The 45771-nt window shown below is 67.9% G+C and carries 46 protein-coding genes and 6 pseudogenes; 28 read left to right on the forward strand and 24 right to left on the reverse strand.

Features of this window, described 5'->3' with window-relative positions; all coding sequences use genetic code 11:
- Positions 1 to 357: pseudogene (locus tag ACFVGW_RS10650) on the forward strand (hypothetical protein); the annotation flags it as partial.
- A gap of 91 nt (positions 358 to 448) precedes the next feature.
- The gene (locus tag ACFVGW_RS10655; protein WP_385851667.1) at positions 449 to 1159 is read left to right on the forward strand and encodes a class F sortase; all 711 of its coding nucleotides are present in this window, start codon (positions 449 to 451) and stop codon (positions 1157 to 1159) included.
- Between the two features lie 205 nt (positions 1160 to 1364).
- Here the strand turns inward: ACFVGW_RS10655 and ACFVGW_RS10660 are convergent, their stop codons facing one another.
- Positions 1365 to 2213 carry a DUF4394 domain-containing protein gene (locus tag ACFVGW_RS10660; protein WP_385851668.1) on the reverse strand — a complete coding sequence of 283 codons (849 nt, stop codon included), beginning with the start codon at positions 2211 to 2213 and terminating at the stop codon, positions 1365 to 1367.
- Positions 2214 to 3083: 870 nt separating this feature from the next.
- On the opposite strand from ACFVGW_RS10660, the gene ACFVGW_RS10665 reads away from it, so the two are divergent.
- From ACFVGW_RS10665 to ACFVGW_RS10690, 6 genes and pseudogenes are all read left to right on the forward strand, one after another.
- Complete coding sequence (locus ACFVGW_RS10665) at positions 3084 to 3551, forward strand: hypothetical protein (protein WP_385851669.1); 468 nt, start codon at positions 3084 to 3086, stop codon at positions 3549 to 3551.
- Between the two features lie 378 nt (positions 3552 to 3929).
- Positions 3930 to 4907 carry an aldo/keto reductase gene (locus ACFVGW_RS10670; RefSeq protein ID WP_385851670.1) on the forward strand — a complete coding sequence of 326 codons (978 nt, stop codon included), beginning with the start codon at positions 3930 to 3932 and terminating at the stop codon, positions 4905 to 4907.
- 44 nt (positions 4908 to 4951) lie between these two features.
- Positions 4952 to 5980, forward strand: a complete 1029-nt coding sequence (locus tag ACFVGW_RS10675) for a zinc-binding dehydrogenase (RefSeq protein ID WP_385851671.1) — start codon at positions 4952 to 4954, stop codon at positions 5978 to 5980.
- Between the two features lie 38 nt (positions 5981 to 6018).
- Positions 6019 to 6870: an aldo/keto reductase gene (locus ACFVGW_RS10680; RefSeq protein WP_385851672.1), complete on the forward strand. Its 852-nt coding sequence runs from the start codon at positions 6019 to 6021 to the stop codon at positions 6868 to 6870.
- A 94-nt stretch (positions 6871 to 6964) separates the two neighbouring features.
- A complete protein-coding gene (locus tag ACFVGW_RS10685) occupies positions 6965 to 7342 on the forward strand; it encodes a hypothetical protein (RefSeq protein ID WP_385851673.1) in 378 nt (125 codons plus the stop codon).
- A gap of 18 nt (positions 7343 to 7360) precedes the next feature.
- A pseudogene (locus ACFVGW_RS10690) lies at positions 7361 to 7666 on the forward strand (flavodoxin); the annotation flags it as partial.
- Between the two features lie 219 nt (positions 7667 to 7885).
- Here the strand turns inward: ACFVGW_RS10690 and ACFVGW_RS10695 are convergent.
- Positions 7886 to 8131 (reverse strand): annotated as a pseudogene (locus ACFVGW_RS10695) (Ku protein); the annotation flags it as partial.
- A gap of 151 nt (positions 8132 to 8282) precedes the next feature.
- Positions 8283 to 8723 (reverse strand): DUF5959 family protein, encoded by a 441-nt coding sequence (locus ACFVGW_RS10700; RefSeq protein WP_385851674.1) that lies wholly within the window; start codon positions 8721 to 8723, stop codon positions 8283 to 8285.
- A gap of 477 nt (positions 8724 to 9200) precedes the next feature.
- Between ACFVGW_RS10700 and ACFVGW_RS10705 the strand changes: the two genes are divergently transcribed.
- Entirely contained in the window at positions 9201 to 9884 is a 684-nt protein-coding gene (locus tag ACFVGW_RS10705) for a hypothetical protein (RefSeq protein WP_385851675.1), read from the forward strand.
- Between the two features lie 240 nt (positions 9885 to 10124).
- On the opposite strand, the gene ACFVGW_RS10710 is transcribed toward ACFVGW_RS10705, so the two are convergent.
- On the reverse strand, positions 10125 to 10649 hold the full coding sequence (locus ACFVGW_RS10710) for a hypothetical protein (RefSeq protein ID WP_385851676.1): 525 nt from the start codon (positions 10647 to 10649) through the stop codon (positions 10125 to 10127).
- 1687 nt (positions 10650 to 12336) lie between these two features.
- Between ACFVGW_RS10710 and ACFVGW_RS10715 the strand changes: the two genes are divergently transcribed.
- The 5 genes from ACFVGW_RS10715 (at position 12337) to ACFVGW_RS10735 (ending at position 15126) form a co-directional block, all read left to right on the forward strand.
- The gene (locus ACFVGW_RS10715) at positions 12337 to 12483 is read left to right on the forward strand and encodes a hypothetical protein (protein ID WP_385851677.1); all 147 of its coding nucleotides are present in this window, start codon (positions 12337 to 12339) and stop codon (positions 12481 to 12483) included.
- A 109-nt stretch (positions 12484 to 12592) separates the two neighbouring features.
- The gene (locus tag ACFVGW_RS10720) at positions 12593 to 13258 is read left to right on the forward strand and encodes a hypothetical protein (RefSeq protein ID WP_385851678.1); all 666 of its coding nucleotides are present in this window, start codon (positions 12593 to 12595) and stop codon (positions 13256 to 13258) included.
- On the forward strand, positions 13255 to 13872 hold the full coding sequence (locus ACFVGW_RS10725) for a hypothetical protein (RefSeq protein WP_385851679.1): 618 nt from the start codon (positions 13255 to 13257) through the stop codon (positions 13870 to 13872). The genes ACFVGW_RS10720 and ACFVGW_RS10725 overlap by 4 nt, the downstream gene beginning before the upstream one ends.
- Positions 13873 to 13967: 95 nt before the next feature.
- On the forward strand, positions 13968 to 14483 hold the full coding sequence (locus ACFVGW_RS10730) for an NUDIX hydrolase (protein WP_385851680.1): 516 nt from the start codon (positions 13968 to 13970) through the stop codon (positions 14481 to 14483).
- Between the two features lie 367 nt (positions 14484 to 14850).
- Positions 14851 to 15126, forward strand: a complete 276-nt coding sequence (locus ACFVGW_RS10735) for a hypothetical protein (RefSeq protein ID WP_385851681.1) — start codon at positions 14851 to 14853, stop codon at positions 15124 to 15126.
- A 160-nt stretch (positions 15127 to 15286) separates the two neighbouring features.
- Here the strand turns inward: ACFVGW_RS10735 and ACFVGW_RS10740 are convergent, their stop codons facing one another.
- Together ACFVGW_RS10740 and ACFVGW_RS10745 are read right to left on the reverse strand one after the other, a co-directional pair.
- On the reverse strand, positions 15287 to 15487 hold the full coding sequence (locus ACFVGW_RS10740) for a hypothetical protein (protein ID WP_385851682.1): 201 nt from the start codon (positions 15485 to 15487) through the stop codon (positions 15287 to 15289).
- On the reverse strand, positions 15484 to 15990 hold the full coding sequence (locus tag ACFVGW_RS10745; protein ID WP_385851683.1) for a hypothetical protein: 507 nt from the start codon (positions 15988 to 15990) through the stop codon (positions 15484 to 15486). The genes ACFVGW_RS10740 and ACFVGW_RS10745 overlap by 4 nt, the downstream gene beginning before the upstream one ends.
- 270 nt (positions 15991 to 16260) lie before the next feature.
- On the opposite strand from ACFVGW_RS10745, the gene ACFVGW_RS10750 reads away from it, so the two are divergent.
- On the forward strand, positions 16261 to 16458 hold the full coding sequence (locus ACFVGW_RS10750) for a hypothetical protein (protein ID WP_385851684.1): 198 nt from the start codon (positions 16261 to 16263) through the stop codon (positions 16456 to 16458).
- Positions 16459 to 17008: 550 nt separating this feature from the next.
- On the opposite strand, the gene ACFVGW_RS10755 is transcribed toward ACFVGW_RS10750, so the two are convergent.
- The 3 genes from ACFVGW_RS10755 to ACFVGW_RS10765 form a co-directional block, all read right to left on the reverse strand.
- The gene (locus tag ACFVGW_RS10755; RefSeq protein WP_385851685.1) at positions 17009 to 17410 is read right to left on the reverse strand and encodes a DUF5958 family protein; all 402 of its coding nucleotides are present in this window, start codon (positions 17408 to 17410) and stop codon (positions 17009 to 17011) included.
- A gap of 2 nt (positions 17411 to 17412) precedes the next feature.
- Positions 17413 to 18039: a DUF6000 family protein gene (locus ACFVGW_RS10760; protein WP_385851686.1), complete on the reverse strand. Its 627-nt coding sequence runs from the start codon at positions 18037 to 18039 to the stop codon at positions 17413 to 17415.
- A 223-nt stretch (positions 18040 to 18262) separates the two neighbouring features.
- Positions 18263 to 18478 (reverse strand): hypothetical protein, encoded by a 216-nt coding sequence (locus ACFVGW_RS10765; RefSeq protein ID WP_385851687.1) that lies wholly within the window; start codon positions 18476 to 18478, stop codon positions 18263 to 18265.
- 652 nt (positions 18479 to 19130) lie between these two features.
- Between ACFVGW_RS10765 and ACFVGW_RS10770 the strand changes: the two genes are divergently transcribed.
- Positions 19131 to 19610 (forward strand): HIT family protein, encoded by a 480-nt coding sequence (locus ACFVGW_RS10770; protein WP_385851688.1) that lies wholly within the window; start codon positions 19131 to 19133, stop codon positions 19608 to 19610.
- Positions 19611 to 19702: 92 nt separating this feature from the next.
- Here the strand turns inward: ACFVGW_RS10770 and ACFVGW_RS10775 are convergent, their stop codons facing one another.
- The 6 genes and pseudogenes from ACFVGW_RS10775 to ACFVGW_RS10800 all read right to left on the reverse strand — a co-directional run bounded on the left by ACFVGW_RS10775 (position 19703) and on the right by ACFVGW_RS10800 (position 24713).
- On the reverse strand, positions 19703 to 20386 hold the full coding sequence (locus ACFVGW_RS10775) for a restriction endonuclease (RefSeq protein WP_385851726.1): 684 nt from the start codon (positions 20384 to 20386) through the stop codon (positions 19703 to 19705).
- Positions 20387 to 20733: 347 nt separating this feature from the next.
- Positions 20734 to 21897 carry an FG-GAP-like repeat-containing protein gene (locus ACFVGW_RS10780; protein ID WP_385851689.1) on the reverse strand — a complete coding sequence of 388 codons (1164 nt, stop codon included), beginning with the start codon at positions 21895 to 21897 and terminating at the stop codon, positions 20734 to 20736.
- A gap of 339 nt (positions 21898 to 22236) precedes the next feature.
- The gene (locus ACFVGW_RS10785; protein ID WP_385851690.1) at positions 22237 to 22536 is read right to left on the reverse strand and encodes an SUKH-4 family immunity protein; all 300 of its coding nucleotides are present in this window, start codon (positions 22534 to 22536) and stop codon (positions 22237 to 22239) included.
- Positions 22537 to 22640: 104 nt separating this feature from the next.
- Positions 22641 to 22739: pseudogene (locus tag ACFVGW_RS10790) on the reverse strand (hypothetical protein); the annotation flags it as partial.
- A gap of 520 nt (positions 22740 to 23259) precedes the next feature.
- A pseudogene (locus tag ACFVGW_RS10795) lies at positions 23260 to 24042 on the reverse strand (helicase associated domain-containing protein); the annotation flags it as partial.
- Positions 24043 to 24389: 347 nt separating this feature from the next.
- Positions 24390 to 24713 (reverse strand): hypothetical protein, encoded by a 324-nt coding sequence (locus tag ACFVGW_RS10800; RefSeq protein ID WP_383229125.1) that lies wholly within the window; start codon positions 24711 to 24713, stop codon positions 24390 to 24392.
- A 227-nt stretch (positions 24714 to 24940) separates the two neighbouring features.
- Here ACFVGW_RS10800 and ACFVGW_RS10805 point away from each other — a divergent pair, with 227 nt between their 5' ends.
- Positions 24941 to 25894: a DUF6119 family protein gene (locus ACFVGW_RS10805; RefSeq protein ID WP_385851691.1), complete on the forward strand. Its 954-nt coding sequence runs from the start codon at positions 24941 to 24943 to the stop codon at positions 25892 to 25894.
- A gap of 160 nt (positions 25895 to 26054) precedes the next feature.
- Here ACFVGW_RS10805 and ACFVGW_RS10810 read toward each other — a convergent pair whose 3' ends face one another.
- Together ACFVGW_RS10810 and ACFVGW_RS10815 are read right to left on the reverse strand one after the other, a co-directional pair.
- Positions 26055 to 27629 carry a hypothetical protein gene (locus ACFVGW_RS10810; protein ID WP_385851692.1) on the reverse strand — a complete coding sequence of 525 codons (1575 nt, stop codon included), beginning with the start codon at positions 27627 to 27629 and terminating at the stop codon, positions 26055 to 26057.
- Positions 27626 to 28396 (reverse strand): TnsA-like heteromeric transposase endonuclease subunit, encoded by a 771-nt coding sequence (locus ACFVGW_RS10815; RefSeq protein ID WP_385851693.1) that lies wholly within the window; start codon positions 28394 to 28396, stop codon positions 27626 to 27628. The genes ACFVGW_RS10810 and ACFVGW_RS10815 overlap by 4 nt, the downstream gene beginning before the upstream one ends.
- Positions 28397 to 28630: 234 nt before the next feature.
- Between ACFVGW_RS10815 and ACFVGW_RS10820 the strand changes: the two genes are divergently transcribed.
- Positions 28631 to 29140, forward strand: coding sequence for a hypothetical protein (locus tag ACFVGW_RS10820; protein WP_385851694.1), 510 nt, complete (start codon positions 28631 to 28633; stop codon positions 29138 to 29140).
- Between the two features lie 4 nt (positions 29141 to 29144).
- Positions 29145 to 29414, forward strand: a pseudogene (locus ACFVGW_RS10825) (hypothetical protein).
- A 19-nt stretch (positions 29415 to 29433) separates the two neighbouring features.
- Here the strand turns inward: ACFVGW_RS10825 and ACFVGW_RS10830 are convergent.
- Positions 29434 to 30039, reverse strand: a complete 606-nt coding sequence (locus ACFVGW_RS10830; RefSeq protein ID WP_385851695.1) for a hypothetical protein — start codon at positions 30037 to 30039, stop codon at positions 29434 to 29436.
- Between the two features lie 286 nt (positions 30040 to 30325).
- Between ACFVGW_RS10830 and ACFVGW_RS10835 the strand changes: the two genes are divergently transcribed.
- The 7 genes from ACFVGW_RS10835 (at position 30326) to ACFVGW_RS10865 (ending at position 36279) form a co-directional block, all read left to right on the forward strand.
- Positions 30326 to 31189 (forward strand): hypothetical protein, encoded by an 864-nt coding sequence (locus ACFVGW_RS10835; RefSeq protein WP_385851696.1) that lies wholly within the window; start codon positions 30326 to 30328, stop codon positions 31187 to 31189.
- 9 nt (positions 31190 to 31198) lie between these two features.
- A complete protein-coding gene (locus ACFVGW_RS10840) occupies positions 31199 to 31774 on the forward strand; it encodes a YaaC family protein (RefSeq protein WP_385851697.1) in 576 nt (191 codons plus the stop codon).
- Positions 31775 to 31905: 131 nt separating this feature from the next.
- On the forward strand, positions 31906 to 32214 hold the full coding sequence (locus ACFVGW_RS10845) for a YaaC family protein (RefSeq protein WP_385851698.1): 309 nt from the start codon (positions 31906 to 31908) through the stop codon (positions 32212 to 32214).
- Positions 32215 to 32315: 101 nt separating this feature from the next.
- A complete protein-coding gene (locus ACFVGW_RS10850; protein ID WP_385851699.1) occupies positions 32316 to 32438 on the forward strand; it encodes a hypothetical protein in 123 nt (40 codons plus the stop codon).
- Between the two features lie 196 nt (positions 32439 to 32634).
- The gene (locus ACFVGW_RS10855; protein WP_385851700.1) at positions 32635 to 33810 is read left to right on the forward strand and encodes a dsDNA nuclease domain-containing protein; all 1176 of its coding nucleotides are present in this window, start codon (positions 32635 to 32637) and stop codon (positions 33808 to 33810) included.
- The gene (locus tag ACFVGW_RS10860; RefSeq protein WP_385851701.1) at positions 33800 to 34354 is read left to right on the forward strand and encodes a hypothetical protein; all 555 of its coding nucleotides are present in this window, start codon (positions 33800 to 33802) and stop codon (positions 34352 to 34354) included. Before ACFVGW_RS10855 ends, ACFVGW_RS10860 begins: the two co-directional genes overlap by 11 nt.
- The gene (locus ACFVGW_RS10865; protein WP_385851702.1) at positions 34351 to 36279 is read left to right on the forward strand and encodes a hypothetical protein; all 1929 of its coding nucleotides are present in this window, start codon (positions 34351 to 34353) and stop codon (positions 36277 to 36279) included. The genes ACFVGW_RS10860 and ACFVGW_RS10865 overlap by 4 nt, the downstream gene beginning before the upstream one ends.
- 689 nt (positions 36280 to 36968) lie before the next feature.
- Here the strand turns inward: ACFVGW_RS10865 and ACFVGW_RS10870 are convergent.
- Complete coding sequence (locus ACFVGW_RS10870; protein ID WP_385851703.1) at positions 36969 to 37454, reverse strand: GNAT family N-acetyltransferase; 486 nt, start codon at positions 37452 to 37454, stop codon at positions 36969 to 36971.
- Between the two features lie 123 nt (positions 37455 to 37577).
- Here ACFVGW_RS10870 and ACFVGW_RS10875 point away from each other — a divergent pair, with 123 nt between their 5' ends.
- Complete coding sequence (locus ACFVGW_RS10875) at positions 37578 to 37919, forward strand: hypothetical protein (RefSeq protein WP_385851704.1); 342 nt, start codon at positions 37578 to 37580, stop codon at positions 37917 to 37919.
- Between the two features lie 307 nt (positions 37920 to 38226).
- Here ACFVGW_RS10875 and ACFVGW_RS10880 read toward each other — a convergent pair whose 3' ends face one another.
- On the reverse strand, positions 38227 to 38364 hold the full coding sequence (locus ACFVGW_RS10880; protein WP_385851705.1) for a hypothetical protein: 138 nt from the start codon (positions 38362 to 38364) through the stop codon (positions 38227 to 38229).
- A 432-nt stretch (positions 38365 to 38796) separates the two neighbouring features.
- Entirely contained in the window at positions 38797 to 40116 is a 1320-nt protein-coding gene (locus ACFVGW_RS10885) for a helix-turn-helix domain-containing protein (RefSeq protein ID WP_385851706.1), read from the reverse strand.
- A gap of 203 nt (positions 40117 to 40319) precedes the next feature.
- Here ACFVGW_RS10885 and ACFVGW_RS10890 point away from each other — a divergent pair, with 203 nt between their 5' ends.
- Positions 40320 to 41759 carry a hypothetical protein gene (locus ACFVGW_RS10890; RefSeq protein ID WP_385851707.1) on the forward strand — a complete coding sequence of 480 codons (1440 nt, stop codon included), beginning with the start codon at positions 40320 to 40322 and terminating at the stop codon, positions 41757 to 41759.
- A gap of 182 nt (positions 41760 to 41941) precedes the next feature.
- Here ACFVGW_RS10890 and ACFVGW_RS10895 read toward each other — a convergent pair whose 3' ends face one another.
- The 3 genes from ACFVGW_RS10895 to ACFVGW_RS10905 form a co-directional block, all read right to left on the reverse strand.
- Positions 41942 to 44614: a Helicase associated domain protein gene (locus tag ACFVGW_RS10895; RefSeq protein WP_385851708.1), complete on the reverse strand. Its 2673-nt coding sequence runs from the start codon at positions 44612 to 44614 to the stop codon at positions 41942 to 41944.
- Positions 44615 to 44946: 332 nt separating this feature from the next.
- Positions 44947 to 45189, reverse strand: a complete 243-nt coding sequence (locus ACFVGW_RS10900; protein ID WP_385851709.1) for a hypothetical protein — start codon at positions 45187 to 45189, stop codon at positions 44947 to 44949.
- A 9-nt stretch (positions 45190 to 45198) separates the two neighbouring features.
- Positions 45199 to 45327, reverse strand: a complete 129-nt coding sequence (locus ACFVGW_RS10905; protein ID WP_385851710.1) for a hypothetical protein — start codon at positions 45325 to 45327, stop codon at positions 45199 to 45201.
- Positions 45328 to 45771: the final 444 nt, after the last annotated feature.

Below are 45771 nucleotides of genomic sequence, written 5' to 3' on the forward strand. Positions count from 1 at the left end.
AAGAAGGATCATGACAAGCCGAAGGGTGGGATGCACACCGGCTCGGGTGCGCTGTCGCTGGTCGGCGAGGACCACTGGTCGAAGGACAAGAAGGATCACGACAAGCCGAAGGGTGGCATGCACACCGGCTCCGGTGCTCTCTCCCTCGTCAACGCCGACGACTGGTCCAAGGACAAGGAGAAGGACAAGGGCAAGGAGAGCGGCTACACCCATGAGAAGCCGAAGGGCGGCATGCACACCGGAGGCGGCGGTCTCGCGAGCTCCGGCACGAACGTGACCGGTGCTGTGGTACTCGCCGGCGGAATCGCGGCGTTCGCCTTCTACCGCCGCAGGAAGGCAGCCGGCACCGCTGCGTAGCCGTCCCAGATGCGGGAGCACCTGCCTCAGGTGCTCCCGTGTCCCGCCTTGCCCCCGTTGACCAGCCGCCCCGACCGTCGAAAGGCCCCCGGTGCCGTACCGACCAAACCCCTCCCTGGGCATTGTCCGCTCTGGGCGCATCCGCCGTTGGTCAATCGCCGCCGCAGTATGGACGTTGCTTCTGCTCGGGCTCTACCTCGTCGTCGGCCCTGGCCTGCCAGGCCTGGACACGGCCCCAGTGTCCGAACCCGCGGGGGCTACAGCGGCGAAGCATGCTCCGGCGGCCGCGCCTTCTGCGGCACATCAGGACCGCCCGCCGGCCAAGCCGCTGAATCCGACGATGCCGCGGTCGGCCCCCACACGCCTGACGATCCCGAAGATCGGGGTCGACGCCCCGTTCACCGGACTTGAGATTGGCCCGTCCGGCGCACTGGATCCTCCACCCGCAAACGAGACGAACCTGGTCGGTTGGCAGACTTCCGGGATCACGCCGGGCGAGCAGGGCACCGCGCTCATCGCGGGACATCTCGACACCGCGACCTCCCCGGCCGTGTTCGCCAGGCTCGCCGAACTCGAAGCCGGCGACCGCTTCGCAGTCAGGCGCGCCGACGGCACCACCGCCGCCTTCGTCGTTGATTCGGTGGAGAGCTTCCGTAAGGACGAGTTCCCAGACCAGCGTGTCTATGCCGACACATCCTCCGCTCTCGTGCGCCTGATCACCTGTGCCGGCGCCTACGACCGCATCGCCAGGGACTACACCGAGAACCTCGTAGTCTTCGCCCGCCTCGACCCGGAAGCCTGATGCAACACAGGCCCACATGCAACACACACGACCGGCAGGGTGCTGCTTGGGGCACCGAGTGGGCCGGATGCCAACGTACACGCCGTGCCGGCCAGGGCCCTCACTGAAAAGGTCGCGGAAGCCGTCCCGCGGGCGACGCATGTGGCCGGGCAAGTCACGCGATGTGCACGGCGCGACTCACCCGGATCGGTGCGATGGCCGTGGTCTAGGTCTGGTTCAGGGGCAGGGCGATGTCGAAGACCTGCCGGGTCGCGGGGAAGGCCCCGGCGTCGCGCGCTGCTCCTGTGAGCGGGTTGACCTCGTAGAAGCGGTGGGACCCGCCAGTGGCTGCGGCGAGGGCCGCGAAGCCGCAGTTGGTGCCTTCCCTGGGCGAGAAGTAGATGTCGAATCCAGCGCTGGGGCCGGCGTTGACGCCCAGGTTTCCGGTGGGCGCGAGAGTACCGGAGTTGGCGGGGGACTGAAGGACGACGCGGTCGCCTGTGGTGTCGATGTCGAACAGGCTGGTGGCCGTGGCCGCGTCGAGGTCGTTGTTGGTGTAGGCGGCGCCTGTCACGCCGAGCGTGGGTGTGGTGGCGGGCGGTGTGGTGAGTGTGCCGTCGGCGAGGGTTCCGCCGGTGGCGACGTTCACGTTGTGGCGCAGGTTCTGGCCGGTGTCGCTGATGATCCGGAGACGGTCGGCGGCCGGGTTGAAGTCCACGCCGAAGTCGGTGCCCTGGAGGGCGATGCTCAGCTGCGAGACCTTCGTTGCCGCGGCGCTGCTGGTGTTCAGGGTGTAGACGCCGCCGGCGTTGCCGACACCGTAGAGCCGGCCGTTCTGCACTCGGTAGTCAATGCCGACCAGCCGGGTGTCGCCGACGAGGCCGGAGACCGTACCGCTGGAGGAAACCCTGTCGGGAGTGTTGGTGCGGAATTGCACCAGACGCTGGTCTTGGGTCAGGCCCGTCACCTTCAGGCCCTTGCGGCCATCGTCGTGAGGTTCGTTGTCGGCGGCCATTGCCGGAACGGCGGCGGACAGGGCGGCGGCGAGCGCCACCGCGAGAACTGCCTTGCGCATGTAGATCTCCACTGAGTCGAGCCCGCACATCCGGGCATCACCCGTACGACGAAACCCGCAGCGAACCAGTCGAGCATGTTGAACGCGGCCGAACGGCCGTCACTAGCGCTGTGGCGCGAGGTGCCGGCACACCCGGCCTGACCGCGCGTCGAGCAGCAGTAGTGCACGCGGACACCGGCGGATGTCGGCCAGGCATGGCCCAAGCGGCATCCGTACGGGCCGAAACAATCCACACACCCGGCCGCGGAGCGGTGGGCGACTCGGCGCGGGACGGACGGAGACGCTGCCCGCCGTCGTCAAGACCACTGGTCCATGGCTGAATCAAGGGGTCTCTGCTGCCGGGCGCGGAGCAGAGGCCGGTACACGGTCCGGTCCCTGGATGGTGGGGGCGGTGTATGCGTCGCCCCATTCACCGCCTGTGCCCGCCGAGATCCGCTGTTCAGGTCCACAGGCGGCTGGTGACGCCGTCGGGGCCTCCTTGGGTCTTTAGCCCGCTCAATGCTCAAGCAGTTGCACGCCGAACAACTGCCACAGTTCCGGCCCCGTCCTCCCCGGCCGCCGACGAGATCCTCTCCCGCAACGAACCCAAGATCGCGCTGGGATCTGGAGCAGGTGCTCCGAGTGCGGTGGGACCGGCGGTGCGCCGGGAGGCGTTCCAGGAGCCGGGTCGGGCGGTTTTGGTCGGGGTCGATTTGCCACATCTGACCTGGCGTCACTGCCCCATTGCCATGCGTGTCGGCTTCCGCGACGCAGGCCAACGCGCCAGGCCCTGGGCAGGAACGAGAAGGTGGCCGTCGCGAAGTTCGCCCTCCGCGGCCGCGAGCGACTCGCCTCCTGCGTCCCTAGGGCGACGCGCTGCTGCTCCACGCCATGCGTTGGGACGACGAGGTGCGAGACCCCGGCGAGCTCGCACCGGACACCGTGGAACTGACCGACAAGGAACTCGCGGAGGCCATGGCCCTCATGGAGGCCCTGTCCGTGGACCGCCTCGACGAGCTGGAGCTCATCGACCAGTACCGGGACGCCCTGGTCGAGGTGATCGAGGCGAAGGCCGAGCACCGCGCACCGGCGGCCCCCGAAGGCGCGGAAGGTGCGCCGGCCGGCCAGGTCATGGACCTCAAGGCCGCGCTGGAGGAGTCGGTGGCCAAGGCCAAGGCGTCCCGCGGCGAGACTGGTGACGGCGGGCACGCCACGGTGCACAGGATGCCCAAGCCGAAGAAGAAGACCGCGGTCAAGAAGACCGCGGTCAAGAAGACCGCGGTCAAGAAGACCGCCGCGAAGAAGACGACCGCCAGGAAGACGACGGCGAAGAAGGCCGCGCGGAAGCGGGCTTCCTAGGCCGGATGGTCCGGCGTGCGGTCTGTGGTGAGGAGCAGTCGCCGCCGGATTCGAACCTGGGTAACGCATCCGGGCGAACCGGCGTACGTCGTCGGTCTGGGTGCGGCGGGCGCGCAGGAAGTGGCCCAGCTCGGCGCCCTCGCTGTTCGCGCTCTGGGATGCCGGCTCCAGTCTGACCCGCTCGGCGCGTGGCGTGCAGATGGGAGGGGGGCCCTGCCGTTACCCCCGAAGAGCCCGCCCTGCCACGCCGGAGCAATGCGGGCGACGGTTGATGAGGAAGACGTCGGTCTCTTCGCTCCGCCCGACTTCGGCGGGCACGGTCTGCCGGGCCGGGAAAGAGTGAGGGACCAGGCGACACCATGATCGAAAGAGGGCGAGATGCGGTACATCAAGCTGCGTGACCTGGAGGTTTCCCGGATCGGGCTGGGTGCGATGGGCATGTCCCACGGCTACACCGGCTCCGGCACCGATGACGCGGAGTCGATCCGGACCGTGCTCCGAGCCCTTGAGCTGGGCGTCACGCTGATCGACACTGCCGAGATCTACGGCCCCTACACCGACGAGGAGCTGCTCGGCCGGGCGCTGAAGGGCCGCCGGGAGAAGGTGGTGCTGGCCACCAAGTTCGGCCTGGTCTCGCACGGCGGCGACGGTGCGTGGAACCTGGACTCCGGCCCGGCCAACATCCGCTCCGCGGTCGAGGGCTCCCTGAACCGGCTGGGTACCGACTACATCGACTTGTACTACCAGCACCGTGTCGATCCGAACACGCCGATCGAGGAGACCGCCGGCGCCGTGAAGGAGCTGATCGACCAGGGCAAGGTCCGCGCCTTCGGCCTCTCCGAGGCGGGCCCGGACACGATCCGCCGGGCCCATGCCGTCCAGCCGGTCACCGCGGTCCAGTCCGAGTACTCCTTGTTCACCCGGGGTATCGAGGACCGGGTCCTGCCGGTCCTGCGGGAGCTGAACATCGGCCTGGTGCCGTTCTCCCCCCTGGGCCGCGGCTTTCTGACCGGCACCGTGCGCTCCACCGAGCAGTTCGACGAGAACGACTTCCGTCGCGACAACCCGCGCTTCACGGGCGAGAACTTCCAGCACAACTTGGCGCTGGCCGACGAGGTCAAGGCCCTGGCTGACGAGGCCGGTGCCATGCCCGGTCAGGTGGCGCTGGCCTGGCTGCTCGCCCAGGGCGACGACATCGCCCCGATCCCCGGCACCAAGCGCGTCAGCCGGGTCGAGGAGAACACCGCCGCCGACACGGTCACGCTCACCGCCGAGCAGCTCGACCGGCTCTCCAGCCTGCCGCCCGCGGCCGGCGACACCCACACCGAGGCCCAGGCCCGGATGCTCGAACGCTGACACCCAGCCCCCGGCACGACCCCCGTTTGGAGCAGTAACCCCTGATGCGTGCAGCAGTGATGTACGGAGCCGGTGACGTCCGCGTCGAGGAACGGCCCGACCCCAAGATCGTCCAGCCCGCCGACGCCGTGGTCCGCGTCGTCGCCTCATGCGTGTGCGGCAGCGACCTGTGGCCCTACGCCTTGATGCCTGCCACCGGCGACGGCCGCCCCATGGGGCACGAGTTCCTCGGCGTCGTCGAGGAGACCGGTTCGGACGTGACCGGCCTGAAGACCGGTGACCTGGTCGTCGCCCCGTTCACCTACAGCGACAACACCTGCGACTACTGCACCAAGGGCCTGCACATCTCCTGCCGCAACGGCGGCCGGTACGGCTTCGACGGTGTCGATGGCGGCCAGGGCGAGGCCGTCCGCGTCCCGCACGCGGACGGCACCCTGGTGAAGCTGCCGGTGGCCGCCGACTCCGCGCTGCTGCCGTCGCTGCTCGCGCTGTCCGACGTGATGGCCACCGGCCACCACGGCGCCGTCACGGCCGGCGTCGGCCGCGGTGATGCGGTGCTGGTGGTCGGGGACGGCGCGGTCGGCCTGTGCGCGGTGATCGCCGCCAAGCGGCTGGGGGCCGACCGGATCGTGCTCGCCGGCCGCCACGAGGCCCGCACCGGCCTGGGCCGTGAGTTCGGCGCCACCGACGTGGTCGCCGAGCGCGGCGAGGAGGGCATCGCCCGGATCCGCGAGCTGACCGGCGGCGTGGACAAGGTCATCGAGGCCGTCGGCACCCGCCAGGCACTCGACACCGCGCTCGGGGCGGTCCTGGACGGCGGCACCATCAGCCGACTGGGCGTCCCCCAGTACGAGCAGGGACCGACCGGCCCGGCCGAGTTCATGCGCAACATCACCCTGACCGGCGGCGCCAGCCCCGCCCGCGCCTACATCGAGCAGCTGCTGCCCGACGTACTGGACGGCGCCATCACCCCCGGCCGTGTCTTCGACCAGGAATACATCCTCGACCGGGCGCCGGACGCCTACCGGGCCATGGCCGACCGCCAGGTCCTCAAGGCCCTCCTCCGCCCCTGACCACCCGCCCCCGCCCACCAGTGAAGGACATCCCGCTCATGCAGACCGTCACCCTCAACAACGGCACCCGGATGCCGCTCCTTGGCTTCGGCGTCTACCAGATCCCCGCCGAGGACACCGAGCGCGCCGTCTCCGAGGCCCTGTCCGCCGGCTACCGTCTGTTGGACACTGCCGCCGCCTACGGCAACGAAGAAGCCGTCGGCCGCGCCATCAAGTCCAGCGGCATCGCGAGCGAGGACCTGTTCGTCACCACAAAGCTGTGGGTCCAGGACGCCCCCGCCCAGGACAACACCCGCCGCGCGTTCGAGACGTCCCTGACCAAGCTGGGCCTGGACCACCTTGACCTGTACCTGATGCACCAGCCCTTCGGTGACGTCTATGGCCAGTGGCGAGCCATGGAGGCGCTCCACCGGGAGGGCCTTACGAAGGCGATCGGCGTCGCCAACTTCTACCCCGACCGGCTGATCGACCTGATCGTCAACAACGAGATCACCCCGCAGGTCAACCAGATCGAGACCCATCCCTTCTTCCAGCGCGCTGACTACCAGGACCTCATGCGCGAGCACGGCGTGCAGATCCAGTCCTGGGGCGGCTTCGCCGAAGGCAAGAACGACCTGTTCACCAACCCGCTGCTCGCCGAGATCGGCAAGGCGTACGACAAGTCCGTCGCCCAGGTCGTCCTGCGCTGGCTCACCCAGCGCGGCGTCATTGCCATCCCCAAGTCCGTACGCGCCGAGCGCATGGCCGAGAACATCGACGTCTTCGACTTCGAGCTCACCGACGAGCAGATGGCCCAGATCGCCACCCTCGACACCGGCAGCTCCCTGTTCTTCGACCACCACGACCCCAAGATGGTCACCTGGCTCGCCGGGCGCCGACTGGACAACTGAAGGCAAGACACCCCTTGTCGGCCGCGAGCGCCCCGGACGCCGGGGGCCTCCGCCCGGCCTAACTCTCTTCACGGCGCACCGGGAGCCGTCCACCATGATCACGCCACAGCACCACACCGCCCTGCCGAGCCGACGCACCGTTCTGCGCGGCACGGTGCTGACAGCAGCCGCCGCTTTGAGCGCGCCCCACCTGGCCAGCTGCTCACCGTCCTCACCGCCACCCGCCTCCCCCACCCCCTCCCAGCCCGCCACGACGACCAGAAGCAACGTGAAGCAAGTCCTGCTGGCCTACTTCTCTCGCCCGGGCGAGAACTACTACTACGGCGGGCGTACCGACCTGAAGGTCGGCAACACCGAGGTGCTCGCCGAAAAGATCGCCGGCCGCATCGCCTGCGACACCTACCGAATCCAGGCCGTCGTCCCCTACCCGCGCGAGTACGACGCGACCGTGAAGCGCAACGTCCGCGAGTAGGAAGCCGACGCCCGCCCGGCTATCGAAGGCCGCCTGCCCTCCCTCGACGGCTACGACACCATCCTCCTGGCCAGCCCCATCTGGAACGTCCGAGCACCCATGATCATGACGACGTTCGCCGAAGCCCTCGACTTCCGTGGCAAGACCGTCCACCCCGTCACGACCTACGCCATGAGCGGCCTGGGCACCACCGAACGCGACTACGCCGCTTCCTGCCGCGGCGCGACCGTCGCCGAGGGTCTCGCAGTACGCGGCGAAGAGGTCAAGGACGCCGACACCGAAGTCGAGGCATGGATGCGACGTATCGGGATGCCCGCCCGGTAACCGCTCCTGCCGGGCACGTCACGGACCGGCTGGATCTCACTGGAAGCCGCAGGGTGGCATCAGTCCGGCACCGAACGGCTTCCCACGTCGCCACAGCTTCCGGACTTCAGGTTCCGCCGAACGCTCTGAACTCGTTCATCGAACCTACGAAAAGCGGGGGCCTATGCACGAGTTGCCTCATGAAGGGCTTCGAGAATCCGCAAACCTGCGCACTTCACGGTCGACGAACGCGACGATCTCGATGGACTTGGCCGTGGGCAGCGGCATCTCCGCCAGGTCGGTGTCCGTGATGGGGATGATCTGGTCTTTAGTGATCTCGTGGCCCTTGCTGATCTCGTCCTGGGTGAGTTCCTTGCCGTCGATCTCGCACACCTTGCGGTAGCGGATCCGGCCGCCGTCCTCCAGGTGGACCTGGTTGAAGCTGATGCTGTGCGGCCCGGTCGCCGGCTCCAGCTTCACGGGGATGGGCGTGTTGACTGAATCGACTTGCGCGAACTCTCAGGTCAGAGATCGGACGCTGCTGGGCAAAGGAGCCACGTAAGCGTCCCGCTGCGCCGGTCACGGTCGGCCTGGGGTCGCTGAGAGGTTGCGGTACTCCGCTGCTGTACCGAGGTAGCTATCGCAGCGCGGTCGGGTGCACGCACTCCCAAGCCTTGCGGACTGCGTGGAGCAGGTCACGCTGTTCGTCGATCCAACCGCGGTTCACTTCCAGGCTGATGGCCACCCGTGTTGTCTGCTGGTCTGCGACCGTGACAGTGATTTGGTCCTGGTCGTCTTCCCTCTCGACGAGCTGGATGCCAATCTCGGCTACTCGGGCGTGCTCGCGCCACACCGCGTCTCGGCCGGCCTCGACCTCGTCCAGCACATGCTCCCAGGGTGCGAGGTCGTACGGCTCGACGTAGGTGTGAGTCAGTCCGGCCACGAAGTCGTTTTGCACCATCAGCTCGCCGCTGGTGTCCGGAATGCCGGCCGCTCCGGATTCATCGAGTTCAATGGCCACGCTGCCGCCGTACTTGCCAGTGATCCGCAGCAGGGTGAACCGCTCACGATCTTCCATGTCCCGCCCCAGGGTGTTTGCTACCTAGCCATTTGGCGTGCAGCGTACTGGTGCTGAGGTCGGTGACGGCGTGAGGTAGCTGAAGCTGGCTTGGGCCGGAGCTGCCAGGAGCGACAGATCATGGCCCTTCGCCAGCTCAGGGATTCGGGCAGGTTGTGAGCCTGCCCGCTGAAGCTTGGGTTGGGGCCCATCTCCTTAGTTCAGAGGAGTGACGAGACCGAAGCTGACGGCTCCGGACCACATCGATCGGCCGGCGGGCATGCGTACCTTCAGGTCCCCTTGGCGGTCGGGCCCCCAGGCTAGGTACGGCGCCGCTGTGATCGCATGCCCCGGACGCCGTGCGCGCGGCCTCCGTCCCCTCGAGGACCTGTCCGGCCGGTCATGTGACCCCTCAGTTCCCGTCCCCGGGATCAGGTCGGGCAGACCCGGCAAGAAGCTTGTGCCGCACCGTCTGTGCGATATGTTGAACGCGTTCAATTGAACGCGTTCAAGGGGGGCGTCGTGAAGGATAGCCATGGAGTGTCCGCCCGGCAGCAGGCTTGGGCTGTGGCGGGGGTTGTTGCGGCTGGGGTTGCGTCGGTCTTGGGGCTGCTGCTCTCTGTGTTCTTGGCTGGGCTCTTCGTTGTCAGCGCGGCGGCGGCCTGCGTGCCGCTGTTGGTGCGAGAGCGGCCGAAGGTATTTGCCCGGGCCTGTCTCGTCATTGGGACGGGCCTGCTGGCCTGGGCGCTGATCGGTGCCGTCATCGGCATGTTCCTGTTTATTCCAGCTGCGCTGTTGCTGCTGGTTGCGGCCTTTGTGGACGCCGACAACCGACCAGGTGCATGGTGCGTGGTGACCGTGCCCCTCGCAGGCGCGTTCGCCTTCGCGTTGATCGTCCTCCCGTCGGACCCGGAGAACGAACCGCCCCCGTACTTCAACGCGACCCTGGACACCACCAGCCGGTTCTACGACCGGGAGTTCAATGAGCGCAAGGAACGGCTGCGCGATTTCGGAGCCACTCGGATCCAGGTGGGCGAGAGGGCCGGGCTGCTCAAGCTTCACGTGGGCATGCCCGAAAGCTTCCCAGAGGGCCAGAGCCAGGACAGGCTCAGGGAGCAGATCGAGGGGCTCCCAGGCGTCGTCGAGGTCCGCCTCTGCACGTTCCACACCTGCGATTGGTGAGCCACGAGCCGCGGCCTGGTCGCGCGAGGTGTCCCATTTCGCCGAAGACCGGCGGCTCGGCATCGAAACCGCCGGCCACCTCGAAGCAGTCACGTGATCGACCGGACAGGCCCTACGAGTTCCTGGGCTGATGCGGTGTTTTTCCCGCGCGGGGTTTTGGGTCCTGGCGCGGGTGGTTGGCCTGGTGAGATCGCTGGGCGGATGCCTGTCCCTGGATCGGCCGCGGAGCAGGTTCGTCGGTTACCACAAGGAGGGGCGGTAGGGATCGTCGTCGGGGTCGTAGCCTGAGGGCTCGGGGCGGGGCTTGGCCGTTTCTGGTGCGCTGCCCTTGATGGTGAATGTGAATTGGTAGGGCGGCAAGGGAGCCCTGATGTACTCGCGGCCGATGGTCCAGTTGGTGGTCGCGTCTTCTTCCAGGCGCGCGATGTATTCGCCGTCGTCAAGTTCGGTGTAGCCGAAGAACCCCACGCCGTCGTCCAGCTTGATTCGGCCTGGGGGGCCGAAGGATATGAATCTGCGGGGCTTCCCCGGCGTGATGATCTCGCATCCCGTAGCCCTCCCGGCTTGGCTTTGGAAGATGCGGGGCGCTTCGATCCGGCGTACGCCGTCCGCCTGGTGGTAGGTCAGCCGCTCCAGCCTCAGCCGGAGCACTTTTCGCCCCCAGTCCGTTGTGGCGATCCGCACGCCCATCCGCGTCCGCGATATGCGCTGCCCGTCCTCCGAGAGCCGCTCCGCCCAGTCGGTCCAGTCCATGTCCTCTGTCACGGCAGTCTCTCCCTTTGCACCGGACAAGTATTCAGCACATCACGGCCACAATAGAGCGCCTTCATCCGCGCAGGGTGTGAGAGCCAAGGCGGCGATCGCGCCGCAGGTGGTGACCATCGGTCTGGCGGGCCCAGTTCCCTGGCGTGTCATGGAAGTTGGAAGCGGTGGGCGGTCGTTCGAGGAACCTGCGGGCCCGGGACTGGTGGTTGTCCGGCCACGTGGTGTGAGTGGGTGGTGGGGTGGCGGTGGGTGGGCGTCAGCGGGCTCGTGATGCGGATGTTCTGGTAGTGGGTGGGGGACGGGGGTGTGGGTGACCGAGCCGCTGTTGTGGGGCGGTTGGCAGGTCTGGTTGCTGGCTGTCATGGGTTTCGCTGTTCCTGTGTGAGGGGTGGGCTGGGTCGGGCGGGTTGGGTTGTGTGACGGTTCACGGGACGGCGGGTGGGGGAGTGCGTGCCCTGGTCGAGTGGGGTGACCACGCGCTTGCGGCGGCGTTGGGCCGGCCTGCCCAAGATCATCACCGTTCTTGCCGGAGCCGTCATCGCTGCCGGATTCGCTGGCATCGCTACGGCGGCCGCGCCCGCAGATCCCGCGACGGCCGACGGCCACCTGGCGCTCTCCGTCGCCCGCACCGTCCGGGACCAGGACGAAGTCGCCCGCATCCTCGACTGCCCCGGCGATAGGACGGCCGCCCACCCTCACCAGGCCCAGGCCTGCGCGGCCTCAAGGCCGCCGCCGGCCGCGTCAACCGGCTGTTCGACCGGATTGCGGGCGACCTCGCCAATTGGCCGGCCGCCCGCCCTGCCTCACACCTAATCGTCGCTATTGCTCCAGGGCCGCGGCGCACCCGATTCCCAGTGCTTCCCCGAGTGGCCGCGCGGCAGTGAGCAGAAGGAGCCGCCCTGCGGGAGCATGGTCCAGCTGTCCGGCCCAGGGTGCCGACAGGGAGGGAGCCGCTCTCCGTCCGGTCCCGTCGACATGGTGGCGAGTAGGTCGGCTGCGGTTTCCCTGGTGGCGTCGGGGTACTGGCTGTGCTCCCTGATGAAGTTGGCGATCTGAGTGAGGCGGCAGGGCCATGCCTCCATGCCCCCTCGCCAGTAGCTGTTGCAGGGGCATTGAAGCTCCCCCTCCGGAGGCTTGGGGCACGCTGTGGCAAGTTCCGCTATCGCTGCAAGTCTCAACTGGGCGTCCATATATACATCCTCTTCCTGAAACGTGCTTCGAGACGAAGCGTCAGTAGAGTACGGCGGGCGTCCCTCCGCCGTGGTCCGCATGGTCTGGCTGACGCCCGTCACCCCGGCGGCCACTCCGCCTCGAAGCTCTCGTCGCGGTGGGCGAAGATCCCGTAGCCGACCTCGACGGCCAGCGGGTGGCCGGCCGGACGCTCCGCGCGGGTTTCCATGGAGCCCGAAGGCGCGGACGTCGCCGGTCTTGGGCACCCGCTTTTGGATTAGGTGGGCGCTACGAGCCAGCCGTCCCTGCCTTCTTCTCTCCAGCCAGGGACACAAGACGTGGACCGGCGTGAGGCGTAGGGTGCCTCGGTACGGAACGCAGCAGGATCCTCGCGTCCAGGCTGTCGCCGTGGGGCACAGTTTCGTGCAGGGACACGGCCGTACCGGATGGCGGGCCGGTGTTCCGCCGCTCCAGAGCAGCCTGGCAAGGACAAGCCCGAAAGGGGCTGAGTCTGGACGTGCTTCGACAGGACCGGATCCTCGACGAAGCCCGCACAAGAGCCGATCCACTGCATCTCGTGCGCCTGTTCGGGATCGGTGACAGCGCCGCCATACGCTACGTCACCGCCGCCCACCCCGAACGCACCAGCAAGCTGCCCGGGTAGGCGTCGACGACATTTGCCAGTGAGTGCCGTCGGCGCCGCCTACCCGGAGCGCACCGCGAAACTGCCCAGGCAGCGGGCCCTCTCCGAGCCCGATGCCAGCTGAAAGGCCGTGGCGGTGGAGCAGTGGGTCCGGCATCATCCCCATGTGATTGTGATGCAACCCGTTCTGGAGATCTCCGCCGCCGACGACTTCGCGCTTTGGCCGGTTGGCGAGCACGAATCGTATGGCTACCTTGTGCTGAACGGGGAGTTGACTTCGGCGGAGGTCGGCACAGCGGTTATGCAGATTGCCGACTGCAACGACTTTGAGCCGGAGGAGGAGCACGGGCCGTGCCCGACCGGCCCGCTCGGCACATTCCTGCACGGGCTGCTCACGATGCGGGGGCTCTTCGCCGCCGGAGGGTTCCGGGTGACCGAGAATGCCACCGATACCGTCTTCGTCGAGCCGGGCTGCTGCAATGGCCTGGAGACCTGGCGGGACTGGCTGGAGGTGCTCGACGGCACCGGCTGCTCCTACTTCGGCCACGATCCGTCGTCGGTGGCCGAACGCGTTGGCGACATTGTCAGGCTGACGTTCGACGCTTACGGGACGGACGGCAGCCCGGTGATTGAGTTGTCGGTAGACCAGGCACGCAGGCTCGTCGCGGGCGCCCAGCAGGATTTGCAGGGCTTCCTCAGCCTCGCTGGAACCTGGGCCGAACAACACCTGCCGACACACGCCGCCGCCGTCACGGCCGCGTTGGCCCGGGCACTGGACCTAGAGGTCACAGAGTGACCAGCTTCCTGACCCACCGGGCGCGCGTGCACGACGCCCGGCTCCCCCTCCACCGGCGGCACAGCGCGCTGCGCACGTGCCTCACCGAGTTTGCTCCTTACGGCCTGCGGGCGACATACCACCACCTCACGCTCAGCGCCGCGATCCCCCGGCGGCTGGAAGGGGACCCGGACGCGCTGGTGCGGGCGGTGGAGGAACTGCATGAGGCGCGGGTGCTGTGGCTCGCGCGGGCGGAGGAGTACGCCGCGCAACGCCGGGCGGAGAAGCGGGCGGCGCGGCGGGCTGTAGTGAACCCGCGACCGTGGTGGCTGCGGAGCTGGTGGGAGGGCCCGAACCGCGCCTGGTACGAAGACCCGTTTCGCCATCCGTCGCTGCGGCTGCCTGAGTACGTCCGGCGACAGAACGCGATTCTGGACGGCGCCGAGCCCCCCGGCTGCCCAGCCTGCGGGGACGAGAGACCGCTGGAGCCGAACTCGACCGGGCACGGCTCGGTCGAGCTTTGTCGTGGGTGCGCGTGGGCGCCGGCGTCATGTCCGTGCGGGCAGCGTCACCGGCTCGTGCCGGACATCCCGTACGGCTGGAACGAGATCTGGCGGCGGGCGCACATGCGATGACGGCATGCCGAACCCACGTTGGCCTGCGGGCTAGCCCTGCGCTGCCTTGCCAGGGGATCCCACAGCACCTCGCCAAGCAAAGGAGAAACCCCTCAGTGACTTCTGCCGAGCCGTTCACCCGTATCAAGATCCGCGTCGCCGCAGCCCTGTTCAACGGCGAAGAGATCGCCCTCATCCACCGCATCAAGGACGGTCAGGACCAGTACACCCTGCCGGGTGGCAACGTCGAACCCGGCGAGCCTATCCATCAGGCCCTCGCGCGTGAACTCGACGAAGAACTGGGCCTGGACCTCACAGATGCGGGCAGTGTTCCGCATCTGACCTGGATCCAGGACGCCATGGTTGCCCGCCCCGGTTCCACGCCGCCTCGCAAACTCCATCTTGTCTTTCGCGTCCACATCGACAACTCCACCCGCGCTCGGTTGCGCACCGTCGAGCATGACGACACTGCTGGCGCCGGCCACCTCGCCTGGAGCCACTACAAGGACACGGCCGACAAGGCACTGTTCCCGCCAGTTCCGCTCGTCGAGCTGGCTACTCCCACCGCACCCCTTGACGCGGCCCTGGCCCTCCTGCCGACCCTCGACGACACCAACTTCCGCTGGATCTGACCCGCCGTGGAGCACGAAGGAGTCCCGACGATGTCTTTCTGAAACCATCAGTAGGCCGGAACCCGCGCGTGGGACCACCACAAGCCATCGACTGGCGCGCAGGTTCCGGCTTACCAACGTTCAGGATTCTGGGAACCCGCGCGCTTCCCACGGGACGAACGCGGCGATCTCGATGGCCTTCGCGGTGGGGAGCGGCATGCCAGGACCCCCTGGCGGGTCGGACGCCAGGCTATGCAGACCTTCACCGTGATTGCACGCGACGAGGTGAGGGATGCCTGGATCGGTGGACCGCTTCCTAGGCGTTCAATGCCTGACTGTCGATGGTCCGCCCTACGCTGCCCTTTTGGACCCGCATGGGAGGGGAACCTTGGGACGGATCGCGTCGGCCACGTTACTAGCTGCGCTCCTGCTGACCGGGTGCAGCAGCGCGCCGGCCGTGGATGAGCAGAGCTATCGGAAGGGATACGACGCGTTCGGAGGGGCGTACCTGCCGCCGAGCGACGAAGAGCGCGAGACCGTGGAAGCCCGGTGCGATGTGCTGCTTCGAAGCACCGACCTTTCCGACCCGGACTTTGATCTGGTCCGGCAGGACTGGATTACAGGCTGTGCCGACGCGGTGGAGGGCAAGGAGTCACGAGTCTAGGAATGTGAGTGGCCGTCGCTGAGCGCGGTTGCGCAGGTCCGACCGCAGCCGCGCTACACGCCACCGATGACCTCGACCGGCGCGGACGGGTCGCCAACCGTGCGTCGCACGCGAGCCCGAAAGCCCTCGCGCAGCTCCTCATAGGCCCATAGGAATCGTTTCACAGGCAGGTGCGCCCACTGAGTCCGCCGTACACACGGGCGAGCGGAGCGGGGCGCAGCTTCGCCCCCAGTCGGCGGCGAGGCCAAGGATGAGCGCGCGACTTGGCGGGGGCGGGCCGCTTCCATGGCCACAGGCCCGGCTTGTCGATGTCGAGCCAGGTGATGTGCTTGCTGAACCCGTCGTGCTCGCCGTCGATCACGCACTCGACTCTGGGTCTGATCCGTAACGCGGTTCGCTAGGGCGTTGTGCGCGAAAGCGGCGCACGCGCTTCACCGTCACCGCCGCCGGGATACCGGCCAGGAGGAAGGACAACCCCACCGAGAGCACCCCCGCCCACACCGTTGGCGAGACGTACGCGGTGCCGGATACACCGTCCACCAGCCACGCGCGGACCGGTTGCGAATCGATGTCGCCCTCGACGGGGACGTCTAACGACGAGCCGCCGTCGTCAGGGGTGAAGGCGCCCGAGCAGGACGTCGACGTTCCCGCATTGGCCACAGTGTTGTCGTACGTCCGGCAGTCGGCTTCGGTCACGCTGCCGGGCTCGCCCCACAGCGCCGCCCGCAGCTCTGCGGTGAAGTTCGTCAGTACGACGTAGGCCAGAAGCAGCCCGACCAGACAGGCCAGCGCCAGCCACGGGGCGGGGCCGACCTGCTCCGGCCTGCTCCGTTGCCCGTCCAGAACGTTCTCACCCTCGCTCATCCCCACCCTCGGATCTCCGACGGACGTCCATGGTGACCGATCCGAGGTGCCCTCGGAAGCCCTCCATGACGTGCTGGCGGGCTCGCACGATCGTCGAGGCGACCGACACCAGCCAGTCGATGTCGTCGGCCGCGTCCCTTCTGCGCCGGACCGCCCGCGGCATCCACGAGAACGTCGGTGTCGAGACGATCCGGCAACTCGGCGAGGTCCCGCGCCGGACGCAGCGGCTCGGACATGATCCGCCGGACAGTCCTGGGTGCGAAGCCGGCCTTGACCGACGTGCAGTGGATCCTCGGCCACGCCCACCTGACCACCACCCAGATCTACGTCCCCGCAGGCCGCGACGAGATCGTCGAGGCCGTACGCGCGCACCACGTCCGGCGGGAGCGGCTGGCACGCCTCCCGGCGATGCCCGCAGCCGGATACCGGACTCAGGTTCTTGACGATCTGTTCGGAGGATCTTGGTGAAGGCCCGCATTCGGCACCTGGCCGGCACGTCGCCGGCCGGCCCCGGCGAGCGCCCGCTTGTTCCCCGGGCCGCAGGCGGTCCACTGGAACAAGCACGCGCCCGGTTCCCTGCCCGCGAGGCCGGGACGCAGTGGCCCATGACGTGCAGACCCGTCGACGAGGTTCTCGCTGCTGTACAAGGACCGCCGTTCGATAGGGCTGACAGGACCACCCGCTGGTACCGGGTCGCGGGGGCTCGCGCCCATCCTGATGTGGCTGTCCGGATTTCCCGGAACGAGCTAGCAGGAACGGTGGGAGGCATCCCCTGCGGCGGCCTGCCCTCGTCGGTGGGGCGAGGAGGGCCACATCTGGGTCGCGTCGGCCACCGGCGTGACGCGGCGGGGCACCGTGCAGAGCGGGCTGCTGGCCTTGGCCAGTGCGGACGTGGTGCGTCTGTCTCTGCAGTGGCTCGTCGGCCACCGCAGCAGTCTGCGGGTCGTCGAGGCAGCTCGTGACCCGGTCGGCTTTGCCCAGTTGAAGGCGCACGTCGACCCGGACCGGTGGGCGACGGTCACCTGTCGGCCATGGGTAGGTTGTGCCACCAGTGACCGCATCCGCCGCAGCAGAAGCGTTCGCGGCGCCGTTCGTCCGCGACCGCGAGTACCGCGACCAGCAGCCGGAACGCCTTGCGGCGCTCATCGGCAGGGGTGAGGCCGACGATTTTCCCCAGTTGCTGGTCGATCGGGCCGCGGGTGATCAGAACCGCAGGTGTGTGCGTCGGGCGCAGCCCGGCACGGCGGATGCTCTCAGGGCCGTCTTCGGTGACGGCGCGGGCCTGGACGCAGTGATGGCGCAGGAACACGAGTATCTCGGCCTGCTCCTTCGGGCCGTGGGTGTCGAACCACTCGATGCCCTGTGCCATCGGGCGCAGGCCTTGGGCGAGTTCGTTGAGGATGATGTCTCGCTCGGTCATGATCAGCTACCGGAATCCAGCGAGGCGAAGACCTCAGCGGTCTCGTCGACGAACGCGCAAAGTTGCTGCACAGCCTGCTGGCCCTTTTGCGGGTCGAGGGCCGCCACGGCCCGGACATCGAGCCATCGACCCCAGGGGCCGCCCGGGGCGAGGAACCGTGCTGCGTAGCCGGATCCGAGCATCTCATCGAGGTACAGGAGCGTCCCAAGGACGACTGCCTGGTCGTAGTCGAGGTCGGGACGCGACAAGTAGTGATCGAGGTATGCACTGAGGAGTTCGGCGTCCGCTGCAGTACCGAACCTCGCAAGGGCGACGCAGTATGCCGTGCCCGCGTACGGCCCCTCGCTGGCCAGTAGGAGCTGGCCTATGAGCTCGCGGAACTCGGACCTGTGGGCCACAGCGACCATCCAGGCGGCGGTCTTGCGCTCGCGCCATCCACCCTCGAAGAGGACGCCGAGCTCCGCCGGAGTGACTTCGTACGAAGCCTGAGCCAGATCCCGAACAAACGCGGAGCGCTCGACCGGGCTCAACCGGAAAACGCTCCCGCCCAAACGAAGGTATCGCCGATCAGGCGTGACGAACCGCCGAACCAGATCCTGCAACTCGGGATCGCTCCTGATGTCACGCATAGCCGCATCCTGGCCCGAGACGGTACGCATGTGCCACAGGTTTGCCGACTGCTTCAACGGACCTTGATTACTGGTTCAGAGAAGTGACCAGGCCGAACGACACGGCTCCGGACCACATGGTTCGACCGGGCATCGCTTCCTCCAGGCCCCCTGGCGGTGTGACCACAGGCTATGCAGACCCTGGCGGTGATCGCACGTGCCCGCGTACGGCCGCTCCGCCAGCCTACCCGCCCTCGATGACCTCGACCGGCGCCGCGGTGTCGCCGACCGTGCGCCTCACGCGGACACGGAAGCCCTCTCGCACGCCTTCCTCGGCCCAGAGCTGCCGGTGGACGGGCAGGTGCGCCCACTGGAGCCCGCCGGGCAGTTCCCGGGTGGCGCACAGGGTGACCGTCCCGGGGGCGACATCAGTCGACGTGTGCTTGTGCCGCCTGGGCATGCCTTCCTCCTTCAGCGGACCGCGCGGGCCGGGGCCACTCCCCAGGCTTCACCGGCACGATCTCCACATCGGTAACGCCGTCGGGGCCGTCGAAGAAGCTCCTGTACGCCTGGACCGAGCCCGCGCTGTGCTAGCGGCGTGGATTCGGCTGGTCCGGGATGCATCCGGACCGGCCGAGGCCGGCGAGGCAGCACAGAGCCCCCACCTCCTGCACGTCGGCGGAGGTGGGGGCTTGTCCTGCTCCTTCTCTGAGCGCCCGACTCGGCGTGAAGTGAGTCGGTGGCGGGCTGGGGAGGCCTGGTGTCTGCTTGACTATCTCTGTGACCGAACCGGTGGCCGGTGCTGATCGCACCCGACCCTGCCCCGGCACTGATCTACGCGGGCCGGGATCGTCAGCGGCGTCCTGGTGGTTACTGCGGTGTGCCGGGGTACGGCGAAGGCCGCCGTCTCGGGGACGGCGGCCTGCCGCGGCTTCCACACGCCAATATGGAGGCCGGAAATCCCTGCTCAAGTCGGTTGGAGCCGCCTTGATGGGGATCTTTGAAAACGTCCGGGGCCCCGCCGCTCCTCGCTCCACTTGCTTGGTCGTTGAACTGTGTGGGGGATGGGGATCGAAGAGCGGTCTTTGATCACCAGAATGTAGGTTTTGGCCATGACTGGTGACTGGCGGAGGGACCGGATCGGGACTGCGCTGAGGGGCGAGAACCCGACCGTGCTGCGACGGCTGACGTCGGGGTTCGCGGTGATCGGGGACGTTCAGTTCCTGCCGGGCTACTCGGTCCTGCTCGTGGACGAACCGGATGTGCAGCGGCTGTCGGACCTGCCGAGGGCGAAACGGCTGTCATTCCTGTCTGACATGGACCAGCTCGGCGAAGCGGTCGAGCGTGCCTGTCGGCGGCTGGATCCGGCTTTCCGCCGGGTGAACCTGGAGATCCTGGGGAACACGGACCCGTTCCTGCATGCGCATGTCTGGCCTCGGTTCGAGTGGGAGCCGGCCGATGTGGTGGGTGCTCCGGTGTGGCTCTATCCGCGTGAACGGTGGAGCGACGAGCAGTTCAGGCTTGGTCCGCAGCACGACCTGCTGCGGGATGCGATCGGCAGTGAACTGGACCAACTGCGATCGATGACCTGACTGTCGCGGGCCCGCCGACCGTCAGTTCGGCGGGCGCGGCTACGGCGCCTTATGACCCGGGCCCGAGGCACCATGCCGTCTTCGGGTGATGTCTAGGACAGGGGTGTGGGCCGGCGAGGGGGTGGTACCGCCCGCAGGAGCTCCCACAGAGGTCTGGAGCCGCTGGCCCATTCGGCAAGCACCGCGCGGTTGACCAGGTGCAGCCGCTGGTCGCGGGCGAACTCGACCGCCGGCTTGGTGAACCTGCCATTGGTGACCAGGACGACAACGTCGCCCCCGTGGACGGGGCGGCCGGTGCCGTTGAGGACCTGCAGGTCCGGCGTACCGATCGCGGCCACGGCCAATCCGCCACGGCGGTGCTTGCACTGGATGACCCACCGCCGCCCGAACGGGTCGGTCGCTTTCACATCCGCGCCGCTGTCCCCGGCACCGCCGACCTGCACGGCGTCAGCGCATCCGTCGCGGTGCATCAGGTCCCGCACCGCGTGCTCGAACTGCCGATGATGCAGCGCATCCAGCTGCGTCACCGCGTACGGCAGCCCCTGCGACCGCACCCGCTCCCACTGCGCTGCCCGCTGCCGTTTGACCACCCAGGCGGCCACCGCACCGCTCGCGCACAGCACCAGGACGACCGGAATCCACGGGTGAGCGGCGAGGAACCTGACCAGCCCCGTCAAGAGCAGCCACACCAGCAGCACACCGCCCCCGATGAGAACGAGCTGCTCACCACACTTGACGACCGTGCTCGTCTCTTGCCTGCAGCATGGCCCGATCATCCCCCACAGCTCTGACACCCGTCGAAGAGCAACCACGTCACGTCCACTCTCGCTCCTCGCGTTCCCCAGTTGGTTCACTCCGTGAACCAACTGGGGCGAAGAGTAGTTGTGAGGAAAATTCGGGATCGGCATCACTGGCACCCCCGGCGAACGTAAGGCACAGCTGTCCGAGCCCGAGCAGGCCGTCTGTACCCATGTCGCGTGCTGCGCCCTGCCGCTCTGCCTACCGGCCTGAGTGACGGCGGCCGCGGGAGAAACGGGTGTCGAAAGCGCCGAGTGCGCGCACGACCAGGGTGCGCGCAGTCGGATGGGGCCCAGCGGCTCAGTACGCGAGCCGGTGCAAAGGGTCAGAAGGTCCCGTTTCGGGCGGGCCAGTTGTTGGTCATGTAGCCCGGGCCGATTCTGCCGGTGCCAAGGCCCTCGTACTGGTAGAACCGATCGTGGTTGTACACGGCCAGTAGGTCCGGGTGGCCGTCGGCGGACCAGTCGCCGACAGCCACGATGAAGCGGACGTTGTTCCAGCCGCCGCTGCCGACCAGGATGCGGGCACCGAGGGAGCCCATCCTGCCCGGGTAGAGCCAGAGCTTGCCGGTCGCGGCTTCCCGGGCGTAGAGGTCGGGACGCCCGTCGCTGTTCATGTCTCCAACGCCTACCAGGGCGTTGATGCCGTTCCAGCCACCATTGCCGATCAGCGTCCGCGCGCCGAGCGCTCCGGTTGCGCTGCCGGGGTAGAGCCACAGCCTGCCTGTGGCCTTTTCGACGGCGATCAGATCGGACCGGTTGTCGCCGGACAGGTCACCGACCGCCGCGATCTGGCTCATCCCGTTCCAGCCACCGCTGCCGATCAGTCTCCGAGTCACTAGGCCCCCCGTGCCGTTGCCTGGGTAGAGCCACAGCTTTCCGGTGGCGGTTTCGCGAGCGATGACGTCCTCCCGGCCGTCACCGCTGAAGTCACCGTGCCGGACGAGGGCGTTGAACGCGTTCCAGCCTCCCGTACCGATGATCCGTCCGGTCTGATCGCCCGGCAGGAACCACAGGCGTCCGGCGGGATCACGGACCAGAACGTCCGCCCTGCGGTCGGCGTTCATGTCACCGAAGCCGGACAGGCGGGGCGAGGTGTCCGTGGTGGTCCAGTGGGGAAACGGTGGCGGAGGAGGCGGAGGGTCGCAGTCCTGGAGCGAAGCCGCGAACCTCACCGACTGGATATTGCGGCCTTCACTCAGACTGAGCAGAGAGCCGCTCTCCACGTAGGTGTAGCTCGCCGAGACGTCGTAGTTCGGCTTTTGGTAGAGGCAGGCCAGCTTTGACGTGCGGTTCATGACCAGGCTGAACTTGCCGGCCCAGGTGCCCAGGGTGGACCGGTCCGAGTTGAACTTGAGCATCGAGCCCGAGCCGTTGCTGGTCTGCCAGGCGCAAAAGTAGCCTGACGGGCAGTCTCGTACGTCGGCGTGTGCGGGTGTCGCTCCCGCGCCGAGCAGACCGAGCGAGGTGAGCCCCAGCCCCAGGGCCATTGAGCCCAGGCGCCGGAGCAGTGATCTACGCATGCGTTCCCTCCCTTTCACAGCGCGTACGGACTTGCGTCGCGCCGCGGGGGGACCGTAACCCGTCGGGGACGAGGTTCATGCAGGGGGTACCCCAAACCTCTTTGCATCCCGTTCACCCTGGGAGATCCCGCTAGGACTTGTCGGGTCGATCATGGCTGTGGGCAGCCGGGCATGATCGGCCGGTTGAGCATCATCGTGAAGTTCTTCGGCCTTGGGACTGGTGGGCTCGCATGTTGCGGTGTCGCGTATTCGCGAGCCGCTCGGCCTGCTGGACACAGTGAGTGATCGCTTGGGGATCGTGGCGGCCTACCAGAGCCAGCGGTCGAGGAACTCGGCCCAGATGAAACCGTTGTAGCCGTCGAAGGCAGGTGGATCGATCTTCTTGAGTTCGTCAGCGAGCATGCTGAGCTCGGCCAGGGCTTCGTCCTCGCGGTCATCCGGATTGCTGAGGATCTCAGACTCGCTGACGTGCCGGCCGTAGTGGTGAAGGGTCCGCAGCCAGAGGTCGATGGAGGAGTTGGCGAACCATGCCTCGCCTTGCGGAAGGACGTAGTGGACCGTGCCTGTCCCGGGTTCGACGCCGAACGACCATTCCAGGCCGGGCACGAGGTTGCCATGGTGATTCTGGGTGAGGCGGTAGAGCGACCTAACGATACGTACTCGATCAACTGATCGACGACGGGGATCCCGACATCAACCAGCAGTGCCTTCTGATCCTCGGGGATCTGCCAGCCCGACACGACTACCGAGTCCGCCCTTGTGACATTCCCTGTGCCGGCCCAGGCATTGAGCTCGTCAAACGTTGTCATGTGAGAGTCCTTCCGCGGCTGGCTGCGATGCGGACCCTACCGAGCGGGGCTGACAGATACGTGGCCCCATCGGGGACGCACTCCTCAGTGGCCGCCAGGGGCGTATCGGCTCCAGGTTTCGCCGGCCTCGGTGACCAGGCGGGTAGTGGTCTTGTCGTGATAGCCGAGTGCCTTCGCGATGACGGGGGCCGGGGCTTGGAGGACGAGCTGTCGGATTGCGGAGGCCCTGCCGCGCTGCGGCGGGACGCCGATCTCACGCAGATGGACTTGGAGGCTGACCGGGTTCATCGGCTGTCCCGGCTGGCGCCGGGGAAACCACACTAGACAACCAACGGCTCCACGACACGCTTCGGCAGGCCACCGAGGACAACCACGCGCTCCAAAGCCGGGTGACAAACCTCGAGGCAGACCTGGGCGCCGCACGCACCAGCCTCCGGCGGATGATCCGAGAGGGGAACACTAGTCATTGAATGGAAGACTCCCCCAGGCGCAAGGGAGAGACGGTGCGCCCCAACTGCCTCTACGCCCAGTCCACGCCCAGCTTCGCGAGGGCGGCGAGCTGGTCGGCGGTGAGCTTGTCACGCCGGCTCTTGGTGTTGGAGACCCATACGCCCAGCCGTACGGGCACCGGCTCCGCCCCGCCGTCGCCCTCGACCTCGACGACCGCGCCGCGCGGTACTGGCCGGTCCGCGCCTTTCCGCTCCACCCACTGTGCGAGCGCCGCCAGGCCCCGCTGGAACGCCTGCTGCGCTTTGCTTAGCCCCTTCCCGGACCGGGTGGCAGCCGGAGCGGCGGGCGGTGCCTCGAGCGGTTTGATGCCCAGCCTGGTGAGACGCTGCTGCTGCTCGGAGGACAGCAGCCTCCAGACGCTGGGCTTCTGCTGTTGCCGGATCCATCGTCCCAAGTCATCGCCGTCGAAGACCACGCCCGGCGCGATGTCGGGCAGGACGCCGTCGGGTTCGGTGTCGGCGAGGTGGACGAGCACCTTGTAGTGGCGTTGCCAGTCGAGTGGCCAGGGACAGTTCCAGTCCGGGTCGACCGCAGCCAGTTGCTCCGCCCGCACGGCAGCCCGCACTGGGTTCTTCCCGAGGCCGTCTTTCCTGCGGAGGTTGGCGAGGAGTTGTCCGATGGCAAGCTGCTCACGGTCACCTTCTCCCTCGCCCCAGAGGGCGTCTTGTCGGGGTGCGAGGTGTCCGGTGGCCCGGTGGTAGGACCGTAGTGCGGCGAGTTTGGTCTCCCAGGCTTCTTGGCCGGGTTCCCAGACCATCCCGGCCTCCCGCGCGTCCAGCAGGGTCTTGCGCTGTCGTCGCCCAGTTGTTCTGCGCGGCTGTGGTGAGTATGAGCTGGGGTTTCTCAGTTTTGTGGGTGGTCTTCGTGGTGGGTGGGGGGTCGGAGTGCGAGGCTGAGCGTGGCGGTGACTGTCTGACCTGCGCGTACGTGGTGTGTGCAGGTTGGTCGAGCGTAGTGCAGTTTCCCTGGGTCGCTACTTGAGGTGCCATGTGGGGTGGCTTGGGGTGCCCTGATCTGGCGTCTGGGAAGGACAGTGCAGCAGCCATGCCCAGCCGCGCGACTGAGAGCCGGTTGTTCCGAAAGAGGCATCCCGTGTTGCGTTCTGCGGCAGGTGTTCGCGGAGGCTTGCTGTGTGGGTGGCTAGAACCCGGGTCCTGGGTCGCCGCCGGCCTGTCGGCATTCCGTTGCAGCGTCGAGCCAATCACCTGCTGGTTCGATGGCCTGCTCGCGCTCGATTCCGGAGTCCACTTTTCCGTCAGCGGGGCGGGCTTCGTCGGCGATCTCGCGTGCTCGCTGGCACGGATCTGATGATGGGCTGGACAGTTCAGCGAGACCGCCGATGACGCTGAACGAGAGGGCGATGACCGCGGCCGCGGCCATCATCAGGCCCGCGGTTCGGTCTTGGATCAGGCGCGGTAAGTGGCGCTGCCAGCGGAAGTACGGGATGCGGTCCCGGCTGTTCACGGTGCTCCCTATCGGGTGGCGGGTGGCTGAGGTATGGATCCGCCGAAGGTACCTGCTGAATCGGACGTCAGGTGGTGTCGGTGTTGGTGAGTTCGTCGTGGGTGAGGGTGACGCGGGTGGCAGGACGCGGACGTGGATGAAGTAGACGCGTACGCCGGAGAGTTCGGTGTGTGGGGGCCAGGCGCCGGGGGTGCCGTTGGTGGGTAGTTCGAGGAGCTTGTCGTTGGATGATCTGTGCAGCTTCCGTCTGTCCGGCATTCCCTTGGGGCCGGATAGATCCGTTCGGTGGTGAAGACGGCACCCTGTCTGCTTTCGTAGTGTCTTCAACTGCTTCGCGCGTGGAGGCCGTCTTGGGTAGTAGCCGTACATCCCGATCCGCCACCCGTAAGTCCACCCTCCACCGGCTCAGGCCCTCCGAGAGCACCACTCCGGAACTGAGCACGTTCGTCCGCGAGAGATACCTCGACAGCGAGGACTACGAGGTCAGAGAGTTCACTCGCCAGGGGATGGAGGGCTTGTTGATCACCGGAGGCGTTCCCCGAGAGCGTGCCGACTGGTGCAGCGCGGTGGAATCCATCACCGGACTGGACGTCAAGGAACGCAGTCGCGCCGCGGCGGGACTCATTCTCCTACGTACCAGCCGCGGCACCTACGCGCTGAGCTACGGGGTGGGGCAGCACATGCTGGACCCCTACTTTCGTGACGACGAGTTCGGATTGGAGTTCGCGACCCGCTGCCTTGACGACGACGGGGTCATCAAAATCCGCAACCAGATCATGGACGGCAGGGGTCGGGTCGACGAGTACTCGGTGTCACGGGGTGAGCGGATCGATGACTTTGGTCTGGACCGTTTCGGTGCCGTCGTCCGCCGCATATGTGGCACTGTTAGCGGACTGTCACTGACCTCCCTGGAGGCCGGTAGGACGCGACAGGTCCGCGTCGAGTGCTCACAGGCCACCATCAAGCTTCCCCTTGCCATCACCGTGGAGCAGTTCCTGAGCGACCTGCAGGCGATCGAGGACGTGTGTGCAAGACCTGATCCGTTGCCGCAGCTGCGTTTTGTCAGCAGGGTCCACACCCTTGACAGCCGCAGCCAAAAGGCGGCTCTGGCCAGGGCCAGTTCATGGGCGTCGCGGTCGCTTGCGCGGGCCACCGTGGCGCGCACATGGCGCCAGGTGTAGTCGGTGAACGGCAGGCTGACCTCGGTTCCGTGGATCCACGGAACCTCCACGAAGCCCTTCGGTAGCCGCACCCAGATCCGCGCCGGGTCGTAAGGGTTGTAATGGACTTCCCACCGCTGCGCCTCACCTGTGCCGTAGACCGTGCGCCGCCTGAAACCGTTCAGCACCTTGCCGTCGTAGGTGCGGTAGTCGAAGCGGACGCCGTAGTCGTTGATGACCTGCCAGCGCACCGGCAGCAGCTCGATGTGGCTGTCCGATGTAGGCGGCACCGGAACGTAACCCGTGACGCCCACAAGCGCGGCCCACATCTCGATGGGGGACAGCGCCAGGTGGGGCAGCAGCGGGTGCCGGAGCGCGGAGTGCTTATGCGCGTGCCAGCCGGCGACCAACCACTCGTCGAGGAAATCCTGCAACTGCGGCAGCGTCCAGCAGGCCTCGTCCTCCACACTCGAGCCGCGCTCGGTGGTGTTCGACCCGGTGTAGCCGGCGACGTACTGGCAGAACCGTGATTGATCGACTTGAAGCTGCGCTCCACATGTCCCTTCGCCGGACCGTTCGCCGGCGGCACCGGCTGCAGCGACACCCCCAGGGTCTCGCACGCGGCCAGGAACGAGGCGGATACAAATACCCTCCCCTGATCCACGATTACCGTCTCGGGGACGATCACCGGCCGCGCGGCAGCCTCCTCCAGTCGCTCATCCAGGCTCAGTAGCCGCTCGTAGGGCACCACCGACCGCTGCATCGACAACACGGCATCCCAGCCCGGGCGCATCCGCATCGGCGCGACCATCTCCGCCAGCAAGACAGCCGCGTCCACCGTGCTACTTCCCGGCGGCCTCAGCACCGCCGCGCAGATTGCCCGCGTGGCCACATCGATCGCGATCGTCAACTCCGGCCGGCCGATCACCCCGTCCGCCATCACCGCGAGCACGTCCAGCGGCGTGCTGTCCATCATCACCAGCTCACCCGGCCGCAGCGCCACCGTCACACCGAACGGCGGCTCAGGACGCGAGGCGTGCCAGCGCCGCTGCACCGCGCTGCCCAGCACCCCCTGACCATCCCCGAGCGCGTGCACCAGCCGGTTGAACGTCGACTGCGGCAGCACCGCCACCACCCCCGGACCGTACAGGTCCTCCAGCAACCATCGAACCCGGTCCCGCAGCGCGCTCAACGTGCCCGTCGACCTGTCCCGCTGCTCCTCAAGGACAGCCCCCACCGCCTCCACCACCCGCGGATCGGCCCGGCCCACCGGCGACCTGGGACGGGTCGTACGCTGATCCACCAGCCCCCACACGCCCCGCTCCCGGTACCGCGCCCGCATCCTGCGCACCGTCGCCACACTCGTCGGCACACCCGCCCCGGTCAGCTCCGCAGCCTTCGCAGCCTCCCGCTGCGCCATGGTTCGTGTCGCAGGGTCGTACTGGGGCCGCGGCGCCTCGCCGCCTGCCTTCGTGGTGCCGGACTCGACCTCCCGCACGTGCCGCTCCCAGGCCAAGGCATGGTCCCGGACGTGGTCGGGGAGCGCGTCCAGGAGCGCCAGCGGCGCCACCACGGGCCGATCAGCTCCCACGACCTCGAAGCCGGGATCGGTGACGAGGTGGGGGAGCGCCACGGCAGCGACCGCACCCGTGCCCGTCTCCAGCAGCCGCGCACTGGCTCCTTCCAGGACAGCGACGTTCCAGGTGCGCCCGTCCCACCGGATCTGATCGCCGACGTTGAGCCTCAAGCGCGTCACGCGCTCACCACCAGTCCGGGCCGGACGCTGACCGCGACGACCCGTTCGTGCAGCGGCCGGTCCAAGGAGGCGCTGAGCGCTCCGCTCCACAGGGCGTGGAAGACGGCCGGCCACACCGCGATGGGATCCCCGAGCCGCCGCACTCCTTCGACAAGGGGCCGGGGCCGGGCGAAACACGCCGCCACCTCCTCCATCCGCCCGGGTTGCGCGTTGCGAGGGTGGCGGAACCCGGCCAGCCACCGCACGTTGGCGGCGAATATCCGGTCCGGAACCGCAGCGATGCGGTGGCGCCAGCCCACCGCCTGCGCTGCCGCGGCCACCACAGGCGCGTAGCCGGCGATCCGCTCGGAGACGCCGTCGTGGCCCGCGCAGTCGACCAGCAGACCGCTGCCGTCGGCAAGGCGCGCCATCATGTGCGGTGTGTGGCACGCCGGTTGGCCGTCGTGCCCAAGCCAGGCCAGCTCCACCGGGCTGCAGGCCAACGCCACCACCTGCGGGTCATGGTCCAGCAGCATCACCTGCGTGCGCATGGCCCCGAACCCGTAGTGCACCAGGCGCCCGGTCGTGGCCGACCACCACCAGCCCGGTGCCACCCGGCGCCCGCGCCGGGCAGGGAAGGTGCGTACTGCGGCGGCCTCCTCGAGCACGACCTGACCGGCCACCTGTGGCCAGGGCAGTGGCCGCACTCGCCCCCCGGCGTCGACGATCCGTGCCTCGAACCGCCCGGGTACGCCAGCCCCGCCGTCCCTGAGCGGGAAAACCTCCATGACCACCCCTCGCACTCGGTGGATCTGCCCACTGCTCAAGTCCAATGGCTCATCGCCGGGTTACGATTCTGGTCCGTGCGTCACCGGCCGCCAGTGATCGCGGCCCGCAATCAGTCGAACGGGTGAACGTGGACAGTCTCTGGCGGCAGGGCCGCCGCTGAGCGGGTAGACGCCCACTCATCAGCCTGATCGCGGAGGACCCGGGTCGGATCGGCACGCGGCGTGATGGCGCCTGTGATCCGGAGCTGGGGGGGCGAGACAGCACGGCTGCGCACGCGCGGGTGGGTCGGCATCCCGGCCGGACCGTGTTCGCCCGCTTCGGACGCAGCGGCCCGCAGACCCTGCTGGAAGCGATCGGCAACCCCCGCCTCGACGCTGCTCGCGTCCCGCGCGGAGGAGGAGTACCGGGCCTGTGAGGAGAAGTACCAGGAGCAGGCGGCGAAGAAGGCAGCCGAGCGTGAGGTCCGCCGTCCCGTCTGCATCGGCTGCGGCGCCACCTTCATCGACGAACGGTGGAAGGCGATCGAGCGCGTCGGCTGGGGCGCCTCCCCAGAGCCCCGACCGACTCTGTGTACGGACTGCGACCGGCAGTTCGTCACCAACATGCACCAAGCCTGGCCGGATGAACACCGGCACCAAGAACCGGAGCAGGCCCTGCCCGAGCAGAAGTCCGGCGGAACCTGGATTCCCGCTTCCGCAGGTGACGCGACCGGACCCGGCCGTCAGTGGCGGCTGCCAGGCTGAACGGATGGACTGTGACGACGAGCAGCTGCTGCGCCGCAGGGTCTACGGCGCCGACCACGACCACCCGGTCCGCGGCCCGACCGGGCCTACGCCGAACTGCTCGGCGGCCCGCTTGATGGCCTGCTGCTCGACATCACCGGCTGGAGTGGACGAGATCCAGACCGGCGTCGCGCTGATGACCGAGCTCGGGCAGTTCGGCCCCGGCGGCCGGGCCCTGTACGACCCGCGCCCTGGCGAGCGGAACCGCTGGGACTGGTCCGGGGATACGCCCTGACCCGCCTCCCAGCGTGCCGCTAACCGCCGATCTGCTCAAGCGCGGGCAGCTCATCGAGCAGCTCCGTCAGCGCCGCCGCCCCTTTGATCGTCGCCTTGGCTGAGGAGTAGAGGCTCAGATGGTTCCCTCGATCTGCTGTGATCCGCATGAATGGCTGCGGTTCACAGCTCGTCAGCCTTTCCAGGGCGTTGCTGATCTGCACCGACTGAGTCGGAGTGAGACCAGCCTCGTCCGCGTACGAGCGTACGGCGGCATCCGTCACCCGCCAATACCCCTCCAGCTCATGGAACCAGCGCCGTTGCCGCGACCCTTGTGCTGAAGCCTTGAGGACCTGGGTGACGCCTTCGTTGACCGCCGACACAGCGGCTGCCAATTGCTGTGAGTCGATCATCCGACTGACGAGCGGTTCCGGCGGCTTCGACAGGTGACAGAGCTCGCGGCAAGCAGTCACAAGGGTCTGAAGACCGCTGCGTGCCGATGCGGGGTCGCCCGAGACGAACTGTGCGAGGAGAGCGGCGCGGAATTGCGCTGCTGCCTCACGAGCTTGCTCAAGAGCCGCTGCACGCGCCAGCGTCTTGGCTTGGCCGCTGGTGATCCTGGACAACACCACCACGGCCAGGGGCACGCCGAACAACAGACTGGTGAAGCTGGAGAACAGGTTGGTGAGAAAAGCCCGGCCGTCCCACCAACAATGCCAGTCCCCCAGAGACCGACTCCGATGAGTGCGAACCCCAGCGGGAGGCAGATCCGGGTCAGGAGTTGAACCCTTGGGTCGGTGTCGGTCCAGAATTGCTTCACTGCGTCCCGGCGCCGCCTGTCCGCCATGCGATGTGCTCTCACGATGGGACGGTAGCCCTCAGCGGCAAGAAACCCTTCGTCTCCGGAGCAGTGTCTGCCCTACCGTCGCGGGCATGAAGCAGAAGAAGGTGGTGCAGTCGGCGCCGGACGAGCTCCTCGCGGAGGCTGCGGTCAACGAGGTGCTGGGGACTTGCCGGTTCGACTACGACGACCAGGCCAAGCCCGGCAAGGCGGACTTCCTCCTGGACCCGTTCGATGGAGCCGGGCCGAGGGTCGCGCTCGAGGTGCCTTCCACGACCGACCCCGACCGCCAGGGCCTCTGGGATGGCCTCGACCGGCACTACGACGGACCGATCCCCGGCCTGCAGGGGGACTGGACGGTGCAGTTCACTCCCGGGACGCGCGTCAAGCAGTCGGCCAAGCCGCTGGTCGAACTTCTCCAGGACCTGGAGCGGGAAGGCGTGGACAAGATCGGCCTGGACGGCTGGAACGACAGCACCCCACCCGGCCGGATACCCACGCCGCAGCACGCAGAGAGGCTTCGCAAGCTTGCCGCCCTCAAGATCGTGAGCGCGGAGCGGATACGGAGCGACAAGGCTTCAGGCCGGATCTTCCCCATCGAGATGACTGGCTGGATTGCCCGTCACACGGCCGACACGATCTCTCCCTACGTCGATGCCTTCCTCGACTCAGATCAGGGGGCGAACAAGATCAAGAAGCTCGCCCGGTACACCGACCGGGAAGGCCATCTCTTTGTTTGGGCCGACCGAGGCCATTTCGACGTCACCATGGCGCTCCGGCACGGATTCGTCCCGGCCGACAGTCCCGACGTGCCGGACAGCCTCCACACCGTCTGGTTCGGTTCGCTGGACGCTGGTGGATTCGTCTATCGCTGGACGCGCTCCGGCTGGACCATCGCCACGGTCACGTCCTGGGTGTCGACCACCTCGCTGACCGATGTCAGTGCCGAGGGATAGCGTCGGCCCATGTACATGAAGGCGGATCCCGACGAGGCATGGGAGAAGCTGCGCGCGAGCCGGGCGAACCCGCCCGGCAAGGCCGGCGGTGGAGCGCGCCGGAAGACGTACGCGGCGGCACTGGAACAGGCGGAGCAGATGTTCCGCGCGGCCGCCGTGGTGGGCCCGGCCACCCGACCTCTGCAGGTCTTCTACGGCCTGAGCCAGGCCGGCCGCGCCATCGCCGCCGCGGCGGTCGATCTCAAGGGTGAGGACTGGCGCCTCGACGGGCACGGCATCAAGGCCAGCGGCTTCGACAAGCCCTTCGCCGACATCGAGATCCGCACCGACCCCGCGACATCGCGGGCCAGTTTCGTACGGCTGAGCCAGCTACTCGACTCCCCGGTCTGGGGCAAGGACCCGGTGCGCCTCGAAGACGTCTGGGACATGCTGCCGGTCAACCTCGACTACCCGCTCACCGGCCGGAACCGGCACCCCGCCCTCTCCACGAGCGATGTCAGTACGGCGACCCGCACCCTCTGCTGCACGTCCCCGTCTGCGACATTCCCGACTGGGTCATCGACAACGGCAGCCGGGAGACGCTGAACGCGTTCTTCGCGAAATACCCGGGCCTCGCCCAGCACCACGAGTACGTCCGCCGCACACCCCACCCCGACGGGCCACCCGACTTCACCCGCTACGACCACAGCGGCGGAGAACTCCGGGTGAGCTGGCTCATGCCCCAAGGACACGCGCTCGTCGAAGAACGCCGTGAACACCTGCACGGCCTCACCCGGAGCCACGGCCGCTCACGCTGGTTCCTGCCGACGATCCCACCGACGGGCAGGGAACCGCACCTGCTGATGGCCTGGTGGTCGGTCGTCTACACGCTCTCCATGCTGGCCCGCTACGAGCCGGCCAGTTGGGCCGGACTTATCAGCATCGACAGCAACCACCACGCCGTCCCCGTCGAAAGCCTGCTGAAGCGCGCCATCGACTTCCTCCCGGGCCTCATCGTGGCCACCGTCGAAGAGGTCTCGGGCTGACGCACGGTTCCACACCTGACGGCGGCGGCCGACACCTCGTTCGTGCTGCTACGTCATCTCGGGGCCGCCTTCACTGCGGTGGCCGACGAGCCCGCACCACCATGGACCGCTACGCCGAACAGGACGGTGCCGACGGAGCGCACCCGGCACGCCAGGACGACCAGGCGCTCCGCTCGCAGGAGCCCGGATCGCACCGTGTCCGTGGCCTGGAGGCCGGCTACTGAGCGCACCCGATGCCGCGCATCCCACCGGCGATGCAGGGCAACCACTGCCACCGAGCGGAGCGTCGCGGCCGCGGACCGGACCGGGCGTGACCGCCTGGAGGCGGAGGCCGCCGCAACGGCCGATCTTCGTAACTGTCGACTGGAGATCACAGAGCCCCTACGCTGCGTGGTTGGGGAGTAACGAGATGGGGGGCCGATGGCCGATCCAATTGAGACCGAAGCACCGGATGACTCAGGGTCGGTCACGGTACGGCGGTTCGAGTACCAGATACACATCTCCGTGCAAGCAGTCCTGGAGATGCTCGCGGGCGGCACGATCATCCACGTGACCTGCGAGCACATTGAGGACGTAACCGTCGCCCGCAGAGGCGACCCCCGGTGTCCCGACGGCGTGTTCTGGGATTTTCAGCAGATCAAAACGAGGGATGCTGTCGAGCCCTGGACGCTCACGGACGTGTTCAAGAGTGGCCCCCTCAAGAGCTTGTGGCGCACGCACGGAACCGTGGCGGGCACCGGGCTGACCTATCAGCTGACCGCTGGCCTCGAGGGATATCTCGACCCAGCCGACGATGCAGCCGTGGCCCTGTCCAAGGGGCAAGGCGGGGACAACGCAGCGTGCCGCAAACGGGTCGCGACGCACCTGAAAGTCCAAGAGGACGCACTCGCCGATTTCCTTCCCCTGGTGCGCATCAGACCGCTGCCACGACGCGGTGACGTCGATCTGCGCAACACCCGAGTCCTGGCCGATCTCGGCCCAGGGCTCACCATGGCGATGATCGACGCCCTCTACGACGAGTTGCTTCGGCGTACCCGCGATGCCACCCAGGGTCTTCCCGTAGCCCGGTGGACGGAGCTCTTGGTCCTCGACAATCCGCCGCCAGCCGTGCTGAACAAACGCCTCACCGCGGCGGCGATTGCCGACGTACGGCAGCGCCTGACCCGTCCCGACCACGTTCTGCTGGAAGACCTGTCCCAGCAACTGCATGGTCCAGAGACCGCGCTTGTTCGCAAGCTCCGGGCGGGCGCAGCCTCCACGGAGGTCATCGAGGATGCACAGATGCTTCGTGCCCAGGCCGAGCGACACCGCTTCAGGGAGCTGGCTCTGGGAGCCTGGCCCGGCGACCAAGCCATCGAGACCGACCTCGACCAACGCCTGCTCCTGCTGGCCCGCCGCATCGGCCGCGCCCACAGAGGACACCCGCATCCTGCGGACGCCATCTTCGACGAGCTGCAACGCCTCCTCGATGCCAGCCCCGGCACGTACGACCGCCACCCCCTCTACGCCCAGGACGGTGTACTCCTGATGGGCAGGGCATGCGCGATCTCGGACGAATGCAAGTTCGACTGGGGGAGCGACCGAGATGCCTCCTAGCGTTACCGCGCCCACCACCGCCGTGCCGCCCACAATGCCGCCCTCGGCCGATGCCCAAGCCCGCCTGCTGCTCCTCATCGATGTCTTCTCCGAAACCAAGGGGAGCAAGGGCATTGAAGGGCGAATGAAGCTGGCCAAGCTCGACTTCCTGTTGCGCTACCCGGACCGTTTCAACACGCTCATGGCTGTTCGACGGCCCAATGTCGACGTAGGCGAGAACCCGTGGCTGACCGGAACGATCGAGCAGAGCATGATCCGTTACAGGTACGGGCCATGGGATCCCGCCTACTACGCGCTGCTCGGCGCCCTCACCGGCAAAGGACTCATCGAGCCCAGACACGAGGACGCCATCGCGACCTACTGCACAACCCTCGCCGGGCATGAGGTGGCGCAGGCTCTCGCCGAAAGCGAGAGCTGGCGCCCGGTACGCGACCGGGCTGTGCTGTTGCGCCGGCACTTCAACCTGTCCGGCATCACCTTGAAGAATTTGATCTACGAGACGTTCCCCGACATCGTCGAGGCGGACTGGGGGACCCACCTATGAGACTTCGCATCGAAGAGATCACCCTGGTCGGAACCAGCCGCACGATCCGCTTCGAACCCGGCATGAACGCGATCGTCGGCTCCATGAGCGGCGGCAAGACCGCCACCGTCAGCTGCCTTCGAGCCCTCCTGGGCGCGGACGTGAGCGTCGTTCCCGAACTCCGAGGGCGGACCATCGCTGGCACCGTGTTGGTCGGAGAGCGCAGGTTCCGCATCGTCCGCCCCCTGGTCACCACAGCGAACGCCATGGTGGAGATCGCTGAAGTCGACGGCAGCGGTGAAGTCTGGCGGCTCCCCGCCAGCCAGCTCCGGGCCGGGTACGACGCGACCTTCCGTGACTGGTGGCGCGACGTGCTTGAACTGCCCCGCCTGAGCGTCCCGCGGGCTCCCAATGACGACCGGAGCCCCCTGGTTCCCGTCACCATCAGCGACTACCTCATGTACTGCGTCCTGAGGCAGAAGGAGATCGACTCCTCCGTCTTCGGAACCCCGGACAACTACTCCAAGAACATCAAGCGCAAGTACGTCTTCGAGATCCTCTACGGCCTCTACGACCCCGAGGCGGCCGGACTACGGGACCGCCTACGCGAGGTCACCACAGAACTGGCAGCCCTCACCGCAGATGCGAGCACCCTGGAGCGGATCCTCCAGAGCACCGCCTTCGCCTCCCGCGCACAGCTAGAAGTCGAGCGCCTAGCGACCGAACGGGAGCTCACCCAAGCCCGCCAGGCCGACATCCACCTCACGGGCAGCATCCCCAATGAGCCGACCACTACAAAACTCCGCCGGCGGATCGCCGAGACAGAAGCAGAGATCGCCCAGGCCGCCGCCGCAGCCGAGGCAGAAGCCGTCTCTGCCAACCATCTCCGTGAACTGCACGGACAACTTGTTGCCCAGAGTCGCCGGCTCACCCGCGCCTTGGTCGCCGAGCGGTTCCTCAACGACTTCGAGTTCCACACCTGCCCCCGATGCGGAGCCGGCGTACCTGACAGGGGCGACGAACACAGCTGCCGCCTGTGCCTGCAGACCCCACCCAACCTGCCAGCACCATCCTCCCTCGCCGCGGAACAAGACCGGGTCATCGAGCAGGTAACCGAGACCGAAGAGCTCATCGACCGGAGCACCCACCGCCTCGCTCAGCTCCAGACAGCCGTGACTCACCAGACCCGGCGCCGGACAGAACTCGGTGCACAACTGGACCGAGCGACCACCACCTACATCACCGACCAGGCAGACCGCATCCGAACCGTCGCGGCCCGACAGGCGCAGCTCGAGGAGCGCCTCGCACGCCTGGACGACAGCTTGGCCCTCCACGACCGGCTGGCAGGGCAGGCCGAACGCGTCGCGGAGCTGGAACGCGAGCAAGAGGATCTCAACAGCAGAATTGACGCCACCCGGCACAGCAACAAGGCCGTCAGCGAGCGCCTGCAGAAACTTGACGACGCTTTCGAGGCCGCCCTCCGCAGCTTCGACGCTCCTCGCTTCGACGACGAGCCAGGCTCCTACATCAACAGGAAGACCTACATGCCCGTCGTGGACGGCCGTCCCTTCGCCGACCTGCAATCACAAGGCGTTGAGGTACTGGTGAACGTCGCCCACGTCCTCGCACACCAGCACGTAGCACTCAACGACCCCGACATCCCCCTGCCCAATCTTCTGATCATCGACGGCATCAGCAGCAACGTCGGCCACGAAGGCGTCGACCTTGAACGCCTGCGCAAGATGTACGCCAGCCTCCTGCGCACTGCCACCGAGCACATCGATCGCCTGCAGATCATCGTCACCGACAACGACTCCCCTCCGATCGACGGCATTCACCGGCCATTGGAGCTGTCCGACACAGACCGGCTCGTCCCCATGCCCCCGATCGAACCCGGTGACGGGCCGCCTGAAGACGCGCCCCCAGAAGAGGAGGCAGGCGACTGACAACCGCAGCGGGGTCGGACAGGAACACCCTGTCCGACCCCGCTGCCCTCTGTATGGCTACGCCCACCGTGCGATCTCTCGGGTTGGTGTCGGTGGTGGTGAGAGTCGGTCGCGCTGGTCCGGGGGTGGGTGTTGCGGGGCTGGTCAGCGGCTGTTTACGGGTGGGCAGGCCGCTGTCATGGGGTGAGAGGTTGATGGGTGGGATCGCTGTCGTGGGGCTTTATCGCATGGCAGCTGATGTTGTCTCAGGTGGCCACGACAGCGCGACGCCCTGGCCCGAAACCCGCGCGCGCTTCCGCGCCCAAGGGCCCTGCATCGACGCGCAGTAGCCTCTGCTGGCCACCGGCCGGCAGCAGGGCTGGACAGGGCCGCGTCCCGGTCGCCAGGGAACACGCAGCGCCCCGCGCGCCACTGTCGGTGGCATGCGGGGCGCGAGTGTGCGAGCCGGCGGAGATGCGGTCTTCATGGGTGGGAACACCAGGGCCCTGTGTGGGGTGAGGTCAGGGCTGGCGGGTGAGGACATGGCGTTCCCATTGGTCGTGCCATTCGGCGTGGGCGGGGGAGTCAGGGGAGGGGACAGTCCACAGGCGCGCGGGAAGTTCGGTCTCATGGACGCCCCATGAGGCGTCGTCGCGTACCCCGCTCAAGGCGATCTGGCGGGAGGAGCCGACGATGACGCCGGCGACGGGCTACTCACCTGCGGCGTCAGCCGCGCCCTTCACAGCGAGCATCTCCGAGACCGGGCAGCCCCATGCCGCGCCCGGTCCGGCGGGGCCGTAGAGCGTGAACCCGCACGCCTGGAAGAACGCCTGCCGGTCAGCCGCGTCGGCGCCGTCCTGCGGCACCAGGGCCAGGAACGTGTCGCCGGCTTTCTGGGCCCGGCGGGCGATCTCGGTGAGAAGTGCCCGGCCGACTCCGCCGCGACGACCGGTAAGGGCGACGGCCATCGTCGAGATGAACGTCTGCTCGCCGGGATGCGCCTCCCGGCCTTCGTCGTGCCCGAAGTCGCAGTGGAGCTGGAACGCGGCGACCCCGACGACAGACCCGTGGAGCTCGGCCACGACGACGTCCAGGCCCTCGGGGTCGTAGAACCTGCCGTCTCCCAGATGATTCGAGTACAGCAGCTCCTCCACCACCGAGTAATCGGCTTGGACGATGTCACGGATGAGCGGCATGACCCAAGTGTCCCGGGACCGCGGCGCGGAGGCACCGTCTACGGGCGCCGAGGTCTACGAGCGCTTTGCCTGCTGGCCCATGGTGTCGACTCTGGCAGAGGTGCAGAGCATTACGCTCCTTCCATGTGGAGTGAGTCGAACAACTATGGCTTCGAGAACGAGCTGGACTACCTGCGGTCGATCAAGAAGGACGACAGCTATACGTTCACGTACCCGTTCGAGTACATCGCTAAGAACTACGGGAACGACAATTACGACATCGGCACAGCGGACATGGTGGTCCGGGTCCAGTGGAACGACGCGGAGGCCGGGTACACGGTGGCCTACGACGTCCCCGAGATGGACAAGATCGACCCCGCTGAGGGGAACGGCGATGCAGCGAGCTTCTACGAGAGCGACGTTTACTGGAGGCTCGTGAGCGACCTCGACGGCATGGGGATCAGCCCCGAGCTTCGTGCAATCTAGGCACGGTTGGCTTGCCATCGCAGACGCCAGGCTGTGAGCGGGATACCGATCGGCTCCGTGGTGGTGCCCGGCCCCTCGTGAAGCCGGGCATCACCACGGGCCAACAGCCAGAGCGCCAGGCCCCTCGGGAGGGGAGAGGGGCCAGCGTCGACCAGCAAGGGGCGGTGGTCCTGTACGCCGTCCCACCGCCAAGGAAGGAGCCCCTCCCACACAGCGCAGCTTCTGATGGGCTGCCGGGACGACGCCCCCCTTCCCCCGCGATCGCGGAGTGGAAGAGGCGTCGTCCATCAGGGTCCGACCGCGGAGCTCAGGCCGACTGTGTCTGGAGCCCGGCGAGGGGAGAGCGCCGGCCCTTGCCGACCGTACGCAGCTGCGCCCAGCCGACCTCGGGGTGCGCCCCGGGGAGCAGACGCTCACGGCCGCACTCGACAACCCCGACGGCCACGCCCTCTACCGCGCCCAGGAGGCCCGCGCCGACGCGGAGGACAGGGAGCGCCGCGCCGCACAGCGGGAGGCGGAGCGCCCGGTGTTCCCGCGGTGCGGGGCGAACCTCACCGACGAACGCTGGCAGCAGCTGCGGCACGGTAGCCGGCCTCGAGCCGGGACAGCTAGTCGGCGTTGACGGCGACGGCCTGACCGTGGACCGCGCCGATCTTCAGGGGAACTCCGGGACGCTCTCGCCCGGCGCGGCCATGAGATTCCCGCGGCACAGCTCCGGCGCCACATGTGCGCCCACCGGGCCTTTGTTCGCAGCCCCGGTGACCTCTGGACCATCGGTTGCTCCGCGTAGACATCCCAGAGCGGGTCTTCAAGGAGCGGGAGGAGCCGGGAGGGCAGCGCGCCTCGGTCGGGATCCGGGGCGCGCTCGCTGGGTCTGCTACTTCTTCTCCAGCAGTTTGGCTGTGCTTACGCGGTCCGTGTCGAGGAACGGGTTGGCGGTGATGTCGAGGCCGAACAGCGCGTAGATGTGTCGCAGGGCTTCGTAGGCGTCGCGCTCGGGGTCTGCCAGGGCCTTCCAGCTGTGGTTCCAGTCGTTACTTGTGGCCGGCTGGGGTGAGCCCAAGAGCGGGAAGGTGGGGTCGTCACCGGGGGCCAGGGTGCGCGCGGGCGGGCGGGTGAACTCCGAGGCGACGATTCGGTGCGTCCAAGTGCCGTCGACCAGCGGAAGGACGTGCTGGTCGACCAGCCGGAAGTACTCCAGGGTGATCTCGGTCAGTACGAACACGCTGATCCGGCGTCCCTCGCTGCTGGAGTTTCGCTCCATCGCCCAGCCGAGCATGTCCGTGGTCGCGACTGCGGCCGCCGTGACCGTCCCATCCGATTCGACCAGCAACCCACGGCGAGGAGGTTCCGCCAAGACGAGACCGCCCTCACGAGGCTCTGGACGCTTGTAGTCCGAGGACCAGTTGAAGCCGTAGGGACTCCGGAGCGTGCTCTGGTGCGTCAGGACATCCCGCAGGCCGCCGTCGGCGTACATGCCGGAAACGATCCCGCGCGGATGATCGGGGACGCTCTGGAAGAAGAGCACCGGCGTCTCCTCCACTCCCAGGGTTACGCGCAGGTCCTCCCGGCTCTTCACACGGTCCGCGGCCGGAGTGGGGGCGGCATCGGGCGCGCGCCGAGTGCGCAGGCCGTCGTTCACCAGCTGGTACACCTCATCCGGCCGGAGGTAGACCGTGGTGTCGCCGTTGCGGATTGGGACCGTCCAGCTGCCCTTGACGAACTGGCCGTTCTCGGTGATCCCGCGTGTGACGAGCGCCCATCGCTCGGACTCGGGCAGCGCCGGTACTTCGATTACGAAGTAGTGCCCGGACGCCGTCGGGTCGCCAGCGGGGTGGTCGTACCAGTAGAACTTAACCTTGAGTAGCGGGCGTACGTACTCGTTGAGGACGTCCTTGTAGGAGTCGGTGTTCACCGCCCTTTTCTCGAAGGGCGTCACCTTCTCCGCAACCTCATAGAGCTCGCTCGGACGCTTCTTGGCCTTGAAGCCGCACACGATCAGACCGCCGCCGGCGTTCGCGAACGCGGCGACGTCCTTGGCGAGCTCGAACTTCCCCTTGTCGGTCGTTAGGTCGTACGGCCCGCTGGGCGGGACGCTCTTGAAGTCGACCCACTCGCTCTCAGGCGTGCCCAGGATCTCGTTCGGCTTCTGCGCGGTGAGGTAGGAGATGAGTTGCACCATACTGTCGGCGGCCATACCGCTGGAGCCTACGCACACGAGGGCACAGCCTGCGCGACAGCCGCCCCTCAACGTTTGATTGATTCGGCACGGGCCGGCGGGGGCCTGCTCTGGGCCGAGTGGCGTGTCCGCGGCGACGAGCGGGAGCGGGTAGGACAGGCGCTCCGCAGTCCCACGTTCACCAGGGATACTGCTGGGACTGAGTGAAGGGTGACTCGCTAGTGGCTTTGGAGTTCGATACACGCCGTCCACCGGTCCGTGCCTCGCAGTACCTGGAGTTGGTCAAGGCGGTCCGCGCGGCGAGCGCAGCGGACGAGCTGGACTGGCTGGAGTGGAAGTCGACGCTGGACTTTCAGCCGAAGAACAAGGCGGACAAGAGCTCTCGTGCACATCTGGCACGCGCCATCATCGGCTTCGCTAACCGCCAGCCCGACGTTGCCCTGCGCAACGTGGAAGGATACGGGTTCCTGGTAGTCGGGGTCGATCCAGAGGGCTACTACGGCGTCGACGAACTCGACAGCGTCGAGCTGGAGCGGTGGATCACGCCGTACGTCGGTGAGGAAATCGATTGGCGCACCACTTACGTCCACGTCAGCGAGGAAGGGCATGAACGGCTTCCGGTCCTGATCGTCACGGTCAGTCCTCCGAGCTGGGGCGATCCGATCTATTGCATCCGTAAGGAGATCCCGCCGCCTCCACGGGGTGAATCGGAGCAGACGAAGGACAAGGAAACGATCCGCGAAGCGACGATCTTCGTACGGCGTACCGGCCGGACGGACCGTGCCCGAGCGGTCGACATCGATCGTCTGGGCGAGCGCCTCCTGCGCAGGCACCAGGCGCTCGACCTGACGCTTTCCGTGCAACAGGGTGTCGTGCACCCTGTAGTCACTCCAGCTGACGACCTGGACCGCGTTGTCGAGGCGGAGCGCGAGCGCCTCGTCAGACCCCTGCGGTCTGCTACAGGGGGGTCGGCCATGGAGCAGATGATGAGGGGCTTCTCCTATCCGGGATCGACCCCGGATCAACGCAGCCGCGAAGAGTATCTGGAAGAGGTCAACCAGTATCTGGAGGCGCTCAGGAAGGCCCTCCCGAAGACACTGCCGGAAGTCGCGGCACTCGCCGCACCGCGCATCGCGCTGCGTCTGCACAATCGCACGCACATCCACCTCAAGGACGTGCAGATCAGGCTGGAGTTGCCGGACGGCGTACTCGCCCTGCCTCCGATGGACCCCGATGACCAGGACAAGAGCGAGCCGGTCTCGAGAGAGCTGCCCAAGGCGCCCCGCCCCTACGGGCCGGTGAAGCGAGACATGTATGGCGGCTTGCCTCCCTCCCTCTTGCAGGGCTTCCCGGGTGTCATGCCTGCCTCCCTGCCGCATACATGGGAGATCGAGGTGGTTGCGAACACGGTTGTCTTCCCAGAGGAGGACGTGCGCGTCGGCTTGTCAGAGGACCTGGCTCCGTTCGTGGCCGTGACCGAACAACCCCTATCCGGGACGTTGCAGGTGTCATGGACAGCCACGGCCACGAACATGGAAGGCACGGCCCAAGGGACTCTGGCCCTGCCGATCTCCCCCACGCGGTCGCTGTTCGATCTCATCGAGGCCGCGGAGTCGGCCATCCACGGTACCCAAGACGAGAACGACGAGTCCGAGGACTGAGCGCTGCCCCGGAGCCAGTGCCCGCGGTACGGCGGGCACTGGAGAGCAGGTGAAGCCGTTCGGTTGCCGGGGCCGCCTGCTGACCAAACCGCGGGGTGAAGGCCATCGGTGAACGATCGAAGCCCTGGACATGATGCCCGGGGCTGCGTGCGGTCCGGCTAACCAGCCGGACGGAGTTGGCGTCACGCCCAGTCGACGCCGAGCTTCGCGAGGGCGGCGAGCTGGTCAGCGTCCAGCCGGTCCCTTCTCGATTTGGTGTTCGAGACCCATACGCCCAGCTTGACGCTCACCGCCTCCGTCTCGCCGTCGACCTCGATCTCGACGACCGCGCCGCGCGGGACCGGCCGGTCCGCGCCTTCCCGCTCCACCCACTGCGTGAGGGCGGCCAGGCCACGCTGGAACGCCTGCTGCGCCTTGCTCGGGCCCTTCGCCCCGCGGCTGGCTGCGGGGGCGGGAGCAGGTGCCTGGTTAGGCCGTACGCCCAGCTTCGACAGCCGCTCCTGCTGCTCCGTCGACAGCAGCTTCCAGGTGCCCGGGTTCTTCTGCTGCTTCAACCACCGCCCGATGTCGTCGCCGTCGAAGACCACGCCCGGCGCGATGTCGGGCAGGACGCCGTCGGCGTCGACCAGGTCCGCCAGGACACGGCAGTGTCGCTGCCAGTCGAGTGGCCAGGGGCAGTTCCAGTCCTCATCGATCGCGTCCAGCTGCTGCGCGCGTGCGGCGGCTCGTTCCGGGTTCTTCCCGAGGCCGCCTCGCCTGCGGAGGTTGGCGAGGAGTTGTCCGATGGCCAGCTGCTCACTGTCACCCTCGCCTTTGCCCCACAGGGCGTCTTGCCGGGGTGCGAGGTGTCCGGTGGCCCGCCGATAGGAGCGGAGTACGGCGAGTTTGTTCTCCCAGGCTTCCTCGCCTGGCTCCCAGACCATCCCGGCCTCTGGGGCGTCCAGGAGGACCTTGCGCCGGTCTTCCAGCTCTCCGGCGCGCAGGGCCTTGCGCTGCTGGTGCACCCACCGCCCCAGCGGGAAGTTCTTCGTGATGCCGACCTCGACCTCGGCGTCGTAGGGGACGGCGTAGAGGCCGGTGATCTCGTTCTCCGCCCGCCACCGCAGCAGGGCCTGGTAGCCCTCGAGCCAGACCAGGGATTCGGGCCGGTAGACCCGGGTGCGCAGGAACGCGGCGATGGTCGCGGCGTCACGCGGGCTGGAGAAGTGAAGGAGCGCGGACTCGGCAGCGGCCTGGGTGCCGTCCTGCTCCTGGTCCTCGTCCTCGGCACCGTCCCAGCCGATGATGCGGCCGTCTGCGTCGCGCTGGATGTGGACCTTGCGCTTGCCGCTGGTGAGGGCGCGGGAGGCGAGTTGCTCGACCAGGCGCTCATCATGCGAGCGCAAGCCCTGGAGGACCGCTACGAGCGGCTTGAAGCTCGCGGAGGCGACCATGTCCGTCGGGTCCTCACCGGGCTCGAGGAAGACGGGCACGATGATTCGGGCGATTTTGGTGGAGCCGTCGCGGTTGAGGCGGAGGGCGCGGCCGATGTTCTGGACGATCTCGACCTGGGATCCGCGGGTGTCGGCGAAGCAGATGGCTTCGACTCCCCGTTCGCCGGTGATGTCCACGCCTTCCCCGAGGACGCGGCAGCTGGCGAGGAATGCGCGGTGTACGCGGTGGCCGGTCGCGTCGATGCCGTTTGCGAACTGCCGCAGGATCTCGCGTCGCTCGGTGACGAGGTGGTCGCCGCACAGCCACACCGACCACACCCGCTCCGGCGGTACGTGCCGTCCGGCTTCCAGCTCGTACAGCTCCGCGCCGATCGACGAGACGGGCAGCTTGTCCGCGGCCGCCAGGTCCTCGTCCGAGGCATCTCGTGCGTACAGCTCGGCCGCCGTCTCCGGCAGCTTCTCCGCGAACGCCGCGGCCTCCTCGACCTTCTGGTGGAACGTCATGACCGTGCGCAGGTTGTACGCGGCGGCGTGCTCCAGGAGTGCGGTTTGCAGGAGCGCCAGGCGCCGGCCCCGCTGCGCCTCTTCGGACTCCCCGAGTACGGGGGAGGGATCACGGATCTCCAGGACGTCGATCTCGAACCCGGCGAGGATCTCGCGCTCGATCGCCTCGCTCAGACCGAGTTCGGCGAGCCAGGCGCCGTACGTGCCGTCCGGGTCGTCGGCCATGCTCGCGATCTCCCGCTCCTGGCCGCCGGTGCCCTTCTGCGGCTGGGCTGCGGCGAGGATGCGGGGGGTCGCGGTGAGGTAGAGCCGGAAGTCAGCGGGAATCCGCTGGTTGTCGTGGATCGCCGCCCAAGGCCGGCCTAGATCGCCTGCTGTTGAGTGGGCTTCGTCTACGATAGCGAGCGAAAAACCGCCCATCCGCTGGCCGTACAGGCGGTCTCCGCCCGCCAGAGCGGCCTCCAGCGGCCCGCGAACCTTCCGCTGGCCATCCGGTGCGTCGATGTCCCCGCGGTCGACCAGGGAGGCGTACGTGGCGAACACAACGACGGGGCCGCTCCCGGCCCACAAGGCGAGCTGGATCGGGTTCGTGGTGGTCCACACCCCCAGCTCGTTCAGCACCGGGTCGTTCTCCAGCGAGCACACCGCGATCATCGGGGCCCGATGACCGACCAGACGCCACGCCTGGGCGGTCTGCGCGAGCAGGTCCAGGGTCGGCACGGTGACGAGGATCCGGCCGTCCGCGAACGACTCCAGTGCGCACGCGGCGGCCGTGATCGTCTTGCCCGAGCCGGTCGCTGACACGATCGTGCCCCGGGCGCCCTGCGGGGGCACAGATGATCTTGCGGGGAATCCCACCCACCTACGAAACGCGGAGCGCTGGTCTACCTGGTGTTTCTTGAGCTGAATCGCCGACATTTCCATGCCTCCCCGAGGGTAGAATATCTGTGGTCTCTGTGGTCTTTCAGAGGGCCGCGTGCGGAATGCAGGCCGCGCCCAAGCCGTTCCAGATAGACGCATCCGCCTTGTGCCAGCCGCCCGGCTCTCCGTCTTCGAAGGACGGGCTTGTCGTCCGGGTCGTAGTGCCCGGCATCGTGCGTGCAGACGACGACGTCCCGTCGGTGTTCAGCATCCGCGCCGTGCACAGACCGCCGGCCTCGCCCAGCGCCTCCAGCACCCGCCGCCGTGCCGTGGTGCGCGGCAGGACGCTCTCTCGGACGAACCCCTCCAGCCGTACGTGGCCGGCCCGCTCACGCTGCCTCACGTCCGCGAGATGTACGGCCAGTTGAGCAGACCCGGCCGACCGGCCGCCGCGCCGGGGACCAGTCCCGGCCCGCGATGCCCACCAGAGCCTCGCTCACGGCCGTCACGCCCTCGTCCCAGCCGTCCGCGAACAGCGGGCCACGAGAGGCCGGCGCCATGCCGTCCAGCTCGACTACCTCGCTCTGCGCCCCGGCCTCCCCCGCAGCCACCAGGTCGCCCGCCTCGCTCACGGGCACTCCCTACGTCTCCAGGAGCGCGAGCAGCCTCAACCGGGCGTTGACGCCTGCCGTCTGATACTGGCTCACCCGGTGCACGGAATCGCCGCTCAGCGCGAGATACGGGCCGGTAGATTCGTGGTGACAGGTCATCTACGGTCGTTCCTCTCGGAATATTGAGGAGGCTCCCGGGCGGTTGGAAGGTGTCCCATATTTTTGCCAAGGGTACATGCTGCATCAATCTGATGCACGCGCTACACTAGAACCCACACGAACGAGCACCCGCGATCTCCAGTAGCCAGCCCGGCCCGCGTCAGCGGGCCCTGAGGTCCTGGAGGCGCAGCCGGAAGGACCGTTGAGGCGAGGGAGCGCAGCGGACTCGCCGAGCCAGGCCGAAGCGAAGCGAAGGCCTGGCAAGCGGGACAAAGTACCGCCGGTCCGAGAGCGCAGCGAACGTACCGTCACCCCCGGCGCGCAGCGCCGGGGGTGAGTGGGACGCGCAGCGTCCCACTAGCGCTCCCGCGGAGCGGGAGCGCAACACCCGCGCGCAGCGCGGGTGTTCGCTTGCACATCGCGCAGCGATGTGGTACCCGCTCC

The organism is Streptomyces sp. NPDC127129, from assembly GCF_042671585.1.
Taxonomy (GTDB): Bacteria; Actinomycetota; Actinomycetes; order Streptomycetales; family Streptomycetaceae; genus Streptomyces.

Coding starts and splice junctions, on each gene's coding strand:
- ACFVGW_RS10660 (WP_385851668.1), bottom strand. CDS start 2,213: ATGCGCAAGGCAGTTCTCGCGGTGGCGCTCGCCGCCGCCCTGTCCGCC.
- ACFVGW_RS10665 (WP_385851669.1), top strand. CDS start 3,084: ATGCGTTGGGACGACGAGGTGCGAGACCCCGGCGAGCTCGCACCGGAC.
- ACFVGW_RS10670 (WP_385851670.1), top strand. CDS start 3,930: ATGCGGTACATCAAGCTGCGTGACCTGGAGGTTTCCCGGATCGGGCTG.
- ACFVGW_RS10675 (WP_385851671.1), top strand. CDS start 4,952: ATGCGTGCAGCAGTGATGTACGGAGCCGGTGACGTCCGCGTCGAGGAA.
- ACFVGW_RS10680 (WP_385851672.1), top strand. CDS start 6,019: ATGCAGACCGTCACCCTCAACAACGGCACCCGGATGCCGCTCCTTGGC.
- ACFVGW_RS10685 (WP_385851673.1), top strand. CDS start 6,965: ATGATCACGCCACAGCACCACACCGCCCTGCCGAGCCGACGCACCGTT.
- ACFVGW_RS10700 (WP_385851674.1), bottom strand. CDS start 8,723: ATGGAAGATCGTGAGCGGTTCACCCTGCTGCGGATCACTGGCAAGTAC.
- ACFVGW_RS10745 (WP_385851683.1), bottom strand. CDS start 15,990: ATGAGCGAGGGTGAGAACGTTCTGGACGGGCAACGGAGCAGGCCGGAG.
- ACFVGW_RS10755 (WP_385851685.1), bottom strand. CDS start 17,410: ATGACCGAGCGAGACATCATCCTCAACGAACTCGCCCAAGGCCTGCGC.
- ACFVGW_RS10760 (WP_385851686.1), bottom strand. CDS start 18,039: ATGCGTGACATCAGGAGCGATCCCGAGTTGCAGGATCTGGTTCGGCGG.
- ACFVGW_RS10765 (WP_385851687.1), bottom strand. CDS start 18,478: ATGCCCAGGCGGCACAAGCACACGTCGACTGATGTCGCCCCCGGGACG.
- ACFVGW_RS10770 (WP_385851688.1), top strand. CDS start 19,131: ATGACTGGTGACTGGCGGAGGGACCGGATCGGGACTGCGCTGAGGGGC.
- ACFVGW_RS10775 (WP_385851726.1), bottom strand. CDS start 20,386: ATGATCGGGCCATGCTGCAGGCAAGAGACGAGCACGGTCGTCAAGTGT.
- ACFVGW_RS10780 (WP_385851689.1), bottom strand. CDS start 21,897: ATGGCCCTGGGGCTGGGGCTCACCTCGCTCGGTCTGCTCGGCGCGGGA.
- ACFVGW_RS10805 (WP_385851691.1), top strand. CDS start 24,941: ATGATCTGTGCAGCTTCCGTCTGTCCGGCATTCCCTTGGGGCCGGATA.
- ACFVGW_RS10815 (WP_385851693.1), bottom strand. CDS start 28,396: ATGGAGGTTTTCCCGCTCAGGGACGGCGGGGCTGGCGTACCCGGGCGG.
- ACFVGW_RS10835 (WP_385851696.1), top strand. CDS start 30,326: ATGAAGCAGAAGAAGGTGGTGCAGTCGGCGCCGGACGAGCTCCTCGCG.
- ACFVGW_RS10840 (WP_385851697.1), top strand. CDS start 31,199: ATGTACATGAAGGCGGATCCCGACGAGGCATGGGAGAAGCTGCGCGCG.
- ACFVGW_RS10845 (WP_385851698.1), top strand. CDS start 31,906: ATGCCCCAAGGACACGCGCTCGTCGAAGAACGCCGTGAACACCTGCAC.
- ACFVGW_RS10850 (WP_385851699.1), top strand. CDS start 32,316: ATGGACCGCTACGCCGAACAGGACGGTGCCGACGGAGCGCACCCGGCA.
- ACFVGW_RS10855 (WP_385851700.1), top strand. CDS start 32,635: ATGGCCGATCCAATTGAGACCGAAGCACCGGATGACTCAGGGTCGGTC.
- ACFVGW_RS10860 (WP_385851701.1), top strand. CDS start 33,800: ATGCCTCCTAGCGTTACCGCGCCCACCACCGCCGTGCCGCCCACAATG.
- ACFVGW_RS10865 (WP_385851702.1), top strand. CDS start 34,351: ATGAGACTTCGCATCGAAGAGATCACCCTGGTCGGAACCAGCCGCACG.
- ACFVGW_RS10870 (WP_385851703.1), bottom strand. CDS start 37,454: ATGCCGCTCATCCGTGACATCGTCCAAGCCGATTACTCGGTGGTGGAG.
- ACFVGW_RS10875 (WP_385851704.1), top strand. CDS start 37,578: ATGTGGAGTGAGTCGAACAACTATGGCTTCGAGAACGAGCTGGACTAC.
- ACFVGW_RS10885 (WP_385851706.1), bottom strand. CDS start 40,116: ATGGCCGCCGACAGTATGGTGCAACTCATCTCCTACCTCACCGCGCAG.
- ACFVGW_RS10895 (WP_385851708.1), bottom strand. CDS start 44,614: ATGTCGGCGATTCAGCTCAAGAAACACCAGGTAGACCAGCGCTCCGCG.
- ACFVGW_RS10905 (WP_385851710.1), bottom strand. CDS start 45,327: ATGACCTGTCACCACGAATCTACCGGCCCGTATCTCGCGCTGAGCGGC.